This window comes from Flavobacterium hercynium, assembly GCF_002217285.1.
GTDB classification, from domain to species: Bacteria; Bacteroidota; Bacteroidia; order Flavobacteriales; family Flavobacteriaceae; genus Flavobacterium; species Flavobacterium hercynium.
Genome location: NZ_MUGW01000016.1, coordinates 57,672 through 115,342 on the forward strand (window position 1 = coordinate 57,672; position 57,671 = coordinate 115,342).

50 protein-coding genes (2 of these 50 cut by a window edge) are annotated in these 57,671 nt (G+C 34.5%); 26 read left to right on the plus strand and 24 right to left on the minus strand.

Annotated features, from left to right (window positions below; all coding sequences use genetic code 11):
- The 6 genes from B0A66_RS07525 to B0A66_RS07550 form a co-directional block, all read right to left on the minus strand.
- A protein-coding gene (locus B0A66_RS07525) for an NAD(P)H-dependent oxidoreductase (RefSeq protein ID WP_089049244.1) crosses the window boundary here: on the minus strand, positions 1-570 show its 5' portion. Its footprint begins 63 nt before the window's first position; the window shows 570 of its 633 coding nt (coding positions 1-570); it begins with the start codon at positions 568-570; the stop codon falls past the left edge of the window.
- Positions 571-573: 3 nt separating this feature from the next.
- The gene (locus B0A66_RS07530; RefSeq protein ID WP_089049245.1) at positions 574-1,038 is read right to left on the minus strand and encodes a MarR family winged helix-turn-helix transcriptional regulator; all 465 of its coding nucleotides are present in this window, start codon (positions 1,036-1,038) and stop codon (positions 574-576) included.
- A gap of 238 nt (positions 1,039-1,276) precedes the next feature.
- Positions 1,277-2,047, minus strand: a complete 771-nt coding sequence (locus B0A66_RS07535; RefSeq protein WP_089049246.1) for a hypothetical protein — start codon at positions 2,045-2,047, stop codon at positions 1,277-1,279.
- A gap of 21 nt (positions 2,048-2,068) precedes the next feature.
- Positions 2,069-2,800: an MIP/aquaporin family protein gene (locus B0A66_RS07540; RefSeq protein ID WP_089049247.1), complete on the minus strand. Its 732-nt coding sequence runs from the start codon at positions 2,798-2,800 to the stop codon at positions 2,069-2,071.
- A gap of 27 nt (positions 2,801-2,827) precedes the next feature.
- Complete coding sequence (gene glpK / locus B0A66_RS07545) at positions 2,828-4,321, minus strand: glycerol kinase GlpK (RefSeq protein WP_089049248.1); 1,494 nt, start codon at positions 4,319-4,321, stop codon at positions 2,828-2,830.
- Between the two features lie 30 nt (positions 4,322-4,351).
- Entirely contained in the window at positions 4,352-5,929 is a 1,578-nt protein-coding gene (locus B0A66_RS07550; RefSeq protein ID WP_089049249.1) for a glycerol-3-phosphate dehydrogenase/oxidase, read from the minus strand.
- Between the two features lie 155 nt (positions 5,930-6,084).
- On the opposite strand from B0A66_RS07550, the gene B0A66_RS07555 reads away from it, so the two are divergent.
- The gene (locus B0A66_RS07555; RefSeq protein WP_089049250.1) at positions 6,085-6,855 is read left to right on the plus strand and encodes a DeoR/GlpR family DNA-binding transcription regulator; all 771 of its coding nucleotides are present in this window, start codon (positions 6,085-6,087) and stop codon (positions 6,853-6,855) included.
- 127 nt (positions 6,856-6,982) lie between these two features.
- Here B0A66_RS07555 and B0A66_RS07560 read toward each other — a convergent pair whose 3' ends face one another.
- The 3 genes from B0A66_RS07560 to B0A66_RS07570 are packed head-to-tail and all read right to left on the minus strand — an operon-like array spanning position 6,983 to position 9,488.
- Complete coding sequence (locus B0A66_RS07560; RefSeq protein WP_089049251.1) at positions 6,983-7,462, minus strand: DUF6691 family protein; 480 nt, start codon at positions 7,460-7,462, stop codon at positions 6,983-6,985.
- A gap of 10 nt (positions 7,463-7,472) precedes the next feature.
- Entirely contained in the window at positions 7,473-8,036 is a 564-nt protein-coding gene (locus B0A66_RS07565) for a YeeE/YedE family protein (RefSeq protein WP_089049305.1), read from the minus strand.
- A gap of 33 nt (positions 8,037-8,069) precedes the next feature.
- Positions 8,070-9,488: an MBL fold metallo-hydrolase gene (locus B0A66_RS07570; protein ID WP_089049252.1), complete on the minus strand. Its 1,419-nt coding sequence runs from the start codon at positions 9,486-9,488 to the stop codon at positions 8,070-8,072.
- Between the two features lie 213 nt (positions 9,489-9,701).
- Here B0A66_RS07570 and B0A66_RS07575 point away from each other — a divergent pair, with 213 nt between their 5' ends.
- The 5 genes from B0A66_RS07575 (at position 9,702) to B0A66_RS07595 (ending at position 14,592) form a co-directional block, all read left to right on the plus strand.
- A complete protein-coding gene (locus B0A66_RS07575) occupies positions 9,702-10,295 on the plus strand; it encodes an HD domain-containing protein (protein WP_089049306.1) in 594 nt (197 codons plus the stop codon).
- A gap of 111 nt (positions 10,296-10,406) precedes the next feature.
- Positions 10,407-11,750: a cytochrome ubiquinol oxidase subunit I gene (locus tag B0A66_RS07580; protein ID WP_089049253.1), complete on the plus strand. Its 1,344-nt coding sequence runs from the start codon at positions 10,407-10,409 to the stop codon at positions 11,748-11,750.
- 2 nt (positions 11,751-11,752) lie between these two features.
- Positions 11,753-12,829: a cytochrome d ubiquinol oxidase subunit II gene (gene cydB / locus B0A66_RS07585; RefSeq protein WP_089049254.1), complete on the plus strand. Its 1,077-nt coding sequence runs from the start codon at positions 11,753-11,755 to the stop codon at positions 12,827-12,829.
- A gap of 369 nt (positions 12,830-13,198) precedes the next feature.
- Positions 13,199-13,801, plus strand: a complete 603-nt coding sequence (locus B0A66_RS07590) for a bifunctional (p)ppGpp synthetase/guanosine-3',5'-bis(diphosphate) 3'-pyrophosphohydrolase (RefSeq protein WP_123868228.1) — start codon at positions 13,199-13,201, stop codon at positions 13,799-13,801.
- Between the two features lie 209 nt (positions 13,802-14,010).
- Complete coding sequence (locus B0A66_RS07595; protein WP_089049256.1) at positions 14,011-14,592, plus strand: hypothetical protein; 582 nt, start codon at positions 14,011-14,013, stop codon at positions 14,590-14,592.
- Positions 14,593-15,421: 829 nt separating this feature from the next.
- Here the strand turns inward: B0A66_RS07595 and B0A66_RS07600 are convergent.
- A complete protein-coding gene (locus B0A66_RS07600) occupies positions 15,422-15,730 on the minus strand; it encodes a hypothetical protein (protein WP_089049257.1) in 309 nt (102 codons plus the stop codon).
- 106 nt (positions 15,731-15,836) lie between these two features.
- Between B0A66_RS07600 and B0A66_RS07605 the strand changes: the two genes are divergently transcribed.
- Entirely contained in the window at positions 15,837-16,379 is a 543-nt protein-coding gene (locus tag B0A66_RS07605; protein ID WP_089049258.1) for a hypothetical protein, read from the plus strand.
- A gap of 347 nt (positions 16,380-16,726) precedes the next feature.
- Positions 16,727-18,121: a hypothetical protein gene (locus B0A66_RS07610; protein ID WP_089049259.1), complete on the plus strand. Its 1,395-nt coding sequence runs from the start codon at positions 16,727-16,729 to the stop codon at positions 18,119-18,121.
- Positions 18,122-18,401: 280 nt separating this feature from the next.
- On the opposite strand, the gene B0A66_RS07615 is transcribed toward B0A66_RS07610, so the two are convergent.
- Together B0A66_RS07615 and B0A66_RS07620 are read right to left on the minus strand one after the other, a co-directional pair.
- On the minus strand, positions 18,402-19,187 hold the full coding sequence (locus B0A66_RS07615; protein WP_089049260.1) for a sulfite exporter TauE/SafE family protein: 786 nt from the start codon (positions 19,185-19,187) through the stop codon (positions 18,402-18,404).
- A gap of 223 nt (positions 19,188-19,410) precedes the next feature.
- On the minus strand, positions 19,411-20,043 hold the full coding sequence (locus B0A66_RS07620; RefSeq protein ID WP_089049261.1) for a Crp/Fnr family transcriptional regulator: 633 nt from the start codon (positions 20,041-20,043) through the stop codon (positions 19,411-19,413).
- 286 nt (positions 20,044-20,329) lie between these two features.
- Between B0A66_RS07620 and B0A66_RS07625 the strand changes: the two genes are divergently transcribed.
- From B0A66_RS07625 to B0A66_RS07665, 9 genes are all read left to right on the plus strand, one after another.
- Positions 20,330-20,641, plus strand: a complete 312-nt coding sequence (locus B0A66_RS07625) for a rhodanese-like domain-containing protein (RefSeq protein ID WP_059116705.1) — start codon at positions 20,330-20,332, stop codon at positions 20,639-20,641.
- A gap of 75 nt (positions 20,642-20,716) precedes the next feature.
- Positions 20,717-22,297 (plus strand): NADP-dependent glyceraldehyde-3-phosphate dehydrogenase, encoded by a 1,581-nt coding sequence (locus B0A66_RS07630; protein WP_089049262.1) that lies wholly within the window; start codon positions 20,717-20,719, stop codon positions 22,295-22,297.
- Between the two features lie 202 nt (positions 22,298-22,499).
- Positions 22,500-24,371 carry a M1 family metallopeptidase gene (locus tag B0A66_RS07635; protein ID WP_089049263.1) on the plus strand — a complete coding sequence of 624 codons (1,872 nt, stop codon included), beginning with the start codon at positions 22,500-22,502 and terminating at the stop codon, positions 24,369-24,371.
- Between the two features lie 78 nt (positions 24,372-24,449).
- Complete coding sequence (locus B0A66_RS07640) at positions 24,450-25,700, plus strand: alpha/beta hydrolase-fold protein (protein ID WP_089049264.1); 1,251 nt, start codon at positions 24,450-24,452, stop codon at positions 25,698-25,700.
- Between the two features lie 336 nt (positions 25,701-26,036).
- A complete protein-coding gene (locus B0A66_RS07645; protein WP_089049265.1) occupies positions 26,037-26,783 on the plus strand; it encodes a hypothetical protein in 747 nt (248 codons plus the stop codon).
- 41 nt (positions 26,784-26,824) lie between these two features.
- Entirely contained in the window at positions 26,825-27,559 is a 735-nt protein-coding gene (locus B0A66_RS07650) for a hypothetical protein (RefSeq protein WP_089049266.1), read from the plus strand.
- A gap of 93 nt (positions 27,560-27,652) precedes the next feature.
- Entirely contained in the window at positions 27,653-28,384 is a 732-nt protein-coding gene (locus tag B0A66_RS07655; protein WP_089049267.1) for a hypothetical protein, read from the plus strand.
- A 25-nt stretch (positions 28,385-28,409) separates the two neighbouring features.
- The gene (locus tag B0A66_RS07660) at positions 28,410-29,147 is read left to right on the plus strand and encodes a hypothetical protein (protein WP_089049268.1); all 738 of its coding nucleotides are present in this window, start codon (positions 28,410-28,412) and stop codon (positions 29,145-29,147) included.
- Positions 29,148-29,492: 345 nt separating this feature from the next.
- Positions 29,493-30,227 (plus strand): hypothetical protein, encoded by a 735-nt coding sequence (locus tag B0A66_RS07665; RefSeq protein ID WP_089049269.1) that lies wholly within the window; start codon positions 29,493-29,495, stop codon positions 30,225-30,227.
- Positions 30,228-30,295: 68 nt separating this feature from the next.
- On the opposite strand, the gene B0A66_RS07670 is transcribed toward B0A66_RS07665, so the two are convergent.
- On the minus strand, positions 30,296-30,859 hold the full coding sequence (locus B0A66_RS07670) for an outer membrane beta-barrel protein (protein WP_089049270.1): 564 nt from the start codon (positions 30,857-30,859) through the stop codon (positions 30,296-30,298).
- Positions 30,860-30,992: 133 nt separating this feature from the next.
- On the opposite strand from B0A66_RS07670, the gene B0A66_RS07675 reads away from it, so the two are divergent.
- From B0A66_RS07675 to B0A66_RS07700, 6 genes are all read left to right on the plus strand, one after another.
- Complete coding sequence (locus B0A66_RS07675) at positions 30,993-31,397, plus strand: GNAT family N-acetyltransferase (RefSeq protein ID WP_089049271.1); 405 nt, start codon at positions 30,993-30,995, stop codon at positions 31,395-31,397.
- A 137-nt stretch (positions 31,398-31,534) separates the two neighbouring features.
- Positions 31,535-31,909 (plus strand): hypothetical protein, encoded by a 375-nt coding sequence (locus tag B0A66_RS07680; protein WP_089049272.1) that lies wholly within the window; start codon positions 31,535-31,537, stop codon positions 31,907-31,909.
- Between the two features lie 185 nt (positions 31,910-32,094).
- On the plus strand, positions 32,095-33,177 hold the full coding sequence (locus B0A66_RS07685; RefSeq protein WP_089049273.1) for an efflux RND transporter periplasmic adaptor subunit: 1,083 nt from the start codon (positions 32,095-32,097) through the stop codon (positions 33,175-33,177).
- Between the two features lie 25 nt (positions 33,178-33,202).
- The gene (locus B0A66_RS07690; RefSeq protein ID WP_089049274.1) at positions 33,203-36,370 is read left to right on the plus strand and encodes an efflux RND transporter permease subunit; all 3,168 of its coding nucleotides are present in this window, start codon (positions 33,203-33,205) and stop codon (positions 36,368-36,370) included.
- Positions 36,363-37,805: a TolC family protein gene (locus B0A66_RS07695; protein ID WP_089049275.1), complete on the plus strand. Its 1,443-nt coding sequence runs from the start codon at positions 36,363-36,365 to the stop codon at positions 37,803-37,805. Before B0A66_RS07690 ends, B0A66_RS07695 begins: the two co-directional genes overlap by 8 nt.
- A 204-nt stretch (positions 37,806-38,009) precedes the next feature.
- Positions 38,010-38,432 carry a lipocalin family protein gene (locus tag B0A66_RS07700; protein ID WP_089049276.1) on the plus strand — a complete coding sequence of 141 codons (423 nt, stop codon included), beginning with the start codon at positions 38,010-38,012 and terminating at the stop codon, positions 38,430-38,432.
- A gap of 107 nt (positions 38,433-38,539) precedes the next feature.
- Here B0A66_RS07700 and B0A66_RS07705 read toward each other — a convergent pair whose 3' ends face one another.
- From B0A66_RS07705 to kaiC, 11 genes are all read right to left on the minus strand, one after another.
- Positions 38,540-42,130, minus strand: a complete 3,591-nt coding sequence (locus B0A66_RS07705; RefSeq protein ID WP_089049277.1) for a PAS domain S-box protein — start codon at positions 42,128-42,130, stop codon at positions 38,540-38,542.
- 11 nt (positions 42,131-42,141) lie between these two features.
- Positions 42,142-42,591, minus strand: coding sequence for a response regulator (locus B0A66_RS07710; protein WP_089049278.1), 450 nt, complete (start codon positions 42,589-42,591; stop codon positions 42,142-42,144).
- A 345-nt stretch (positions 42,592-42,936) separates the two neighbouring features.
- Positions 42,937-44,427, minus strand: coding sequence for a hypothetical protein (locus B0A66_RS07715; protein WP_244283406.1), 1,491 nt, complete (start codon positions 44,425-44,427; stop codon positions 42,937-42,939).
- A gap of 56 nt (positions 44,428-44,483) precedes the next feature.
- On the minus strand, positions 44,484-46,310 hold the full coding sequence (locus B0A66_RS07720; RefSeq protein ID WP_244283407.1) for a T9SS type A sorting domain-containing protein: 1,827 nt from the start codon (positions 46,308-46,310) through the stop codon (positions 44,484-44,486).
- Entirely contained in the window at positions 46,307-46,594 is a 288-nt protein-coding gene (locus tag B0A66_RS07725; RefSeq protein WP_089049279.1) for a hypothetical protein, read from the minus strand. The genes B0A66_RS07720 and B0A66_RS07725 overlap by 4 nt, the downstream gene beginning before the upstream one ends.
- A gap of 567 nt (positions 46,595-47,161) precedes the next feature.
- Positions 47,162-48,247 carry an alpha/beta hydrolase gene (locus B0A66_RS07730; RefSeq protein WP_208862575.1) on the minus strand — a complete coding sequence of 362 codons (1,086 nt, stop codon included), beginning with the start codon at positions 48,245-48,247 and terminating at the stop codon, positions 47,162-47,164.
- A gap of 76 nt (positions 48,248-48,323) precedes the next feature.
- Positions 48,324-49,196 (minus strand): helix-turn-helix domain-containing protein, encoded by an 873-nt coding sequence (locus B0A66_RS07735; protein WP_089049280.1) that lies wholly within the window; start codon positions 49,194-49,196, stop codon positions 48,324-48,326.
- A gap of 71 nt (positions 49,197-49,267) precedes the next feature.
- The gene (locus B0A66_RS07740) at positions 49,268-50,536 is read right to left on the minus strand and encodes a sensor histidine kinase (RefSeq protein WP_244283408.1); all 1,269 of its coding nucleotides are present in this window, start codon (positions 50,534-50,536) and stop codon (positions 49,268-49,270) included.
- Positions 50,529-50,828, minus strand: a complete 300-nt coding sequence (locus B0A66_RS07745) for a circadian clock KaiB family protein (RefSeq protein ID WP_089049281.1) — start codon at positions 50,826-50,828, stop codon at positions 50,529-50,531. Before B0A66_RS07745 ends, B0A66_RS07740 begins: the two co-directional genes overlap by 8 nt.
- 2 nt (positions 50,829-50,830) lie before the next feature.
- Positions 50,831-51,127, minus strand: coding sequence for a circadian clock KaiB family protein (locus tag B0A66_RS07750; RefSeq protein WP_089049282.1), 297 nt, complete (start codon positions 51,125-51,127; stop codon positions 50,831-50,833).
- Entirely contained in the window at positions 51,127-52,803 is a 1,677-nt protein-coding gene (gene kaiC, locus B0A66_RS07755) for a circadian clock protein KaiC (RefSeq protein ID WP_089049283.1), read from the minus strand. The genes B0A66_RS07750 and kaiC overlap by 1 nt, the downstream gene beginning before the upstream one ends.
- A gap of 550 nt (positions 52,804-53,353) precedes the next feature.
- On the opposite strand from kaiC, the gene B0A66_RS07760 reads away from it, so the two are divergent.
- From B0A66_RS07760 to B0A66_RS07770, 3 genes are all read left to right on the plus strand, one after another.
- The gene (locus tag B0A66_RS07760) at positions 53,354-54,808 is read left to right on the plus strand and encodes a glycosyltransferase (RefSeq protein WP_089049284.1); all 1,455 of its coding nucleotides are present in this window, start codon (positions 53,354-53,356) and stop codon (positions 54,806-54,808) included.
- 1,612 nt (positions 54,809-56,420) lie between these two features.
- Complete coding sequence (locus B0A66_RS07765; RefSeq protein ID WP_089049285.1) at positions 56,421-57,395, plus strand: ribonucleotide-diphosphate reductase subunit beta; 975 nt, start codon at positions 56,421-56,423, stop codon at positions 57,393-57,395.
- A gap of 16 nt (positions 57,396-57,411) precedes the next feature.
- On the plus strand, positions 57,412-57,671 hold the 5' end (the start) of the coding sequence (locus B0A66_RS07770) for a ribonucleoside-diphosphate reductase subunit alpha (protein ID WP_089049286.1). It continues 1,429 nt past the right edge of the window; the window shows 260 of its 1,689 coding nt (coding positions 1-260); it begins with the start codon at positions 57,412-57,414; the stop codon falls past the right edge of the window.

A 57,671-nucleotide genomic window follows, 5' to 3' on the forward strand; every position in this document is an offset into this window, starting at 1 on the left:
TGCATCATGTCTGTATCCAACAGCTGCAATAACAGCTGCGCTTAATCCTAATTTGTCAAAACCTAAGATTTCGTTGAAAGCAGCAGCATTAAAACCTTCCATAGGAGTTGCGTCGATTTTTAATTCAGCAGCAGCACTTAATAAGTTACCTAATGCAATGTAAGTTTGTTTTGCAGACCATGTATTTTTTGCGTCAGCAGTTAAGTTTGTAACTACATTTTTCATCATATCGCTAAATCCTGCAAGTGCATCAGTTGGTACACCTCTTGTTTCGCTAATGTTGGTAATGTATTGATCTACAGATTCTGTTCCAAGATTTGCATCAGCTGCAAAAACAAATAGGTGAGAAGCATCTGTGATTTGAGTTTGCCCGTAACCAACAGCTTTTAATTGCTCTCTTAATTCCGGATTTTCAACAATAACAACTTTATAAGGTTGTAATCCATAAGATGAAGCGCTCAATCTAATAGCTTCTTTTAATGTTTGTAAATCATTTTCAGAGATTTTTTTTGATGCATCATATTGTTTTGTTGCATATCTCCAATTTAGATTATTTAGTAATGTGCTCATTTTTTAATTTTGTTTTGTGGTTCTATATTTTTCTAATAGTGTATTTAGTAATTCTAATTCTTGCGAACTTATATTTTTAGCAAATAAACGCTCATGCTCATCTACTTTAGGATCCAGTTCTTTTAGCAGGTCTAATCCTTTTTGAGTAATTAGAACCTCTATTTTACGTCGATTATCCGGACAGACATTCCTTGTAACAAATTCTTTCAGTAAAAGTTTATCTACTAATCGTGTAGTGTTACTCGTTTTTGCCAACATACGTTCCTGAATAACGCACATGTTAGCAGGTTTGCCTTTTTGTCCTCTTAAAATACGCAGTACATTATATTGCTCTCCGGATAAATCATGAGGTTTCATAACTTCATTGAAATTTTCCTGAATTACATTCTGTGTGTACATGATGTTCAGAATAACCTTTTTCTCATTATCCATCTTAACTGTACTTTTAATAACCTCTTCAATTGTCATAGTAGTAAGTGTATAATTTGTATATACAAATGTATATCATTTAATAGTTGTATATACAAATGTCATGTTAAAAATTTGTTAATTAGATCTGTTTTATGTTTAAGTTGTTGGTTTTTAGGTTTTTAATGATGGTAAAGGTAAGGTTTATTCTTTTCTGTAAAAAAAAAATATAATAAAAAAAGCCCTCTTTACCTTGAAAGAGAGCTTTTTATGTAAGATGTAAAATTGTATTCCTGGCTTAAAATAATGAAACTCCTACTTGTAAGCGAGTGTGTTTTTCAGCCGGATTAAACATTAAACCTGCAAAAACAGGTAATTTGTGGTTTAAAACTGTGACATTTTTAGTAGCCTTAATTCCTGCATTTACAACATTGAAGTTTTTAGTTGGATCTTGGCTGTATAGATTTGATTTTCCATTAAGAGAGAAACCAGCACCTACGTAAGCATCTAATACAATTTGATTATTGCTAATCATCGGATAGCTTAACTCAACATAAGTTGAATATCTGCTTTTTTTAGTTAAATCAGCTTGTAATTCGCGGTCATTACCATAAAGAATCACATCTGCTTCAACACGCAAAGGAAATGCTTCAGGAAATCTATAAGAAGTTCTTAAGTCAATAAGATGCGTTGTTGTGTTCTTACCGTAATTAAAAACTTGTGGTTTTGCAACATTCGTACTGTTGAATAAATCCCAAAGACCAATAGTAAGTCCTTTGTGTTTGTATTGAATGTAGTAATCAACCTCTTTGTATTTACCATCCAATCCGTTACCGCCCCAAACACCAATTGTGAAATTTTGTTTTTTGTCAAGAGCATAGTGAATATCAGCTGTTGCTGTTGCACTAGGGCTAATAATTAAGCCTCTCCATAGATGGCTCGTTGCTAGACCAACATTGAAATCCAGTCGGTTTGGTTCATCATTCATCATGCCGTCAGACGATAAATCTTGAGCATAAGAAGCCAGTCCTATGATTGTCATCATAGAAGAAATAAGAAACTTTTTCATAAAATTTGGGTTAAGTATTAATTACTGAAGTGCGAGGAATAAAGCCGCCGCTAAGCAGGTTCCTATTACTGGTCCAACGATTGGGATCCAAGCATAAGTCCAGTTACTGCTTCCTTTGATAGGTAAAAGTGAGTGCATGATTCTTGGTCCTAAATCTCGTGCAGGATTTATGGCATATCCGGTTGTACCTCCTAAAGATAAACCTATTGCCCAGACTACTAATGTAACAGGAAGTGCTCCAATAGTTCCCAGACCAATTGCTGCTGTAGTATCGCTTGCAATTTTTAATTCCGGACCTGCAATGTAAAAGATTGCAAAAATCAAGACAAATGAAGCAACTGCTTCGCTTATAATGTTCGAAACATTATTTTTGATTGCCGGACCTGTTGAAAAACAAGCCAGTTTAGCACCTTCATCTTCCGTTGCTGCAAAATGATCTTTATGTGACAGCCATACTAAAAAGGCTCCAAGCATTGCTCCAATCATTTGAGCGATAATATAGGTAGGAACCAAGCTCCAGCTAAATTTTCCGATCAATGCTAAACCAAGTGTAACGATTGGGTTTAAATGTGCCCCGCTAATTGGTCCTGCAATAATTACGCCTACAAAAACAGCAAATGCCCACGCAGTTGTAATCACTATCCATCCTGAGTTATTACCATTTGTACCTTTAAGCGCTACATTTGCAACAACACCATTTCCTAATAAAATAAGTACCATAGTACCTAAAATTTCTGCTATAAAGGGAGTCATAATCTTATATATTTGTTAATAATTCATTTACTCGATCCAGTTCGAAGTGCGCCCAACGGCTTTGTCCCAGTTTTTTACCAGTTCATTTACATCTTTTTTTTTCATTTGTGGAGCAAACACTTTATCTACAGACCATTGTTCTTTTAGATCATCCATGTTTTTCCAGTAGCCTATTGCTAATCCTGCTAAGTATGCAGCTCCTAATGCTGTTGTTTCTAGCGTTTTTGGTCGGGAAACTGTAGATCCAAAAATATCAGATTGAAACTGCATCAATAAATTATTAGCAGCAGCACCTCCGTCAACTCTTAATTCTTTTCCTTTTTCTCCAAAATCAGCTTCCATTGCTTTTAGTAAATCATTTACCTGATAAGCAATACCTTCCAGTGTTGCTCTTGCAATATGTGCATTTGTAGTACCTCTTGTGATTCCAAAAATCGCTCCTCTTGCATATTGATCCCAGTATGGAGCTCCTAGTCCAGTTAATGCAGGTACAAAGTATACACCACCATTATCTGTAACGCTAGAGGCTAAAGTCTCAACTTCTTCTGATTTGCAAATCATTTTGGCGCCATCTCGTAACCATTGTACTGCTGCACCTCCAACGAAAACACTACCTTCTAAAGCGTATGACGTTTTTCCGTTAATTTTCCATGCAACCGTTGTCAATAAATTGTTTTTTGAGATAATAGGTTTATCACCAGTATTCATTAGCATAAAACAACCTGTTCCGTAAGTGTTTTTTACCATTCCTGAAGTAGTACATAGCTGACCAAAAAGAGCAGCTTGCTGATCTCCGGCAACACCGGCAATTGGAATTTTTGAGGCAAAAAGGGTAGTACATGTTTCTCCGTAAATGGTGCTGCTTTCTTTTACTTCCGGCAGCATAGCTCTTGGAATATCGAACAACTCTAGCAATTCATTATCCCATTCCATTGTGTTAATGTTGAATAATAAAGTTCTGCTTGCGTTAGAAACGTCTGTCATAAATAATTTACTACGTGTAAGTTTCCATATTAGCCAGGTATCAACGGTTCCGAAACAAAGTTTTCCTTCTTCTGCTTTTTTGCGTGCTCCGGGCACATTGTCTAAAATCCATTTTACTTTTGTTCCTGAGAAGTAAGCATCCAGAATAAGACCTGTTTTTTGCTGAATCATTTCAGTATGCCCCTTTGCTTTTAATTCGTCGCAATATTTAGCAGTTCTTCGATCTTGCCAGACAATTGCGTTGTAAATTGGTTCGCTTGTTTCTCTGTCCCAAACAATTGTAGTTTCGCGTTGATTTGTAATTCCAATCGCTGCAATTTCTCTGCCTGAGATTCCCACTTTCGCAATTACTTCAGCTGCTACACTTACTTGCGATGACCAGATTTCGTTTGGGTCATGTTCTACCCATCCTGGTTTAGGAAAAATTTGTTCAAATGGTTTTTGGGAAACACTTACGATTTCTCCGCCATGATTAAATACAATTGCTCTGGAGGAAGTTGTTCCCTGGTCAAGAGCTAGAATTAATTTGTTTTCCATGGTAATGAATATTTTAAATTAATAAAGTTTTTATTGGAATTCCGGTAAAAGGAATCCTTTTGAAATTTCTCTAAAATTTGAAATTTCTCTTGTTACCCAAGCCTCGTCATGTCCAAGTTCTTTCGCGATCAAGCGCGCTACTTTTTCAGAAGATTGAATTGCGGCTCTGGCATCTAGAAACAATAAACGAACACGTCTTGCTAAAACATCGTCGACAGTTCTTGCCATTTCATGTCGTATTGCCCAAGCCACTTCGGCCATTGTAAATTCGTGGTCCGGGTGTACTTTTTCTCTTAATTCTGGTTCACTTAGTTGTAGTGCTACTATTTTAGGAATATCGGAACCGTATATGTATAAGTGATTTTCTCTGTCTAATGTATTCGTAACCTGGTTTCCGTGAATAGGAAGGTGTTCTGTCACACATGTTCTTTTAGCTAATTTGCCTACACTAATTGCTTTGTCTATAATGTCTTCGGAAATTTTTCTATAAGTTGTCCATTTTCCTCCTGTAATAGTGATTAGACCTGTTTCTGAAACTATAATTTTATGACTTCTTGAAACCTCTTTAGTGCTTTTTCCTTCTTCTTCAGGAGCAGCCAAAGGACGTAAGCCTGCAAATACAGAAAGAACATCGGCTCTGGTTGGTTTTTTTGCTAAAAAGCGTTGTGCTGTTTCCAATACAAATTCTATTTCACTTTCTAATGCAATAGGTTCTAAGCTTTGTTTCTTGATTAAAGTATCTGTTGTTCCTACTACAATTCTGTTATGCCACGGCACAGCAAACAAAACTCTTCCATCGCTTGTTTTAGGAATCATTAAAGCGTGATCACTTGGTAAAAATGATCGGTCAAACACAAGGTGAATTCCTTGGCTTGGAACAATATATTTTTTATAAACTTTATCGTTTAGTTTCATGATGGCATTGGTAAAAACTCCCGTAGCATTAATGATCGCTGAACCCTTTATTTCGTGTAGTTCGCCAGTTTCCTGATCCAATACCTGCACACCAATAACCTGGTTTTTGTCGTCTTTTAATAAATTGACAACTTTTGCATAGTTCAAAAGACAAGCGCCTTTTTCTACTGCTGTTTGAGCAATATTTATAGCCAAACGAGAATCATCAAACTGACCGTCATGGTAAATAACACCACTTACTAATCCTTTTTCTTCAACGGTAGGAAGCATTTCAATCGTTTTCTTTTTTGAGATGTATTTTGAACGCCCTAGACTTAAACGTCCTGCAAGCCAATCGTAAATAGTTAATCCGATAGTGTAAAAGGAACCTCCCCACCAATTATAGTTTGGGATTACAAAAGATTGGTTTTTAACTAAATGTCCTGCATTTTGCGCCATTAAACCTCTTTCTTTCAATGCCTCTCTTACTAAATGTACATCTCCTTGTTCAAGGTATCGAACACCGCCGTGTACTAATTTGGTACTTCTGCTTGAAGTTCCTTTAGCAAAATCAACCGCCTCAATAAGAATCGTTTTGTAACCTCGGCTGGCAGCATCAAGAGCAGTTCCAAGACCGCTTGCTCCACCACCAATTACAATCACATCCCATTTAGGAGTATTTTTTAGTTTCGATAATTGTTCTGAATGTTTCATATTGTTTCGTTTTGTAGATATTTTTGTAAGTATTCATATTTGTTTTACAAAGATAGCGTAACATAACACAATCAAAATAACAGATTAGGACATAATTGCATTTGCCTTATTTGTCATATCTTTACAATTCGAACTGAGTTAAATATGTAGATAAGATGGTGATTATTAATAAAAGACAAAAAGATATACTTAAAGAAATTGAAGAAAATGGGTTTGTTACTGTTGCAGATTTATGTGAAATGCATAATGTTTCAACCGTAACAATACGAAAGGATTTAAATTTTTTAGAAAATGAAAAACTTTTGCACCGTACTCATGGAGGAGCTAGTAAAAAGCCGATTTATGCTTTCGAAAGAAATGTAAATGATAAGGAAGGGCTGCAGGTTGAACAAAAGAAACAAATAGCTAAAGAAGCATTAAATTATATTGACAACTTTGATTACATTATTTTAGGTTCAGGATCTAATGTGTATTATTTGGCTCAGATTATCTCAGGATTCGAAAAGCTAACGGTCGTTACGCCTGCTTTAAAAGTGTCATTAGAATTAAGCAAAGAAGTAAATGTAGATACAATACAATTAGGAGGTGATCTTCGAAAAAGTTCTAATTCAGTTGTTGGACCAATCGCTGAATTAACGCTAAGTCAATTTTCCTGTAATAAAGTATTCTTAGGCGCAGATGGACTTCATCTTGATTTTGGACTGAGTACTTCAAATGCTTTAGAAGCACATTTGAATAAAACGATGATTGATGTAGCAGAAAAAATTATTGTGCTGGTAGATTCTACAAAAATGAATGTAAGAGGATTTGGAAAGATCTGTAATTTGGATATGATCGATGTCCTTATTACGGACGATGGTATTACTACTGAAACCAAAACGAAACTTGAAGAATTGGGAATAGATGTAGTTATTGCTGCTAATTAGATAGTTAGATAGTTAGATAGTTAGTTAGATAGTTAGATATTGTAGGCCTTAATATACTAATAAAAATAAACCCGACAAAGTTTTTTAAATCTTGTCGGGTTTGGTATTTTATAAGGGCACTAAATATTTAGTGAGGTAATTTGTCTTTTATGAAACCATAAAACCAGGTTCCTAAAATGGCGCTTAACAGCGTAACAGCAATTACCGTAACTCCTGTTCCTATTTGAGCAAAAAGAGGGCCTGGACAAGCACCTGTAATCGCCCAGCCGAAACCAAACAATAATCCGCCGTAAATTTGTCCTTTGCTAAAAGTCTTAGGCTGAATTTCTATTTTTTCACCTTGAATTGTTTTAATGTCAAATTTCTTAATTAGCCAAACGGAAATAATTCCAACCATAACAGCGCTTCCTATTACACCATACATAAAGAAAGACTGCAACTGAAACATTTCCTGAATACGGTACCAGCTAATTATCTCTGCTTTTACGAATACAATTCCAAAAGCAATTCCCACCACAAGATATTTTAAGTTCGAGAATCCGGTATCTTTAATTTGACTTCCGTTAATTCCTTCCGTATCTGAATTTTTATTTTCTAAGTTATTCATTTTGATATTTTTAAAGTGAAAGAATATAAGGTAAAATTAAATTAGCCATGATAAAACCGCCAATCATAAAACAGATTGTCGCTACCAAAGAAGGCCATTGCAGATTTGAAATTCCCATAATAGCGTGACCGCTAGTGCAGCCTCCCGCATAACGAGTTCCAAAACCAACAAGAAATCCACCAACTACAATCATAATAAAACCACGAAGTGTAAATAAGCTTTCCCACGAGAATAAATCTTTTGGTACTAATCCGGAATGATCTGTAATGCCATAAGTTGCCAATTGTGCAGAAAGCTCCGGTGTAATTACAACCGGATTAGGATTCGATAACAGGTAAGTGGCAATAACACCGCCAAGAAAAATTCCCAGAACAAAAAACAAATTCCAGCTTTCTTTTTTCCAGTCGTATTTAAAGAAAGAAATGTTTGCAGGAATACACATCGCGCAAATATGACGTAATGAAGAGCTAATCCCGAATGATTTATTTCCAATTATCAATAAAATAGGAACAGTTAATCCAATTAGCGGACCTGAAACATACCAAGGCCAAGGTTCTTTTAGAATTTCTATTATATTCATTTTTAGTTTAAAAATTTACGTTCAATATTATACTTTCAAAACTTTACTCTGACAAATAAAATCAGATTTTGGAACAGCCGTTTTTGCAATAGCCCCAAAACCGCCATCAATTTCTGTAAAGTTTCTAAAACCACGAGCTTGCAAAATAGAAGCTGCAATCATACTTCTGTATCCACCTGCGCAATGTAGGTAAAAATGTTCATTCGTATCGATATCTTTAACCCAGTCATTTATAAAAGCTAAAGGTTTATTGTAAGCATCATCAATATGTTCAGCGCTGTATTCTGTTTCTTTACGAATATCGATTACTTTATCTTTTTCGATCTCGAATTCTTCAGCAAATTTTTCAGCCGAAATTCGGTTTACGGTATCCACTTCAAAACCAGCTTTCTCCCAAGCATCAAAACCTCCTTCAAGATGTCCAATAATAGCGTCGAAACCAACGCGGCTTAAACGTGTTACAGTTTCCTCTTCCAAACCAGTTTCAGTAACCAGTATAATAGGCTGCTTTACATCAGCAATCAATGTTCCAACCCAGGGAGCAAAATCTCCGTTTATTCCAATATTGATCGATTGTGGGATAAAACCTTTGTAAAAATCGCTGCTTTTTCTAGTATCTAAAATCAAGGCGTCAGTTTCCTCAGCAATAGCTTCAAATTCTTTAACATCAATGGCTTTCATTCCGTTATGTAAAACCGTTTCAAAGCTTTCATAGCCTTTCTTGTTCATAGCAACATTCATACTGAAATAAGCAGGAGGAGGCAATAAACCATCGGTTACTTCCGTAATAAATTCTTCTTCTGTCATATTAGCTCGCAAAGCATAATTCGTAGCTTTTTGATTTCCAATTGTCGAAACCGTTTCTTTACTCATGTTTTTTCCGCAAGCACTTCCGGCACCATGCGCAGGATATACGATAACATCGTCTGCCAAAGTCATAATTTTATCTCGCAACGAGTGAAACAAAATTCCAGCTAATTGATCCTGGGTCATACCCGCTGCTTTTTGTGCCAGGTCAGGACGACCAACATCACCAATAAATAAAGTATCCCCAGAGAAAATGGCGTGATCTTTTCCGTTTTCGTCAATTAGTAAAAAAGTCGTGCTTTCCATTGTGTGTCCAGGAGTATGCAATACTTTTATAGTAACTTTTCCAACCTTAAACTCTTGTCCGTCTTTTGCAGAAATGCAATCAAATTCACAGGTTGCATTTGGTCCGTAAACAATAGAAGCGCTGGTTTCTTTACTTAAATCAACATGACCAGAAACGAAATCAGCGTGAAAATGCGTTTCAAAAATATATTTTAAAGTAACATTGTCGCGTTTCAAACGATCCAAATACGGTTGTGTTTCTCTTAACGGATCTATAATGGCAGCTTCGCCATCTGAGGTGATATAGTAAGCACCTTGCGCTAAGCATCCGGTGTATATTTGTTCTATTTTCATGGTATTATAATATAAAAATGATGGGTTACAAAGATAACTTTGTTTTTAATTAAAATAGGTGACTATTGTTACAGAAATTAGGTTTTTGTGTAAATAAATATGGATTTCCTCATATAGGCTGTTATTAGTAGTTTTAAAGTTCGGCAATTACGAGTTATGTTTTAATTTTGCAGATGACGAATGTCAGTTAAACGAAAAAAAATAATTATTTGTATGAATACACAAGACTTATTAGATCAGATTGCTTTTATAAAAGAGATAGATAAAGTAAAATATATTCAGCGCAAAACGAAATTGTTTCAGAGCGACCGAAATGAAAATGATGCAGAACACAGCTGGCATTTGGCATTGATGGCGATTGTCTTGGCAGAGCATTCAGATAAGTCAATAGATGTGCTGAAAGTAGTAAAGATGGTTTTGATTCATGATATTGTAGAAATAGATGCCGGAGATACCTTTATCTACGATTTGCAAAAGAGTCATGATAATGGTGACGAAGAACGAATAGCCGCTAATCGTATTTTTGGTTTACTTCCAAAAAAACAAGCAGAAGAAATGATTGTCATTTGGGAAGAATTCGAAGCAGGTGAAACACCGGAAGCAAAATTTGCAAGAGCCATGGACAGAATGGAACCTTTATTGCAAAATACCTCTAATAACGGAGGAACATGGCAGGAATTTGATGTAAAATACGAAAAGGTTTATGAAAAAAAGAGCGTTATAAAAGAAGGTTCTGCCATTTTGTGGCAATACGCCGAAGGATTATTGGAAGAAAGCGTAGCCAAAGGAATTTTAAAAAAGGAATAAGTTTAAAATTGTTGAAAAGTTTAACAAATATCAGGGGATAAACTTTTTTTTAAGGTAGTCATTTCGGGTTTTAATGGGTAAATTTGTTGGACTTCATAAACAAATACCACTATGGAAGAAATGCTTTTTTATGACCGAATGCAATTCGCATTCACGATTACTTTTCACTACCTTTTTCCGCAACTTACAATGGGTCTTTCGCTGATCATTGTTTATTTCAAATGGAAATACCTACGCACAAAAAACGATCAATACAATCATGCTACCCATTTCTGGATGAAAATCTTCGCCCTTAATTTTGCAATGGGCGTTGTAACCGGAATTCCAATGGAGTTTCAGTTTGGAACCAATTGGGCTAAATTCTCAGAACTAACAGGAGGTATCATTGGGCAAACCCTCGCAATGGAAGGAATGTTTTCCTTTTTCTTAGAATCTTCCTTTCTCGGCATATTTTTATTTGGAGAAAAAATTATAGGCCATAAATGGCACTTTGTCACCGGACTGCTTATTTGCATAGGTTCATGGGCAAGCGGCTACCTTATTATAGCAACACATTCTTGGATGCAAAATCCTGTTGGATACGAAATTCTTGAGAACGGAAAGTTTGTGCTAACCAATTTTAAAGCTCTGTTTCTTAACCCTTGGTTGTGGCCATCTTATTTGCACAATCAGGCAGCATCATTGGTGACCAGCTCTTTTGTAGTTGCCGGAATTGGAGCTTTCTATATTTTGAGCCAGAAGAACGTTTCGTTCGGGAAATTATTTTTGAAAACAGGCGTAATCTTCGGATTGATATCGAGTATTATTGTTGCTGTTCCAACTGGTGATTTACTCGCAAAAAATGTCGTCAAATACCAACCCGTAACTTTTGCAGCGATGGAAGGTATTTTTCATACCGAGAAAAAAGGTTCCGAAATTGTATTAATTGGTCAGCCCGATGTAAAAGATAAAAAACTCGATAATAAAATCGCCGTTCCCAATATTTTGAGTTTCCTTACTTATGGAAACTGGGAACAGGAAATAAAAGGTCTGGATCAATTTGAAGAAGATATTCATCCAACCAATATCTCAGGCTTGTATTATGCTTATCATATTATGGTAGGACTTGGAACTGTATTTATAGGTCTAATGTTGTTATCTCTAGTTCAGTTACTACGAGGTAAGTTATTCGAAACCAAATGGATTTTGTGGTCACTGCTTTTCATGATGCCCTTTCCGTACATTGCCAACACCACAGGCTGGTACACGGCAGAGTTGGGTAGACAGCCTTGGCTGGTGTATAATTTGCTGCGAACATCTGCAGGAGCTTCGCCAACCGTATCATCCGGAAACACCTTGTTTACCTTACTTGGTTTTATAGGATTGTATCTTTTATTAGGAATGCTGTTCTTGCTTTTGATTGGAAAAATTATTCACAAAGGCCCACATAAAGAAGTTATAACAGAAAATATATAAGTATGGAATTTTTTTGGTACGTAGTTTTAATGGGAATTCTGGCGGTTTATATTGTTTTAGACGGCTATGATTTTGGAGCAGGAATAATTCATTTGTTCTTTGCTAAAACAGAAAAAGATAAAAAAGCAATTACAAGCGCTATTGGTCCCTTTTGGGATGCCAACGAAGTGTGGATCATTGCTGCAGGAGGCGTTTTGTTCTTTGCTTTTCCAACATTGTATGCATCCTCATTTAGCGGTTTTTATCTGCCGTTGATTATGATTCTATGGCTTCTGATTTTCAGAGCAATTGGTCTGGAAATGCGCGGACAAGTACATCACCCAATGTGGGAATCCATTTGGGATAAAGCCTTTGGTATTGCAAGTTTACTTTTAGCATTGTTCTTCGGAATTGCTTTAGGAAACATTGTGCGTGGCGTTAATCTCGGAATGGTAACCAACGGCGTATCAACTCAGGAAGCACATTATTTCTTTTTGCCATTATGGAATCCTACTTTCAGTCCACAAGCAAACGAATTAGGAATTATAGATTGGTTTACGCTTTTCCTTGGTGTCGTAAGTGTTGTAGCTTTAACGATTCACGGGGCAAACTGGATTATTTTTAAAACTAATTCGTCACTAAACCCAAAACTAAAAAATGTAGTTTTCAAACTCAATATTGTGCTATTGGTTTTGGTTTGTATTTCGTTGCAAATCTGGCATTTTATCGAGCCAAAGCCATTTCATAATTTTGTAGAAAATCCTATTCTGTGGTTTTTTCCGCTTCTGACTTTTGTTGGAATTGTAGGGTTGTTTAAAGTGCGTTCGTATCAAAAAGACGGTTTAGGATTTTTGTTTTCCACGCTGTTTTTGGTAGGCGGATTTGCTTCCACAGCCGTTTCAATCTTTCCAAATGTGTTGCCTTCTACCAATAAAGTAAATCCGTCATTGACCATTTATAACACAGCAGCAGGCGAATACGGATTAAACGCCGGAATGAGCTGGTTTTTTATCGCTTTGTTTTTGGTAATAGTTTATTTCATCGTTCAATATCGCGTTTTTAGTGGTAAAATGGATGACGTGGGTTATGGGGAACATTAGTTTTACTATTTCTGGTTTTTGGGCGTTACCTCCGGCCGGGCTATCCGCTATATCTTTTTGTTTTTAAAGAAAAAACAAAAAGGATACCGCTTCTATCCCTAACGCGAAGTTTAGAAGATTTAATATTTTTTTAGATAAAAGAGGCTGTTGAAATAGCCTCTTTTTCTGTTTTTTATTTAGAGTTTTTGTGCATAAGCAGAGACTTTCGAGTTTTTTTCCTATCTTAAGCTTATTGTTTGTCAGAAATGACAAGATTGAGGTTGCTTTACTTTTAATAAAACGTGGAAGAAGCGGATTCACTATTCACAGATTTACACGGATTGTTATCTAGTACGAGCAAAGGAATAAATAAGACTAATAAATGCTTTTATGAAAAATTATATGACGGAAGGATTAGATAATAATCAAGTAAGTGATAATGATACAGCTGTGAAATTATTACATGATAAAATAGATTTAGCAAAATCCTTTGCTATCAAAAAACATGGAGATCAAAAGTATGGTACATATCCTTATGAAGTACATTTAAACAATGTGGTAAATGTTCTTTTACGAAACAATATTTTACCTACAACGACTGATACTATCGATTTATGGATTGGTGCCTGGTTACATGATGTATTAGAAGATACAAATGCAACAAAAGAAGAACTCGTAGATATTTTTGGTATTGCTGTTTACGAAATGGTCAATTCATTAACAGACGGAGAATTTGGAGACAGGAAAGAAAAAAAAGAAGTAATGTATCAGAAATTGATTTTAAATCAAAACGGAATCATTATAAAGTTAGCAGACAGAATTGCCAATCTGGAATTTAGCATTATCAATAATAATTCAAAAAAAATTAAACTTTACGTTGATGAAAATAGTGATTTAAACAAACATTTGAATAATGTTATCACTGACGAAAGAGGTTTAGTTTTGCTAAAATATTTGAATGGTTTGGTTGATAAAATAGTCTTGTTTAGTTAAGATGAAGCAACGAATTGATGTTTTTGACGTTTGGCCGTTTCTTTCGGCCGGATAATCACTATAACTTTTTGTTTTTAAGGGAAATATAAAAACGAAGTGCTAATTATAAAATAATAAAATACGCTTAAAAAGCTAGGGGGTTTAAGAAATAATTAGGTTTTAAAATGGTAAACTTATATTATTGCTGAAAATTATTAAAATTCAGTTTTTTGAATCCATTTTTACTAATAGCGGAAACAGTACCGGTCAAAGAATTTGGAGATACCGTTTGGTATGATTTATTGATTGCCTTATTTACAGGTTTTTTATCATGTGTGATTTTTTTTTTAGTTCTTCGCGTATTTAAACCTAGAATTAAAACATGTAGCATTATTTGTAAAGAAGATGATGATGCAGGTGTTGAAAAGCCAGAATACTATCTTAAATTTATAAATAAAACTTATTCAGATATAGAAAATGTATCTATAAGTTTACTACTGATAGAAGATTTTTTACACGGCACTGGAAAAAATTTTACAGGCAAGGAACTAAAATTAAAAAAGTATCAAATTAAAAATATACCTGGAAAATGGAGAAAAAGCAAAGATATTCATAACAACTGTGTTCAAATGAGAATCGATGAAGATTTAGAAAAACTTTGGGATGGAAGGAGAGAATACATGGAGTTACATATTGATTGTACACATTCCAAAAGTGGAAGAAGACTAGTACATGTTCAGAAATATACAGATGTAAAAAACACAATAAAAGTTGGACGATTTGATTCAGGAGAAAACTTTAACATTATTTAGTATTAAACATTAGTTTTAATGCTTAAATTTAACAATCAAAAAAAAGCATAGTTATGAAAAACGACATTATTTGGAAATAGTTGAATAATAGTAAACTTTTCTGTTCTCGATTATAAACTTAAAAGCCTCTATATTGAGGCTTTTTGTTTTATATATATGAAAAACTAACAATTTTCTCTGTTCGTACACGTATCTTGTTCGTGCGTACAATCTTGTAAATCTATTTCAGGACGAGACAGGATAATTTTATACCTAACAGGTTTTAAAAACCTGTTAGGAAATGCGGTTGAGTTGCGTTATCCTAATCAGGTCTTCAAGACCTGTTAGGTATTTAGAAAATTACCACCAAGTTTGTGTCATTTCGATTCTTAATAAGACGCAGATGACATAGATTCGCTATGCGAAAACACAGATTTAAACCGATTTTTATTCTGATTTGTTTTTTAGAATGGATAAATTTTATACCTAACAGGTTTTAAAAACCTGTTAGGAAATGCCGTTGAGTTTCGTTATCCTAATCAGGTCTTCAAGACCTGTTAGGTATTTAGGGAATTACCATCAAGATTGTGTCATTTCGATTTTTAATAAGACGCGGACGACATAGATTCGCTATGCGAAAACACAGATTTAAACCGATTTTTATTCTGATTTGTTTTTTAGAATGGATAAATTTTATACCTAACAGGTTTTAAAAACCTGTTAGGAAATGCCGTTGAGTTTCGTTATCCTAATTAGGTCTTCAAGACCTGTTAGGTATTTAGGGAATTACCAACAAGATTGTGTCATTTCGATTTTTAATAAGACGCGGACGACAGAATGCGGAAATATCTTACTTAGTTATCTTTTTTTTAAATTCTAATAAATCAGAATTTTGAATTGAATCATAAACTTTTGCAAAATCTATAAGAGAAAACCCCATTGCTTCAATTATAAGAAAGAGTGTTAATGAATTGGGGATAGATTTTGCATTAAATATATCTGAAACGGTAGCTTTTCTCATATATGCAGTCACGGCTATTTTATTATAGCTTTGAGCAACTGGATGCTCTTCAATAGTTGCAAGGAGTTTACGCAAACTAAAAGCAATCTTTAATTTTATATTTTCGTCAGTTTCTTTTTTCACAAATGCAATTAACATTAACTAAAATAATTTATCGGTACGTTTTGGCGTACCGATATAATTTAATATATTTGACTCGATACTAATAAAAGAATTTTATCAGCCAATATTATATCGTTTCCGCATGAAAAAAAATAAAATATCTTTTGAAACTAATTTTTGGGCACACCAGGAATTAGAAAACCCGTTTGAAGTCATTGATGCCTTTTTTGGCTCCGATAGCCTTTCTTATTACAAACAAACCTTAAGCGAAGTAGTTTTTTACAGGAGTAAAGACGAAGTATATAAAAAAGAATGTCCGGGAGATGTATTTTTTAATTATACCGCCATTCGTTCTTTTCTGAGAGCATGCTCCGCTCTGCAAAACAAAAGCAAAAAATGGAAGGTGAGGGAAATAGAAGCCGAACAAAAGTCAATTCTGTCACAGGCTTCTTTAACAGCTGAAGAATACGAAAACCCATTTATTGTGTTTCAAAATGCTTTTGAAGAGCATTCCTTAACCGACTTCGAATTCTTCCTGTGCGAAATAATTCATTTGTCTTTGCGTCCAACTATTGTAGAATTCGATTCAGACTTGCTAACGCCTTATATTCATGTAATTAAAATGCTTGATGCTAGTCAATTGCTACTTGAAAGTCAACTTGAAAAGATTAAAATTACCGAATGATTGTTTGATTTTGAAAGGGATAAGTTTTATACCTAACAGGTTTTTAAAACCTTTCAGAAAATGTTGTTGAGGTAATTTATCCTAACAGGTCTTCAAGACCTGTTAGGTATTTAAGAAACTACGATCAAATTTGTTATTATTTTCATCTAAGATTTTCCACCTTCTAAAAAGACACGATTTTTTTTATTAAAATTATTGTCATTTTTCTACTAACCTACCATAATTTGAATTTAATTTGCCAACGGTAATTTGCAATTTTTCTGTAAAATTTTAGTTTATACTTAATCAGTTAAACTTCTGTATAATAACGTTTTTAAAACCCAAATCAAATTTAAAACCTAAATCAAATGAAATTTAAACCTAAAATGAAAAGTTATTTAAAGAGTATTTTAAAAATAAATCTTTTACTGATAACTTTTTTTGTAGTTTCCTGTAGTGATGACGCTGAAAAAAAGGAAGAAGAAACCGTAACACCGGAATTTGATCTTGCAGCACAAATCAGCAGTTTTGAAATTCCTATCTCAGGAACTGCACCAAATACAATTGCCGAAATTGCCAATTCTGCTTACGATGGTCCTTCTTCTCCGTATGGTACAACTTCTGTTATTGATTTTGTTGTGAATGCGGATAACACGATTGATATTTTGTATAGTGGTAAAGACAAAACAAAGCGTTTGGTAAGGACTTCATTAACCAACAAATCTGTGATCAAAGAGTTTGTACTACCTGCCAGAGCAAATTCAGGACGTTTTCTGGGTTTTGATTCATTAGGTAATGACAAGTTTATTTTAGGATATTCGGCAGATAATGCTTTTGGTGATAAAGATGCTGCAGCATGGTATGTTGCTTTTGAAGGAAGTACAGGAAAAGAAATTTTTGCTACGCGAATTTTTGGTGAAATAAATTTAGCAGAGATATCTTCTAAAGGAAATCCGGGTGATGCGGGATCATCGCTTGTAAAATACAATTCGAAGGATAATGTGATTGCTATTTATACAGCACATACACAAAGATGGCCTGATAATGTTAGGCATCAAGGTGGATGGGTTGGCTTTTTAGACGGAACAACCGGTAAAATTTTGACTAAAGGAAACAACAATGATGTTATTGGTGATACTTGGTTTTATTCGCATAATTTTGATCAGAGAGGAATGTTTTCAAAAGATGGTAAATTTTATGTTCTGGCGCATGGTGATTCTTATCCGAGAGCATTGGGGTTTGCAAAATTCTCCAGCACGAACGGAAAAGAAGGTGAAGTGGAATACTATAAAATAAAAAACGGAGCTGTTGGCGATAATACAACGAATGCTACTACTGGAGATTTTGTAGAACTTTCAGACGGAAATGTTGCGATTGTTTATTCTACATCAGATGATAGAACTAATAGAGATTTAAAGTTGACTATTCTGAATAGCTTAGGAAGTAAAACACCTGTGGTTTCTAGTGAAGTATGGGTAACTAAAAATGAAGGAAAACAATTTACAGGTTGGGGATCTAAAGTAGTGCAGCTTGGAGATAAGATATTATTGGGCTGGAATACTTTTGAAGATAAGAAACCTATTAATACTAAATTTTGCTTAGCCGATTTACAAGGAAAACTTATTGGAACTCCTGTAGAGTTGCCAAATGCGGTTTTGTATCCGGCACAATCGATGAAAAAAACGGCTGATAATAAAAGTGCTGTGTTTGTATCTTTTAATAGCCAGAATAAATTACAAGTATATGTTATTGCTGCAGAGTAATGTATTGTAAATACTATTGAATTGACGTTTGATTTGCGTTAGGGATAGCAGCGGTATCCTTTTTGTTTTTTCTTTAAAAACAAAAAGATATAGCGAATAGCCCGGCCGTAGGAAACGCCCAAAAACTAAAAATCCGTTTACTCTTTTGGGAATAAACGGATTTTCTAGTTTCGTTTTGTCAAGGTTTGAGGTTTGACAAATACAGTTCTACAAGTGAAACTAAATTCAAAATATTTAAAATTAAATAAGATGCATTGCTTAGCGTGGTATATTGTTAGATTTAAAATAAAACTTCTTTTGTAATAATGTAAAAGCCCATGACGAGCACAAACCAGCCAAAAATGGGTTTTAGTTTTACTCCGTCGATTTTTTTAGAAAGCTGACTTCCTAATAGCATTCCGATTAGTGCCATTGCTGAAACGCTTAACAGGAAGGAATAATTTATTGGAGTTCCGATGTATAAATCGCCTGCAAAACCTATAGAGGAATTGATGGTTATGATGAGTAATGAGGTTCCTACGGCTTGTTTCATGGGCAAATTAGCGAAGAAAAGCAGGGCTGGAATGATTAGAAATCCGCCTCCGGCACCAAGAAATCCTGTTATTATACCAACAACGAAACCTATAATGCTTAGTTGCATATAATTGGTGGAGCAGGTACTTACTTCGGGTTTGTTTTTTTTGATCATTGATATCGCTGCCGTAATCATTAGAACAGAAAAGATGATCATGATTAGAAAATCTTTGGAAACGGAATACGAAGCGATGGAAAATAAGGTGGAAGCAATTTGTGGAAATATTACTTCACGGATGATTAGGATTGAAATCACGGAAGGAATGGCGAAATACAACGCCGATTTTAGTTTTAGATTCCCCATTTTGTAATGGCTGTAACTTCCTAACATTGCTGTTAGTCCAACAATAAACAGAGAGTATGATGTTGCTTGTTCCGGATTTACTTTAAACAAATACACTAATATTGGAATTGTCAGAATAGAACCGCCACCGCCAATTAAGCCTAGTGAAATTCCTATTATGATTGAAGCAAAATAACCTGCGTATTCCATTGTGTTTGTTTTCTGCAAAGGTGCTCCGATTATTAGAGAACTACAGTAACATTTATCACAGAAGGAATATAAAACAGTAACATAAAATATGTTTTTACCATTAAGACATTAAGAAAGTTAAGTTTAGTCTTTTATGTTAAGCTGATTGATAAGAAAATTAAGTTTGAAAAATGCTTTAGCCTTAATTTAGCTTAATATCTTAATGGTTAGAGAGAAAAAAAAATTAATTTAATTTTAAAAGCTCAATTTGGTTTCGGTTTAATTTGACCAGGCCTCTTTGTTCCATTTTTTTGAGTAATCTGGAAACTACTTCTCTGGAGGTGTTCAATTCGGTTGCGATTTCCTGATGCGAGAGTTTTACTTCCTGACAACCACAAGCATCTGAATGTCTTTTTAGGTAAAATTCTAAACGCTCGTCCATAGAGCGAAAGGCGATATTGTCGACTACTTCGAGCACTTCTTCAAATCGGCTTCGGTAGGTTTCGATTACAAATTCGTACCAGGATCTGTGCTCCATCATCCATTTGTCCATCATTTGCAATGGAATCATCATGACAGAAACATCTTCGACAACTTTTGCCATTATTTGGCTTTTCTCGCTTTTGGAGGTGCAGATCATCGAAATGGCGCAAGCCTGACCGGGTTGCAAATAGTACATTAAAAATTCTCCACCATCTTCGCCTTCACGATAAATTTTGATTTTTCCTCGGGTAATCAGTACTGTGTTTTTGATGTATTGTCCAGTACGCATTAAGATGGTTCCGGCTTCAAAATCGTGCAGTGTTCCGTTTTCTTCGATTGTAGCAATAAGCTCGTTGGAGAAAGCTGGGAAGATATTTTTTAGAGCATTTTGCATAGGTTTGTATTATCAAATCAAAAATGAAAGCTGTCATCTGTTGCAAAGATAACGGATTGGGATGGTATTAATTATAGAAAAACGTTTTTTAGCGCTATTTAATGAAAATGAAAAAATCTTAATTTCTATCGATTTTATAGAATATATTTTTATTAATAGTAAGTAAATTTGTATTTTGCTGATTATTATAATTTCTCTAAAACGTTTTCTGAGAATAATAATCGAAATCGCATTTAGTACGTTTTTAATTAATAGAAACGTCGTAATTTTACAAAAAACACATATTATGAATTTATCACAAGAAGATTGGGTTAATCAGCTTGCTGCTGACGAGAATGCAGTTATACTGGACGTAAGAACTGAAGACGAATTTAATGACGGCTATATTGAAAATGCCTTAAACATTGATATCAACAAAGGACAAGGTTTTATTTATGAAATCGAAGAATTAGATAAAAATAAAAATTATTATGTGTATTGCCGCTCTGGTGCAAGAAGCGCTAAAGCATGTCAGGTTATGAATGAATTGGGTATTAATAATGCCTATAATTTACTTGGCGGAATTCTGGACTGGGAAGGCGAAACCGTAAATCCGTAAATAGAAAAAAGAGGCAGGAATAGCCTCTTTTTTTGTTTAAACACTATTAAATAACCACATGAAAACTAATTAATTATGAGTTTTATACCGGAAGAATATCAAATAAATAACATCTTAAATCAGGATACTTATCTTGTAAACGGAGAATTGAAACAATGGACAGGACAAACTACTCCCGTGTTTTCGACTATTTCTTCGACAGAAAAATATACGCCAACATTATTAGGATCGATTCCGTTCATGGGAGAAAAGGAAGCTGCAGAAGTTGTAGATGCAGCTTATAGCGCTTATGATATGGGACAAGGTTTATGGCCAACGATGAAAGTGGCTGACCGAATTAAATGCATGGAGAACTTTGTGCAGCAAATGAGCGAAACCCGCGAAGAGGTTGTAAAATATCTTATGTGGGAAATTGGAAAATCATTGGGAGATTCTCAAAAAGAATTTGACAGAACAGTAGAATATATTCATGATACTATTGATGGTTATAAGGAACTAAACAGCCGCAGCTCTTACTTTTCAAAAGTACAGGGAGTAAACGCTATGATTCGTCGCGGACCTCTTGGCGTTGTATTGTGTCTTGGACCATATAATTATCCGCTAAACGAAACTTTTTCTTTATTGATTCCATCTTTAATCATGGGGAATACCGTTATTTTTAAACCTGCAAAACATGGTGTTTTATGTATTTCGCCATTATTAGAAGCGTTTAGAAGCAGTTTTCCAAAAGGGGTAATTAATATTGTATACGGAAGAGGACGTGAAGTGGCTTCACCAATCATGAAATCTGGAAAAATTGATGTTTTAGCTTTAATTGGAAACAGTAAATCGGCAATTGCTTTGCAGGATCAGCATCCTAACAAAAACAGATTGCGTTTGATTTTAGGTTTAGAGGCTAAAAACCCGGCTATTATTTTACCGGATGCCGATCTGGATTTGGCTATTCAGGAATGTATCGCAGGAACTTTATCGTTTAACGGACAACGTTGTACTGCCTTAAAATTATTGTACGTTCATGAGTCGATTACAGAAGAATTTAACAGAAGATTTTCTGAAAAAGTTGATGCTCTTGCGTTTGGAAATCCGTGGGAAAAAGGAGTTGCTTTAACACCACTTCCTGAAACTGAAAAACCGGCTTACATTAAAGGTTTAATTGATGATGCTACAGGAAAAGGAGCAAAAATTCTGAATGAAAAAGGTGGTAAGCAAACGGAAAATTATATTTTTCCGGCAGTTTTGTTTCCGGTAAATAAAGAAATGAGAGTGTATCATGAAGAACAATTTGGTCCTGTTGTTCCGGTATTATCTTTTAGAGATATTAGAGAACCATTAAAAGATATGGCCGAATCAAATTATGGACAACAAGTTAGTTTGTTCGGAAAAGATATTAGAACGCTGGCACCGCTTATTGATTCGCTGGTAAATTTGGTTTGCAGAGTAAACTTAAACAGCTCATGTCAAAGAGGTCCGGATGCTTTTCCGTTTACAGGCCGTAAAGATTCTGCAGTAGGAACATTGAGTATTCCGGATGCATTGCGTTCATTCTCTATCCGTACTTTTGTGGCTTCAAAAGACAATGCGTACAACAATGAAATTTTACAGGAATTGCTAAATAGCAGAGAGTCGAATTTCATTAATACTGATTATATCATGTAATACTGAAGTTATATAATGTTTAAAACCGTCTTTTTTCTTAGAAACAAGACGGTTTTTTTTATTTTAATGAACACAGTATATAATTAGAATAGCTGTGTTTTAAATCTCATTCTTATATTTGTGAAGGAATGTAACTTTATGCAACAAAAATGCACTAATACTATATTCTGATAATAAATACCAAAAAACAACACAACCACTTATGAAAAAAACATCATTTCTGGCAGTATTTGCTGCCCTTTTATTTTTGGCAGAAAATAGTGCAGCGCAAGAACTTTATATGCCAAGAAATATTAAAGAAGCGTATGCCAACGGTACACGTTCTATGGACGGTAAACCAGGCAAAAAATACTGGCAAAATCATGGTAAATATACAATAGCACTTACGGTTGATGCTAAAACAAAAATAGTTACCGGAACTGAAACGATTGTGTATGAAAATAATAGTAATGATACATTAAAGAATTTACCGATTCGTTTTGTGAATAATTTTCATAAACCAACCGCACCACGGGGAGGTCAGGTTAGTCCTGATTTTTTGACCGAAGGTTTGACGATTACTACCTTGAAAATTGGGGGTGAAGTTTATAAAGAAGATGGGAGAGAATGGGGAACAGTTGGAAATGTAAAACTAAACAAAGTAATACTGCCACATTCTAAAGTTACAATCAACATCGATTGGAATTATCCTTTGTCTAAACAAAGCGGAAGAGAAGGTCAGATTGATGAATCTACTTTTTTTGTTGCTTACAGTTATCCACGTGTTTCTGTTTTTGATGATTACAATAAATGGGACAGATTACCGCATACCGATCGTCAGGAATTCTATAATGATTTTAATGATTACAACTTTTCTGTAAAAGCACCTAAAAATTACGTGGTTTACGGAACAGGAGATTTACTAAATCCTGATGAGGTTTTACAGCCTGAATTTTCGGCACGTTTGAAAAAATCGTATACGACAGATGAGATCATGCATATCGCCAACGAACAGGAAATGAAAAGCGGTGTGGTTACCAAGCAAAATGATTGGAATGTCTGGAAGTTTGAAGCTAAAAACATTTCTGATGTTTGTTTTGGTTTAAGCGATCACTATTTATGGGATGCCAGCAGTGTAATTGTCGATAAGAAAACAAATCGTCGTGCGAGTGTGCAGGCGGCGTATGATATAAAGGGTACTGATTTTGTGAATTCTATTAAAAACAATCAATATGCGCTTGCATGGTTTTCTGAAAACTGGCCGGGAGTACCTTACCCGTTTTCTAAAATGACGGCTTTTCAGGGCTTTGCAGATATGGAATACCCGATGATGTGTAATGACTCTGAAATGGGTGATCCTTATTTTGCACAATTGGTACAGGATCATGAAGTAGCACATACTTATTTTCCTTTCTACATGGGAATCAACGAAACACGTTATGCTTTTATGGATGAAGGCTGGGCAACAACTTTTGAATATTTAATTGGAATTGCTGAACATGGTAAAGAAGCTGCGGATAAGTTCTATAAAGAATTTAGAGTAAAACACTATATAAATGATCCGTCAACAGAACAGGATCAGCCTATTATTACGATGTCATCTCAACTTTCAGATGCGGGTTACAGCAATAACTCTTACGGTAAATCATCTCTTTCTTATATTGCTTTAAAAGATTTATTGGGTGATGTATTGTTCAAAAAATCACTTCACGCTTATATGGACAATTGGAATGGTAAACATCCGATTCCGTGGGATTATTTTAACTCGTTTAATACTGCTTCAGGAAAAAATCTGAATTGGTTTTTTAATAACTGGTTCTTTACCAACAACTATATTGATATTGCGGTAAAAAATGTGTCTAAGAATACCGTAACAATAGATAATGTTGGTGGTTTTGCTATTCCATTTGATGTAATTATTGTTTATGCAGACGATTCTAAAGAAACAATACATCAAACCCCTGCAATATGGGAAGCAAATCAAAAACTTGCTACAATTGCAGTTAAAAGCAAAAAACAGATTAAACAAGTTACTATTGATGGAGGTATATATTTAGATCCAACTCCACAAAATAATAGCTGGACAGCTAAATAAATAAGTAATACAACCGTGTTTTTGAAATATAAAATACGGTTGTATTGTTTTATCACTTAACTAACTTACCACATTCATATGACTAATATTATCAGAAAAAAAATCTTGTTTTTTTGTGCTGTTTTCCTGTTTACAACTTTTGCATTTGCCCAAAATAATAACAAGATAGAGATAGGAACAATTGACAGTATTTCTTCTAAAGTTTTAAACGAACAAAGAAAAATTTGGGTGCGTTTGCCAAGAAGTGCCCGTTTTAAGGGATACTCAAAACAAAATTATCCTGTTGTTTACGTGTTAGATGGTGATGCTCATTTTCTTTCGGTTGTGGGAATGATCGAGGAATTGAGCGAAATAAATGGCAACACGCTTTGTCCTGAGATGATTGTAGTAGGGATTCCGAACACAAACAGAAGCCGTGATCTTACTCCAACACATTCAAAAGTTGATCCTCCGTTTGTAAACAAAAATATTAGCGAGGTTTCAGGAGGTGGTGAAAAGTTTACTGAATTTCTTGAAAAGGAATTGATTCCGTATATCAATGCCACTTATCCGACAACATCGTACAAAACACTTATTGGACATTCTTTTGGCGGATTGACTGTAATGAACATCATAACCAATCATACTGCTTTGTTTAATTCGTATGTAGCGATTGATCCAAGTATGTGGTGGAATCGCCAGCAATTTTTGAAAGAAACGACGCAAAAACTTTCTACTAAAAACTTGTCAAATGTTTCTTTGTTTTTAGGAGTTGCGAATACTATCGAACCAACGATGGATGTTGCTACAGCACGAAAGGATACTACGATGGTAACGAGACATTTTAGAGCAGCACTTGATCTAAATGATTTTTTAGCTCAGAACAAAAAAAGTAATTTGCAATATGAATATAAATATTACAAAGATGACAGTCATGGTTCAGTACCCTTAATTGCTACTTATGATGCTATTCGTTTTATTTTTGGTTTTAATGAACTAAAGCTTTCTGTTGCTGAACGAATTAATTTTAATAAAACCGTTTTTACTAAAATTGAAAAACATTACGAAAATATTTCAAAGCATTTAGGTTACAAAGTAAATGTGCCGGAACAAGTTGTTAATGCTTACGGTTATCAGGCGCTGTCTAATAAAGAAAAGGATCTGGCGCTTTACTTATTCAAGTTAAATACGATAAATTATCCGGGAAGCCCAAATGTGTATGATTCTTTGGGTGACTATTATGAAGGAAATGGAGATGCAAAAAATGCAATTGCCAATTATAAAAAAGTACTGAGTTTAGACAGCAGCTTTCCCGAAACAAAAGCGAAATTAGATAAGCTGCTTAAGTAATTTTTTCAAGTACATAAAAATTCATTTTAGATTCCGTTTTTTGAAACAAAAAAATGGGAGTTAATTTAATTTTCAAAAAAAATATTTTACAGAATTTAGAAAGGGAACCTGATTTAGGTTCCCTTTTTTTCGTCTTAAAGTAAACTGCACGAAAAAATGCAGCTTAAAATTTGTAACCAAAATAAGTCAATATCAGCTGTATTTACTGGCTTTTTTCAAACGATTACTAAATTATTAAAAATGTCTTATTGTGGTATAATTTAAATGTAATAAGACTGGTCTTTTCCTTTTTTTAGAGTAGAACTACAATTATCAAACTTATTTAAACTATAAAAAATGAAAAAAATTGACAAAATTATGTACGGAATACTATTGTATTCTTCATTTCTACATGCTCAATTGGGCATTGGTACAGCAACCCCTCAGGAAATGCTTCACGTTAATGGTACTTTACAAGTTACGAACGGCATTTATATTGGAGGAAATGCAAATTCAAAAGGATCTCCTGGTAGTGCAGGTCAGGTACTCCGTTCAAATGGGCCCGGTGAAGCACCTGCATGGCAAGAGTTGCCTGTAGTTCCGGAGTCTACAGGAACTGTTATTGTTGCAGGCGGAAAGTTTATCGTTGCACAGGAAATTATAGTACAAATGTCAGCAGATTTTAGTGGACCCGCTCTGTCTGGATCTTCAACTCCATTATTGATAGGTAATTTAAATAACAAAGTTATCGATAATAGTAATACTTATAATGGTAATGATAAGACGAATTCGTTTCGGGTACTGACAGACGGGATTTATCAAATAGATATGAATTTGCAATTAGCTACTGCTAGCGGTACCGTACCAGCTATAGGGTTATGGAATGATACTTTAAGAACTTGGGTTGCACGCGTTAACGATTATTTTTATGCCCCTTTTGATAAATTTCAAACTACTACTTTAATGACTTCTGTAGAATTGTCACCGGCGTATGTGTATTCCTTTAGGATTGGTAATAAGGCACCTTTTACAATAAAGCAGTTAAGCGGTGGTGAGACAGGTAAAGGTCCTGTAACACAGGTTTCTGTAAAACGATTACGATAACTTTTAAAACTGCGTTATCAAACGTAATAAAGATCATAAAAATGAAAAAAGCAATATTTGGAATACTACTTTGTTCTTCTGTACTACATGCTCAATTGGGTGTGGGTACACCAACGCCTCAGGAAACACTTCATATTAACGGCACATTGCAGGTTACAGATGGTATTTATGTGGGAGGAAATGCTACTACAAAAGGATCATCCGGTGAATGGGGGCAGGTGCTTCAATCAAATGGGCCCAATAAGGCACCTTCATGGGGTGAGTTAGCAAAAGTTCCTGAAACAGAAGGAACAGTTATAATTGTTAACGGAGCTTTTACAGTTGCACAGGAAATAACAGTACAAATGAGTGCAGATTTTACTAATGGTTCTACAACAGGAGGACCGCCTGCTATCATTGGTAATCTTACCAATGTAATTATAGATAATACCAGTAGTTATAGAGGAACAAGAACAAATAATTCATTTAAAGTTGAGGCAGATGCACTTTATCAAATTAAGATGAATATACAAATAGCGACTGATAGAGGAGCAAGTCCTGTAATTGGAGTTTGGGACAATACGCTCGAAAAGTGGGTTGCACGTGTAAACGACTATTTCGATTTGCCTTTTGAAGAATTTCAAACATATACCTTAATTGCCGCAATTCCCTTGCTGACTACACACATTTATTCTTTTAGAGCTGCTAATACTTCCTCATTTATGATAAGACATTTAAGCAGAGGTGAGACAGGAGCGGGGCCTGTTTCACAAGTTTCTGTAAAAAGATTAAGGTGAAAAATCAAGGCAAAAAATCAAGGCAAAAAATCAAGGCAAAAAATCAAGGTCAAATTTTATTAAATAATTACTTAATTATATAAACACTAAAAAATGAAAAAAAAAGTACTCGGATTATTACTCTATTCTTCGTTATTGCAAGCGCAATTAGGTGTTGGTACTCCAACGCCTCAGGAAACTTTTCATGTTAATGGCTCATTACAAGTTACAAATGGTATTTTCTTTGGAGGAGATGCTTATACAAAGGGTTCTTCAGGTCTTCCGGGGCAGGTTCTTAAATCGAATGGACCTGATAAAGCGCCTTCATGGGGAGAATTAGCAGGAGTTCCTAAAGCGACCGGAACAGTAATTGCCGTTGATGGAACTTTTATAGTAGCACAGGAAATAACAGTGCAAATGACTTCGGATTTTAGAAGTGGGAAAACGACTGATGCGATACCTATTGGAAACTTGAATAATGAAATTATAGACAATGAAGATAGTTATATCGGAAATGGATCAAACAATTCTTTTCAGATTTTTTCAGATGGGATTTATCAGGTTACGATGAATATGCAACTGCAGAGTACAAATGGAACTAATCCTGTGGTTGGAATTTGGGATGATAAAAATAACACTTGGCTCGCCTGTGTCAATGATGTTTTTGTCGCACGTACAGATGAGTTACAAACATTTACCTTAATTACTTCGATAAAAATGTTAAAAAATAATACTTATTCATTTAGAGTAAGTAATGGTAGTGCGGGTTTCACTATAAAACATTTGAGTAGTGGCGGGACAGGAAGTGGTCCTGTAACTCAGATTTGTTTAAAACGATTAAGATAAATTACTAAATACAACAAATACTAAAATGAAAAATATATTATTCTTGTTGTCATTGTATTCTTCTTTGTTACATGCTCAACAGGGCGTCGGTACACCAGTACCTCAGGAAACCTTTCATGTAAATGGTACAATGCAAATTACAAACAGTATGAAAGTGGGAGGAAATGCCTATACAAAAGGCTCGCCTGGTCTTCCTGATCAGATACTTAAATCAAATGGACCAAATGAAGCAGCTTCGTGGGAACCTGTAGCTGGCGAAGTTCCTAAAGCAACAGGAACTGTTATTGTTGTTGACGGAGAATATATAGTTGCACAGGAAATAACAGTGCAGATGTCAGCAGATTTTAGTGGAAAAGCTGGAGATTACACGTTTACAGAACCAATATGTAATCTAACTGATGAAATTGTGGATAATGAAAATGCCTACATAGGAACTAATGCAACCAATTCGTTTAAAGTTTCAGCAAATGGTATTTATCAGATTAATATGAATGTACAATTGGCTACTAATTTTGGAGGCAGTCCTGTGGTTGGAATCTGGAACAATACCAAAGGAAAGTGGATTGCCAGGGTAAACGATTATTTCGCTGCGCCAACAAATAAATTGCAAACCTATACTTTAATTACTGCTATACCAATGTCAGCTTCAGATACCTTTTCTTTTCGAGTTGCAAATTTATCTGATTACATTGTGAAAAAGTCAAGTGAGGATAAAACAGGTTCAGGATCCATAACCCAGATTTCTTTAAAACGATTACGTTAAGTTTATCGTTGGATAGTAATGTAAGGCAGGGGATTTGAATGTTTTAATTCCTCGCCTGATGTTTTATTAAGTGTTTAAAAAAAAGTAGTTTGTTACATCGTTAAATCAGATTTAGCAGTTTTGTTTTTTCGCCTTTTTTCTAAATTTGACGTTAATTAAGTTTTAGCTGATTTTTTTTGAAATTGATAAAAGCTATTTTTTTTACTTGTAAAGGCTTGTTGTTATTGGTTTTTTAGTAGAAATTCTATCATTTAAAAAAGGTCTTATATTGGTATGATTTAAAAGTAATTATTTTAATTGTTTTCTTTTTTTTATGAAAGCAATAAACGCATAATAATTACAGATATGAGTAAAAAATTACTAGGATTACTATTGTATTCAGCATTACTACAAGCTCAAATGAGCACTGCTCCTCAAAGATCGGTTAAAGATCTTACTGAAAATAATTCACTTAAAAGAGAAAAAGTTTCTTATGTTACTGAAAAAACAAATAAAAAAAATGATGTTTTTTTTAATGAGGGTACCGTTCATGAAGTCTTGTGTGACACAGTATCTTTATCTAAGAAAACGAAGGAATCAATTCCTAAAGAAAATAAATCTGTTATATACATAAACGGACAATATGTAGTAGCTCAGGAAGTTACTGTGCAAATGACATCCGATTTTATGAGTTCTGCTACGACGGGATTCGCTGTGCCTATCGGAAATTTAAATAAAGAAATTGTAGATAATGAAAGCAGTTATGCAGGAACAGATTCAGCTAATTCATTTAAAGTTTTAGAAGATGGATTGTATCAAATCAATATGACTTTACAATTAAGTACCACTTATGGAGCTACACCTACAATCGGAATTTGGGATAACAATGCTATGCAATGGGTCGCAAGTGTAAAAGAGCAATGTACTACACCTAAAAATAAATTGCAGACTTATACTTTAACAGCCTCCAAACCTATGCGGGCAAATCATACTTATTCGTTCAGAGCCTGTAATAAATTCGATTTTACGATAAAGAACGGAAACAATAATGATTTAAATTCTGATAATGTATCACAGGTTTCTGTAAAACGAGTTAAATAGTTGTAATGCCAATTATAAAAAGCAAAAAAAGAGAATTTAATACTATTTAAATTCTCTTTTTTGTGTTTTTACAAGAATTTATATCCTAATGAAAAATTAGAAACGGCAGTTCTTAACTTTCTGCCCGACGGATCGAGATCAGTAAATCCGGCCAGATATCTGTAATCAAAAGTTAGTTTCCAGATATCGACACCAACACCGCCAAGAATACTGCTATTGTTACGTTCAATGTCGATGTAGTTTATGTTGGTGTTTACTTTTACATTAGAATAGCTTTTCCAATTATAACCGGCAAAAACACGAACATTTCCCAGCTTTCCTAACGGAACTACTTTTAGACCTGCCAGTATTGTAGCATCAGTTCCGGTAAGTTCATATTCTGTTTCGCTAATACCAGTCTGAGAAACATTAAATTTTGATTTAACGTATCCAATTTCGGCCTGACCGTAAAAACTCAATAAATTAACTCTTGCAAATCCGCCAATACCCATTCCGGTTCCGGCACTTTTAGAACTAAAGTCGTCAGATATAGGTGATGTAATATTATACGAAACCTGTGGTCCAAATTGTATCAATTGCGCAAAACCATTTGCACTGATACATAGTAAAATAGAGATGATAATTCTTTTCATGAGATAATAATTTAGTTTAGTATAAAATTAAATATTTTCATTAAAAATAGAGCGATTTATCTTGCTTATTTATAATAATTAAAGTAGGAAATTACATTAAATTGTGTAAATTTGAATACAAACTATTTGCAATATGATAATCAAAGAAATAAATGCCTCAGAAACCTGGCAAATCAGACATAGTGTAATGTGGCCAGACCAGCCTTTAGAATTTGTACAATTAGAAGAAGATGAATCTGGATTGCACTATGGTGCTTTTGTAAATGAGTCTCTTGTTTCAATTGTTTCGTGTTTTATTCAGGATGATGAAATGCAATTTCGTAAATTAGCAACAGTAGAAAATTATCAAGATCAGGGAATTGCCTCCAAACTATTGGTGTACGTCTTTGAAGAAGCAAGAGAAAAAAAAGTAAAGAGAATTTGGTGCAATGCAAGAGTTGCTAAAAAAAAGTTCTACGAAAAATTTGGAATGGAAGATCTTAAACAAACTTTTATCAAAGAAGGACAGGAATTTACTATTATGGAAGTTTTGCTCTAAAACACCTTAAAATCAGACTGCTGTTAAAAGAAATAAAAGGACTGCTTAGAAGAAAACGTTTTCGCTGATTTAACACATGTTAAGACTTTCTTATTTTATTTTTTTTATTCCGATCTTTTATTACTTTCGCATCGAATATGAGAAAGTTAATAGTATTTTTAGCATTTATGAATTTCCTTCTGCTAGGCGGAGGGCAATATCTCAATGCTGAAACACACTCTCATCCTCATCTTGAAAAAAGACACCGCATTAAATTTACTAATCAGGAAAAAGGCACTTCTATAATTGAAGAAGCCAATCTTGATACTGATGAAGAGCATTTTGGTAATGACGATCTAAATGATAAAATTGTCGTTAAATCATTTACAGCAAATTATAGCTTAGTAAATGATTTGTATTTGACATTCTCATGTCACAATGCATCAAACTCTTATAGTCTTTTTGAAATTCTAGGACCATCTTGTGGTCAGTCAAATCCAATTTATCTTACTCAACGAGTTTTAAGAATCTGATTGTATTATACATCGGTTACCAATAGCGTGATCTTGTATAAGTATGAGCTGTATTTTTAGAATACTTCTTATTTTACTTCTTCATTTTTTTTCGGTTCACGTTTTATTCTGGCAACTGGTGATTTTCTGCATCTTAAGGGATTTCTATATCCTTAATTCAATAGCTTAATTTCCAAATACATACCATGAAAAAAATTGTCGTTTTAACAGGCTTAATTGCCTTGTTGTGCTTTACCAGTTGTACATCAAAAAAAGAAAAACCAGAGGAAGAAGAAAAATTTACAGTGACCAGTCCTGTAAAAATAGACACTTCATTTACCAAAGAATATGTATCTCAGATTAAATCGGTACGAAATATCGAATTGCGTGCCCAGGAAAAAGGATTTTTACAAAACATTTATGTTGACGAAGGTCAGTTTGTAAAAGCAGGTCAGATTCTATTTAGAATTATGCCTAAAGTATATGAAGCGGAATTATTGAAAGCGCAAGCCGAAGAAAAATCTGCTGAGATTGAGTTGCAAAATGCGAAAACATTAGCCGATAAAAATATCGTTTCACGCAACGAGCAGGCAGTGGCGCAGTCTAAACTTCAGGCTGCCAGAGCTGAGGTTGCTTTGGCAAAATTACATTTATCATTTACCGAAATCAAAGCACCATTTGACGGAACAATAGACAGAATCCCGTTAAAATTAGGCAGTCTTATTGACGAAGGTGAATTGCTGACAAGCCTTTCAGACAACTCACAGATGTTTGCTTACTTCAATGTTTCTGAACCGGAATATCTGCAATACCAAACGGAAGTTAAAGACCGTGCAGACAACAAAGTAAGTTTGATTTTAGCAAACGGAAAACCTTTTGAATACAAAGGAAATGTTGAGGTTATAGAAAGTGAATTTAACAATGAAACCGGAAATATTGCTTTTAGAGCAAGATTCGCCAATTCAGGAAAACTGCTAAGAAATGGAGAAACAGGACAAGTGCAAATGCTTGTTCCGCTTAAAAATGCCATTGTAATTCCGCAAAAAGCAACCTACGAAATACAGGATAAAAAATACGTATTTGTTGTAGATAAAAACAACAAAGTAAGTTCAAAAGAAATTTCTATTACAGGTGAAATACCAGATTTGTATGTAGTGAGCAAAGGACTTACAGAAAATGATAAAATTTTACTTGATGGAGTTCAGAAAGTAAAAGAGAATGACAAAATTAAATTTGAATTTCTATCTCCTAAAGTAGTAATGAACAATTTACGCTTAAAAGCAGAATAGGTTTAATCATTAAAAAAATATAAAAATGTTTAATAAATTTATTCAAAGACCCGTATTGTCGATAGTAATATCGCTTGTGATTGTCTTTTTGGGAGTACTCTCAGTGTTGGGTTTACCTATCACGCAATTCCCATCTATTTCTCCTCCAATGGTAAATATTACCGTAGATTACCCTGGATCTAATGGAGAATTAATGATTAAATCTGTAATTATTCCGTTAGAAAGAGCTTTAAATGGTGTTCCCGGAATGAAATATATGACTTCTGATGCCGGAAATGACGGTGAGGCTAGTATCAAAGTTGTGTTTAATTTAGGAACAGATCCCAATCAGGCTGCTATTAATGTGCAGAATCGTGTAGCTTCTGTGACCAATAAACTTCCACCACTTGTAGTGAGAGAAGGGGTTAAGATTACACGCGAGGTACCAAGTATGTTGATGTATGTGAATCTTTACAGTACGGACAAAAATACCGACATGAAGTTCTTATACAATTATGCTGATATTAACGTACTTTCTGAACTTAAAAGGGTAAACGGAGTTGGATCAGGTGATATTTTAGGTACACGTGAATATGCAATGCGTATCTGGTTAAAACCGGATCGTATGTTAGCCTATAAAATTTCTGCTGATGAAGTAATGGAAGCATTATCAAGTCAGAGTTTAGAAGCATCACCTGGAAAAACGGGTGAAAGTTCCGGTAAACGTTCCCAGGCATTTGAATATGTTTTGAAATATTCAGGACGTTTTACCACCAAAGAACAATATGAAAACATTGTAGTAAAGTCGAACAGTAACGGTGAACTTTTACGTTTAAAAGACATTGCCAAAATTGAATTTGGAAGCTCGATGTATGATATTTATTCTAATTTGAATGGCAGACCATCTGCTGCTATTGTACTAAAACAATCTTTTGGAAGTAATGCGAATCAGGTTATCGAGGATGTAAAAGGCAAATTAGAAACGATAAAGAAAAGATTTCCAAAAGGAATGGATTATGAAATTTCGTATGACGTTTCTAAGTTCTTAGATGCTTCTATCGAAAAAGTAATTCACACACTTGTAGAAGCTTTTATCCTGGTAGGATTAGTTGTATTTCTGTTTTTAGGTGACTGGCGTTCGACCATTATTCCAGCAATTGCTGTACCGGTTTCGCTGATAGGAACCTTTATATTTATGCAGGTTTTTGATATTTCATTGAACTTAATTACACTATTTGCTTTAGTGCTCGCGATTGGGGTCGTGGTCGATGATGCGATTGTGGTAATTGAGGCTGTGCATGCTAAGATGGAAGAAGAACATCTTTCTCCTTTTAAAGCAACAAAGAAAGCAATGCATGAAATTGCAGGAGCTATCATTGCGATTACCTTTTTAATGGCGGCGGTATTTATTCCCGTGGCGTTTATGAGCGGACCAGTTGGAGTATTTTACAGACAGTTCTCTATCACGATGGCAACAGCGATTATACTTTCTGGTATTGTGGCTTTGACTTTGACACCGGCACTTTGTGCGATGATGTTAAAAAACAATCACGGTAAACCTAAAAAGAAAACCCCTGTAAACATGTTTATAGATGGTTTTAATAATAAGTTTAACCTTGCTCAGGGTAAATACCAAAACGTATTAGGTAAAATTGTAAACAGAAGAGCGATTACTATTGTAGCCCTTTTAGGCTTTTGTGCAGGAACATGGTTAATAAGCAGCAGCGTTCCTTCAGGATTTATCCCGAATGAGGATCAGGGAATGTTCTACGCTATTATTCAGACTCCTCCAGGTTCTTCATTAGAGAGAACAAATGATATTGCAGTAAGAGTACAAAAAATAGCGGAAAAGATTGAGGGTGTAAAATCAGTTTCTTCTTTAGCAGGTTACGAGATTTTAACTGAAGGTACAGGAGCCAATACAGGAACATGTCTTATCAACTTGAAAGACTGGAACGATCGTAAGCAATCTGTACAGGAGATTATGGAGGAACTAGAAGAAAAATGTACCGATATTCCGGGTGCTAATATCGAATTCTTTCAGCCACCTGCTGTACCTGGTTACGGAGCTGCGGGAGGTTTTGAACTTCGTTTGCTGGATAAAACAGGTTCTAATGATTACAAGAAACTAGAAGAGGTTAATAAAGAATTTGTAGAAGAATTAAACAAACGTCCGGAGTTGAATGGAGTGTTTAGTTTCTTTAGTGCTAGTTTCCCTCAGTTTATGATGAAGGTAGACAATGATTTGGCACAGCAAAAAGGAGTTTCGATCGAAAACGCCATGAACACGTTGTCAACACTTGTTGGAAGTAACTACGAAATTAGTTTTATCAAGTACGGAATCAATTATAAAGTTATTGTTCAGGCAGCACCGGAATACCGTGCACAGCCAGATGATATTTTAAAATTGTATGTAAAAAATGATCGTGACGAAATGGTTCCTTTTTCAGCTTTTATGAGATTAGAAAAAGTATACGGACTTTCTGAAATTACCAGACATAATATGTACACTTCTACACAAATTAGTGGTGGAGCTGCAGAAGGTTACAGTAGTGGTACAGCGATTAAAGTAATTCAGGAAGTAGCGGCTAAAAAACTGCCAAGAGGATATGATATTGACTGGGCAGGTATATCTGCCGATCAGGTAGCACAAGGAAATCAGGCAATTTGGGTATTCCTTATTTGTTTAGGATTTGTGTACTTGGTTTTGGCAGCACAATACGAAAGTTTCATTTTGCCATTATCTGTTATCCTTTCTTTACCTGCGGGTATTTTTGGTGCCTTCTTATTGTTGAAAATCATGGGATTAGAAAATAATATCTATGCTCAGGTGGCTATGGTTATGCTTATCGGATTATTGGGTAAAAATGCCGTATTGATTGTAGAGTTTGCGATACAGCGACATGCAGCCGGAAAATCAGTATTTGAATCTGCTATGGAAGGTGCAAAAGAAAGATTCCGTCCTATTTTGATGACTTCGTTTGCCTTTATTGCAGGATTGTTGCCGCTTGTTTTTGCTACAGGTCCGGGTAAAATTGGAAACAGAACTATTGGTACCGCAGCAGCCGGAGGTATGCTTATCGGAACTATTTGTGGTGTATTTGTTATTCCGGGATTGTATTACATTTTTGCGAAAATTGCGGAGAAACACAAATTGACGAAGTATGAAGAAGAAAATCCATTAACTGAAGAAATTGACAACAATCATGTATAAATTTAAATTACAACATAGTATTGCGTTAGGACTTTGTCTTGCTGTGGTGAGTTGCAAAGCGCCTGAAACGGCTACAAGAGAAACACCTAGCAATCCTGTTCCGGAGTCTTTTAATGTAACCAATGTAAGCAAAGACACCACAAGCATAGCGAGTATTCCATGGAAAACTTTCTTTAAAGATCAAAATCTGGTTAATTTGATCGATTTGGCTTTGAAGAATAATCAGGAATTAATGATTACACTACAGGAAATTGAAATTGCTAAGAATGATATTCGTGTCAAAAAAGGGCTTTTGTTGCCAACAGCAGGAATACGTGCGGGAGCAGGAGTAGAGAAAGTAGGAAGATATACAAGTCAGGGAGCGGGTGATGCTTCGACAGAGATTAAACCGGGAAAAGAAATGCCGGATCCGCTTGGTGATTTTGCCATTGCTGCTTATGCTAACTGGGAAGTGGATATCTGGAAAAAACTGCGCAATTCTAAAAAAGCAGCGGTAACAAGATATTTATCTACAGTTGAAGGTAAGAATTTCGTAGTGACAAGTTTAATAGCTGAGATTGCTAATTCCTATTATGAATTACTGGCATTGGACAGTCAGCTGGATATTGTAAAACAAAATATCGAATTGCAGTCGAATGCGTTAGAAATCGTAAAAGTGCAAAAGCAAGCTGCCAGAGCGACAGAATTGGCAGTTCAGAAATTTCAGGCTGAGGTTTTAACTTCAAAAAGCCTGGAATTTGATATTCGTCAGCAAATAAAAGAAACAGAAAATAAGATCAACTTTTTGGTTGGGCAGTATCCGCAGGAAATCAAAAGAGAGCGTACTGACTTTTTAAGTTTGATGCCAGCGGCAGTAAGTTCCGGGATTCCATCTCAATTATTGGCAAACCGTCCGGATGTAAAACAGGTTGAAATGGAATTAACAGCTTCTAAATTAGATGTAAAAGTAGCACGTGCAGAATTTTATCCTTCATTGGATATTAAAGCAGCAGTAGGTGTAAATGCTTTTAATCCTTCTTACTTGTTTACTTTTCCAGAATCGATTTTGTATTCTTTAGCAGGAGATATTGTAGCCCCGCTAATAAATAGAAATGCTATAAAAGCAGAATTTAAAAATGCAAATGCAAGACAGCTTCAGGCTTTGTACAATTATGATAAAACGGTTTTGAATGCATATATAGAAGTTTCGAACCATCTTTCTAAAATTGAAAATTTAGAAAAGAGTTATGATTTAAAATCACAGCAGGTTGAGGCATTAAACAGATCTATTGATGTTTCTAATGATTTGTTTAAATCAGCACGTGTAGATTATTTCGAAGTATTAATGACCCAGAGAGATGCACTGGAATCTAAGCTGGAATTAATAGAAACGAAGAAAGATCAGCTGAGCGCTACAGTCAATGTTTACAAAGATTTAGGTGGCGGCTGGAGATAAATAAAGAGTGTTAATTTGTAGATAGAAAAACCTTTCGGAATTGCGATTTCGGAAGGTTTTTTGCATTTATGTTAATAAAAAAGGGTAAAAAATACGTTTTTACGTCTTAAATATGAATTATGTAAAGGATTTTTAAAATTCTGAAACTTTCATGAAACACTTTGTGTCTAATTTAGCCTATATAATTTAAACACAAATCATATCATGAAAAATCGAAAAATATTTTACGTATTAGCTTTAAGCTTTGGACTATTTGCAGCATCTTGCAGTAACGACGATAACGAGGGAGAGACAATAATTCCACTCGAAGGAAAATATAACTTGAGTCAGATAGGAGCAGTTGTCAACGGACAGGAAGTACTTACTGATGCACCGCAAAATACATCAGGATGTGATAGAGATTACCTACAGCTTAAAATAGACAATACCTTAATTGTTGGGGATTATGACAGTACAGTTTCGGCTTGTGCATTAACTGAAACAGGAGGAATTTATTCAAGATCGCATAACGATTTAACTACGGTAGTTAATAATATCACGCAAACACAGGATATTATGAATTTAACGAATAAAGAGTTAAAATTAAAAGACAAGACTACGGGTGTCATTACCGTATATACTAGATAATCTATTTTATTTATTTATTTATTTTCCAAATCCTTAATCTCTCTGGGTTAAGGTTGAGAACGGAAACAGCTGTAAAAGTTGTTTCCGTTTTTTTATTTGTAAATCCTTTAATTTACCGGAATATAGATGTTGAAAGTAGCACCGATATTTTTTTCTCCTTTGGCGGTAATTATGCCGTAATGATTTTCTACAATTTTTTTAACGATTGCCAGACCAATTCCGGTGCCATTATATTGTTCTCTTCCGTGCAGACGCTGAAAAACTTCGAATATTTTGGTATTGTATTCCTGATCGAAACCAATTCCATTGTCTGAAACACTAATGTGACAGTACTTTTGATTTTGATCTAAAGCAGGAATATCGAAACTGTCGCCCATCTTAATTTCACTTGTTATTTTTATAACCGTATCAATATCCGGTTTAGAAAATTTAAGAGAATTGCTTATCAAATTATATAACAATTGCCTGAATTGAAATGGAATAATGCTAATTATACTCGTTTTGTCGCATTCAATACTTGCTTTTTGAGCCTCAAGTTCTTCTCGTAAATCTTCTTTAACCTCATCAACAATTTCACAAAAATCTATTTTTTCAAAAATGCGCTCCTGTGTACTGGTTCTGGAATAAGATAACAGGTCATTGATTAAAGTCTGCATGCGCTGGGCTGCGTTTTGCATACGCTGAAATTTATCTTTTCCGGACTCAGATAAATTTTGAGATTCTTTTTCGATGATCTGCGTGGCGAACGTTTGGATTTTTCGTAACGGTTCCTGTAAATCATGACTCGAAATATAAGCAAAGGACTGAAGTTCTTTATTCATTTTTTCGAGATCGATATTATATTGTTCCAGCTCTTTTGTTCTTTCCGCTACTTGTTTTTCCAGTTCATGAGTAAATGCTTTTTCCGTTTGAATATCGGTAAAAGCACCAACCCATTTTATAATTTTATTGTCTTTATCAAAAACAGGTTCTCCAATTACAGAATACCATCTGTATCCGCCATTGGTACTCTTGAGTCTAACATCTGCTTTGTACACACTTCCCGTTGTGAGGCTTTTGGTCCAGACCTTTATGTTTTCTTCTAAATCATTAGGATGAATGATGGTTTTCCATGAAGTTTCTTTATTGGGTTGTATACCAGTGTATTTTTGCCATTTTCCAGAAGCAAACAAAGCATTTCCTTTTTCATCTGTCTCCCAAATTAATTGTGGAATACTTTCGGTCAGGGATCTGAATTTTTTCTCGCTTTCTTCTATCTTTTTTCTGGTTTCTACTTTCTCCGTTACATCAATTATAGTGATTTTTATACCGGATATCGTGTTGTCTGACTCCAGCATAGGAGCGTACTCATAATCAACATATAGTTTATGTTCATGTTTACCATCGTTTAAATATAAAGGAGATTCAGATTCAGAATGTACTATGCCCGTTGTAAAAACTTCCTGCAGGAGTTGTGCGTATTTTTGACTTTTAAGTTCCGGAAATACTTCAAATATATTTTTGCCCAGAACATCACTTTCTTTTCTTCTCCAAATATTTTTTAGTAAGGCAAGATTAGCGATTTCAATGATCATATTTTCGCCTTTAAGAATTGCCTTTGGTACAGGAGATTGCATCAAAAGCGTACGGAAGCGCTTTTCACTTTCCTCTAATTCCTGCTGATGATTTTTCTCATCGGTGATATCTCTAACAGTTCCCAGCAATTTCTCGGGCTGATGATCTGAATCGTAAAAAACTTTTCCTCTCGCTTCTACCCAGCGAATCGATTTATCATTCCAGATTAAACGTGCTTCATAATAAATATATCCGTTTATCATGGCTTCAACATAGGCTTTTTCTCTTATAGGCAGATCATCAGGATGAAGATATTTTACTAATTCATAGTAACTTAATTCAGCTTTTTTGGGTTGTCCCGTAATAACTTCGAAATAGCGTTGAGAATATTCAAAATCTTTTGTTTTTAAATTTAATTCCCAGGTACCAAGTTCACTTGCTTCTACAATAATGTTAAGTCTTTCCTCGTTGAGTTCTATTTTTTTTCTGGCTTCTACTTTTTCACTTACATCTGTAACGGTGACTAATATTCCGGAAATAGATCCATCTTCTTCTTTTAGCGGATGATACAAGAAATCAAAATAAAAAATTTCCGGTTTATCGTACCTGCTTACAGGAACAGGCAATTCATTTCCGTGATAGGGAATGCCAGTTAGTAACACATTCTTTAGTAAAGGACTAACAATTTCTTCAACTTCAGGTAAAGATTCAAAAAGTGATTTTCCAACAAAAGAATCATGTTCTTTGCCCACTAATTTAAGATACGTTTCATTAGCTACTTCTACCAGATAATTAGAGCCACGTAAAATCGTGATTCCTACTGGAGCTTGTTTTACAGTATTGCGAAAACGTTTATCTGCTTCTTCAATTTTTTGTCGGGCGATCACCTGATGTGTGTTATCAAGTACCCAAATAGCAACTTTACTTACCTTTCCTTCAATGTTTTTAAGTGGTGCATACACAAAAGTAAAATATACTGTTTCTTCTGTGTTCTGTCTGGTAATCTTGATTTCTATTTCGTTGGCATAAAAAGGTTTTCCGCTTTTTATTACTTTTTGAAGTTCAGATTCATACGTAGATTTTACTTCAGCAAATGCATCCCAATAGTGTTTTCCTGCGACTTCTTCATACGATTTACGGGCTACAGTAAGAAAACTGTCGTTTACAATTTCGCTTATTAAAGTTTCGGCATCGAGAACACAAATTCCAATAGGAGATTGGAGCACCATACTTTGCAGGTTGCGCTCACTTTCTTCTATTTTTTTCTTTGCTAAATTTAGGTCTGTCAAATCAACTCCGGTATTCATTACGCCATAAATTTCTCCGTTGATGTCGTAGAGCGGAGTAAGACTATAATTAAAATAGTGCGTACGCAGTTTTCCATCAATCGTAAGATCTAGCGGTGTATTTTTAGTATGAAAAGATTGTCCGGTTTCGAGAACTGTATTTATTTGCTCAAAAACCAATTGATTGTCGAGTTCAGGCAATAGCGCTTTAAATGATTTTCCAATAACCTCATCGCCTTTTCCCCACAATGAAATTATAGATTCATTGGCAAGTTCGATAATCATTTCTTTGCCAACATATACAGCAATTGGGAAAGGCGCATTTTCAATCAACTGTCTTACTTTCAGTTCGCTTTCTCCTAAAGCTTCAATTGCTTTAAATTTTTCTGTTGTTTCGATAACCGTAACCAGAATACCTCCAACTTCGCCATTTTCTTTTTTAATGGGGCTATATGAAAAATTAAAATAGCATTCCTCATCAAATCCATTTCTGTTTAAAATTAATTTTAAATAGGGATGGCTTACTGCTTTTCCCTTCATAACCTCAGCAAACATAGGAGAAATGGTTTCCCAGATTTCTGAAAATGTTATTTCGGCACCTATTCCTAGCGCTTCAGGATGTTTACTTGAGCCCAGAATAGGTAGAAAAGAATCGTTATACAATTGGGTAAAATCGTCTCCCCAGGCAATGTACATAGCAAAAGGATTATTTAGCACAACTGAAATAATGGTTTGAAGGCTAGGTGACCATGTGTCAGGATTTCCCAAAGATGTTTTACTCCAATCCTTTGCACGGATTAGTTCTCCCATTTTGCCGCCATCAGCTAAAAAATAATGATCATTATTTGTGCTGCCCATGCTGTTAAATATTAGGGTTGAAGTATAAAATGTTCTCTTGCGGGTTGTTTATAATTATTTTCGGCAGTAACGCTAAGCGCATTTCCTATTACCTTTTTTAGTTTAGAAAAATCTCCGGGTTTTCTAATATAATATACAGCACCTTTTTCGTACATCAGGTCTACAATGTTCATATCGAGAGACGTAGAGAAAACAATTACAGGAAGATGTTGCAGTTTATCGATTTTTTTTATTTCAGTTAAACATTCAAAACCATTTTTGCGTGGCATATTAAGGTCCAGAAAAAGTACATCCGGAAGATTTTTAGCTGAACATTCAAATAAAAAATCCATTAGCTGAACCCCATCATTAACCGTTACAAGAGAAATTGGAAGATGTAGTTCGTCTAACGCTTCTTTAAAAAAATCACAATCGTCTTCGTCATCATCAGCAAGTAGTAGATTGAATTTCTGTTCGTTCATTTTTAATAAAATAAAATTTAATAGGTAGTATTTTGTTCATCGGGTCTTTTTATATTTTACCGTAAGCTTTAAAAGTTATAGGTTGCTTTATACTGAATCGTTACTTTGGTAATAAGTTTACATTCAAATAGCTTTAAATAAGATTATAAAGACCGTATGAAAATTTTAATTGCAAAGCTGGGGCTGTTTGCTTCTGCTAATATAAAACTAATTTTTATAGGTTTAAGTCTAATTTTTGGATTTTCTTAACATATTGAAGCTTTAATTTTTTAAATTACTTTTTCTTCAAATGAGAAAAAGGGAACAGTATAAAACCATTCCCTTCAGTCTGTAATAAATGTGGTTTTATTTAATGGTTAAAGTCATATTCGGTACAACGATATCAGAATTAGTTCCAGTATAGCGTTGTGCGTATACTTCTACATAATCATTGTTTGCCAGTTCCACTGAGGCATTTAGCGGTAACACAACGATATCATTTAGAGCTGCACCGCGTCCGTAAATTTTGTATTGCGAAATAACAGTACCATTTTTAGCAATGTATATAATATAGGTTCCTGCAGCAGGTGTTTGAAACGAAATAGAACCATTTACCTGAAATATTCTTTTCTTTTTTCCCATGTATCTCAATCTGTTGCTTACTCCGGGATCAGTAGAAAATCGGAATAAATTGGTTGAGGTCGATACTCCATTTACTTTTACGATATTACTTGGATTCATATTATTTGTAAAGCTAGTCGCAGCTCCGGCTCCAACAGCATAATCTACAGCAAAATCACCGACGGCACTTGCATCGGCTTCAGTAGGAATACCTGCAGATCGTACATTCCAGCTATTGTTGAAATTATATCCTGTATAAGTTCCAGTAGTATAAGGTTTTACATATCCTGCTGCATTCGTACCTGTAAAAACAACAGATTCCAGAACCGCATCTCCTGTAATAGTAAGACCAGATGTAGAAACGTCAAAACCAATTGCACTTCCATCAACCTGAGTAAATCCACCTTGTTTTTCTATTAAGGTAAAAGTCCCTGTAAATTTTTCGTACGTTCCTGAGTTATTGCTAAACCATCCTAAGTTGCTTAATAATAGTTGTGTAATATTGTTGTAGGTAATACCGTTGGTATTGCCGGCAAACTGAACAATACTTAAAAAGACTAATCCAAATCCGGAAATAGTTCCTACGGTATTAGAACCGGAGACGATACAATCTCTAAAAATTAGATTTTGTGTAGCAGTACCATTTAAATTAAATACATTTCCGGCAGTTGCTGTTAATGTTAATCCTTTGATGCTTCCTCCGGTTGCACCTTCAAAAATATTTCCCGAAGGTCTGATAATCTTATCATCATTTGTGTCTAAACCTTGTAAATAAGCATTATTTAAATCTATTGGAAAATTGAAGGTTACAGTACCATTGATTTCGTATAAGGTATTAGAACTCAATTGATATTTTGATCCGCCGCCCGCAGCAAGTTCAGTTGCCAAAACCGTAGCCAAAACATCAGTAGATTTAATACGCTTAAAGTTTAATCTTCCGGCAGTTCCGTTTACGATTGGCGTCCAGGTTGACGTACTGCCCATATAATAAAAGAAAAACTTTAAATCAGTATCGTAAACCAATAATCCATCAGCAGGAGTTGTAATCGCATTTCTTTGCACCGTTGTCATTCTTGGTGTCAGCAAACCTTGTGTGGTAGAAGTAACATCCAAAATTGAGCTTGCGTTTGGAGTAGTAGTACCAATCCCGATTTGTGCATTTCCTGCAAAAGAAAGTAAAAAGATTAATAGCAGTAAAAAAGTCTTATGATTTTGAAAAGTAGGTATTGTGATCATAATTGTAATATTAAAGTGTGGATGGATTTTATTTTGTTCGTTTTAAGATTGCAGTATTAATAGCCTTTATTTGTGATAATAATTTTCTCCGTCAGTCTCTCATTATCAACTGTTATAAATTCGGCTATGTAAATACCCTGACTTAACGTGGTGGTAGAAAAAGTATAACTTTGATTCGTTCCAAGTCCTTTTTTAGTTAAAACTACTTTCCCCATGACGTCATAAAGTTTAAATGATTTTAAAGAAAGGTTATTTGGGTTCGAAGCTTTCAAAATACCATTTGCATTATCCTGTGTTATAAAGAACTGCTTTACAATATTATCATCAGTTCCAAGTGTAGTCTGGTTTTTGAAAGTAATTTTAAAACGGTCAGCGTAAACTCCTGGAGCAACTGTAACTTCGTACATACCATTTTTGATATCGTGATAGGAATCATCAAGTCCATCATACAAATAGATGATCTGCGTAGGATCAAAATTTGTGATCTCCGGAACATAAAATTTAAAAGAGGTATTGGTCGCAACTTTTACCGTAAGCGGAACTTTTTTATCGATATCAAAGTTAATTCCCTGAATGACATAGTTGCCGTTTTCTAGCCAGAAGGTAACGTCATTCGGTAGTGATTCATCCATGTTTAAAGCATCAATACCTAAATCGACGCCATCTGTAGCTTCTTCCAAAAAGGATAAAGCCAATTGTCTGGTAAATTGATTGTTGATAATGGTGTTGAGTTTGAAATGCGAAACCTCTTCGATTTCTTCTTCCTCCTCAGCTTCGTTATTCGCTGCGTTTTTTTCTTTAGTTGTTTTGCTTTTTACCGCTTTTTTTACAGGAGCTTTCTTTTCAAATTTTGATAAACTGCCGCCTTCTTTGTAATAAAAACGATGTACATTTTTGAATATAGCAGTTCCGTTTGCAGTGGCGTTAATGACGAATCCCTGACCAATTGGCGAGTATTTTCGAACAATCGTTATTCCTGAACTCGATCCGGTATTGTTTAATGAACCGTCTCCATTATAAGAATTGAAAGTTGCCGGTACGTAAACACCCGTAGAAGTTAAGCTTGTTGGTGTATAGGTTCCGTAACCACCTCTGTAATCTGTTAGGTAATGTGAATTTACGGCCTTATCCTGCTCCCAAAAATAAGCAACACCTCCCGTTGCAGCATTGCTGGCATCTAGTAAAAAAGCATTTAAATGCAAAGCAGAAGGATACGGATTTCCGGTTAACGTGGAGTTATTTGCACCCAATGCAATAGTGATGTTTCCATCGTTTGGTTTTCCTATAAAATCGTAACGTTGGGCACCTCCTGGATTGTTGGTTATTCCTGTTGCTTCAGGATCTGTAGTGTCTGTACCACTGGTTCCTTTCATAGTAAAACCTTCTCCTGGTGCCAATGTAGACGCTCCTCCAACAAATACCCAGTTAGAATAGTTATTGGCATTGGTTAATTTATGAATCCATGCAGATGATATTGAAAGCGGATTTGATACTCCATCATAACCACTTATAATAGTCGCAGGTGTCGATGCTATCGAAGTTGTTGGTCGGCTTAACATGGTAATGCCAAAGTTTTCGTTTCCAATTGTAGCCGAAGCAGTACCAACAGGAGAACACCAGTAATTGTAGTCAAAATTATCAGACGTACCTTCTTGATATACAGATAATGTGCCCGCTCCTGTATTGGTTGAGGCAGTTGTAGCACCTTGTACTAATTGTGAATTATTTCGAAGGTACAAATTAGAATTTGCAGCCAAATTTACATTTTGCTGTACAAACAGTACCTCATCTTTAACGTACATGTAGGCATTTGGGCTGAAATAAATTTGCGCCATACTTTTTGTTGTGGCCAGAATTAGAAATAAGAATAATGTTTTTTTCATAATTTCACTTTTATAAGTTGAACAGCTTCCGGAGTAGTTGTCTGGCTTTGGCGGGACTTAATTCTTTTATTAAAAAATAGCTTGTAAAAGTTTATTTTTCTTTTTCTGCTAATAGCAAATAGTCCAAGCAGAATCGCACTAGTCAATAACATCGGAATATCACTATCTATTGGTAATCCAACCGGTGGCGGAATTCCGGGTGGTGGAGGTGGCGGGGCTGCTGAAATTTTGAACGAGGCATAGAAAAATAAAAGTGTTGATAACTGTAACGATTTGATTTTCATTTGATATTGTTGATTTGGGGGCTAATAAAAAATTGTATTACCTGAAGCTACTTTATACCTACTGAAATTAATTAGTAAAAATAATAGCACAAAAAGCAAGAACGTATACTGGTAAAAGTTATTTTTATAATAAAACAGGACTAAATGTTCAAGTTGTTGATCTGTAATAATTTGCAGAACAATCTGTTAATTTTCTGACATTGTTTGTAATAATCGTGGTGAACAAGTATTTAATTTTGAATTTTTCATATTATTTTAACTTAATTTATTTGTAATATTAGTACTGTATTTTCTCAAATATATAAAATAAATTCCTATGCAATTTTAATTAATGTTAAAATGATTAAGTTATTTCCTATTCTAACATAGTAAATAGAATAGCTTTTTGTTTCTGTCTTCAATCAGTTATCAGTACTACCTGAAAAGCTATCGGAATTTTGCAGTAGAAAATAGGTGATAACTAAGATATCATAGAAAATTATTTAGGTGTAAATACATAAATGTTAAGCACAAAAAAAGAGCTGATTCTACAATCAGCTCTTTAGCAATAGGATACTTATTTTTTATTTATTTCAATGTAGTTTTAATAACTGCCGCAGCTTGTAATACTGCAGTTTGTATAGCAGGGACATTTGCAATTGGGTTTAAAAGTCCATAATCATGAATCAATCCACTGTATCTTGTTAATGTTACAGAAACTCCGGCTTCGTTTAGTTTTCTGGCATAAGCTTCTCCTTCATCTCTTAAAACATCATTTTCTGCTGTCTGAATCAAGGCAGGAGGTAAGTTTTTAAGTTGTTCTACACTAGCCTGAAGTGGAGAAGCATAAATTTCTTTTCTTTTATTAGTGTCAGGTAAATAATTATCCCAAAACCATTTCATCATGTTTTTAGTTAAAAATCTTCCGTTGGCGAAAGAATTGTAAGATTCAGTTTCGAAATTAGCATCAGTTACAGGCCACAATAAAACCTGTAGTTTAATTTCAGGACCTTTTTTGTCTTTTGCCATCAATGTAATAGCTGCACTCATATTTCCTCCAACGCTATTACCAACAATAGCAAGATTTTTACCATTTACTCCAATTTCTTTTCCGTTTTTTGCAACCCATTCTGTTGCAGCATATATTTCGTTTATTGCAACAGGATATTGTGCTTCCGGTGAAGGTGTGTAATCAGGAAAAACAGCCACGGCTCCACTTTCAACAACCAAATCTCTTACTAATCGTCTGTGAGTTGGGTAATCTCCTAAAACCCATCCGCCTCCGTGAATGAAGATAAATACGGGAGCATTTGCTTTTGCGCCTTTAGGTTTTGTAATATGAATTTTTACTTTTAAGCCGTTTTGTGTTATAACTTTTTCTGATTCTTCAATTCCGCTGTAATCAACTTCTACTGATTTTTGTGCGCCAACAAGAACACCGCGGGCATCTGATACGCTTAATTGTTCAAGAGGTTTTCCGTTACCTGAATTTAATGCTTTTAAGAAGGTGCGCACTTCTGTAAAAACCTGAGGATCGTTTTCGCCTTTAAATTGTCTTTCTTGTGCAGTTGTAATAGCGTGGAATGCTATAAATGCTGCGATAAATAAACTTTGTAAAATTTTGTTTCCGAATTTAAGAGAACCGTTCAAAACGGCAGTTGCTGTAGTTTTCATATCTTTATTTTTTATCATTTATAATTTGATAAGGCAAAGATATGTCGGTGATAAGCCTCTAAAAATAGATAAAAGTCTATTCTAATTGTATATTTTTCCCTTGAAGGTATTTTTTCTTGAAATTAGACGGAGTGTCTCCAACTTTATTGGTGAAAAGACGATTAAAATAGGCCGGATCTTCATAACCCAGCTGATACGCGATCTCTTTTACACTTAAGGCAGAATAACCCAAAAGCCTTTTGGCTTCCAGAATAATTCGGTCTTTAATAATGTCGTTAGGTTGTGTGAGTTCTAAACGATTGAACTTATTAGAAAGTGTTTTGGATGCAACACCTAATAAGTCTGCATAATCAGCAACAGAATGTTTGGTTCTGAAATGAATTTCGACCAATCGGCTGAAATCTCTAAAAAAATCCATTTCCTTTGAAGGTTCTTCATTAAGAACTCCTAATTGTTGTATTTTCCAGATTCGGGTGGCTTTTATGATAAGCTGTTTTAGATAAGTGCGGATCATTTCTTCCTGCGAAGAGTCAGGAGCCTCAAATTCTTCCTGAATTTGATCGTAAATACTTTCAATTACAGCGACTTCTTTTTCTGGTAAAGCCGTCATTGGCATTTCAAAAATATTATTAAATAATAATCCATCACAGGCCACTTCGGCATCGTGTATTTGTACGCAATAAAAATCACGATTGTAATACATGAAATAACCTTGTTTTGTGCCTTCTTTTAAAATCTGAAGATATTGATTGCTATTTACAAAAAAGAGCGAAGACTGTGTTGTGTGATATTGTTTGAAATCAATAGTGATAGAATAGCCCTTTGGAAGATATAAGACCTTAATATATGGTTTGTAAGTATCTCCATTTATTTCTGAAATGGTATCAGAATCTAAAATTAAAAAACCCAGCTTTTTATAATTAGATTCAAAAAAAGGATGATTGCTCATTAGTTTATGGTTGTTCAATGGTAGTTACTATTTTTCAGATATCAATTTCAGATACCTAAAATAATATAGATTTATAGTATTGGAAAAAAAAGATTGAATGTTGTACCTCTGTTGGGTTCGCTTTCTACTTTTATAATTCCGGAATGGTTTTCCATTATTTTTTTACAAATAGCCAAACCAATCCCGTTTCCGGAATATTCATTTTTAGCGTGCAGACGCTGAAAAATAGTAAAGATTTTGCTAAGATGATTTTTCTCCATTCCAATACCGTTGTCTTTGATCTGTATTTGTATAAACTTAGGAGTTTGTTTTTCGTTTTTAGCATCAGTTTCTACTTGAGAAATCTGAATAAGAGGAGCAACATCTGTTTTGCTGTATTTAATTGAATTGGTAATAAGATTAGCAAAAAGCTGACGCATTTGTACCTTAGAAGCTTTTATTAAAGGAAGTGTTCCAAGAACTTCAATTCTTGCATTTTTATCTGTGATTAAGATTTCGTGATCGTCTTTTACTTCTGTTATTACTTCGACTAAATCGATATTTGTACGTTCCTCTTGAGCGGTGTGGGAAGAATAATTTACTAAGTCGTCTACAAGAGAATTTAATCGCAAAGCAGATGATTTCATAACATTCATTGACTTCGCATCGCTTTCGCTAAGATAACTTCCGTCGATTTTACCATTATGCATCACAATTTTACGAAGCGGTTCTTTTAAATCGTGTGATATAACATGAATGAATTCTTCAAGATTTGCATTGATTTTGTTTAATTCATTGATCTTTTCTTCAAGTTCTTCCTGATGTTTTACTAAAGCTTCTTCGTGTCTTTTTTTCTCGGTTAAGTCCGTAACCACAATTCCGATACCCTGAACGGAAGGTTCCAGGTCAGTTACAGAAACGTTTGCAGGAAAAGATGTTATGGTGTCTGCATTTGTCTTAAATATGATTTCGTGTGTGTTGATTCCATATTTTAAAGCTTCGATAAGGGCGACAAAATGGTTAGGAGTTTCAAAATATTCGCTTAAATACGTTCCGATTATTTTTTCAGAAGGTATGCCGGTGAGTTTCGAAAAATGGTCATTGCAATACAGGATCAATCCGTTTCGGGAAATGCTTAATGCACCCTGATTAAACTTTTCGATTAATAACCTAAAAGTATAATCAGCAGTTTCAAGAGAGTAGAGTTGAGGTACGCCCTCGTGATGCACAACTAATGCATCAACGTCACCTTGTTTTATGGCATCGACAATACTATTCGACTCTAAAAGCTGTTCTTTTAATGATTCGATTTCTTGTAATAAGGCTTTTATATTTAAACTATCGTCCTGCAAATTATTCACTAATATTGAGTATTCTTAATACTTTTTCTTTATCTGATAAATCACCTAAGATGATTCTGATAGGAGCAGGTTCCGTTTTTATCAATGTAGGTATGGCTACAATTTGATGAACAAGTGCCTGTTCTTTATCCCGGCTGATATCTATAATTTCTAAATCATAATTATCGGCGAGATGTTTATCGCATATTCTGCGTAAGTTTTCGATGGCATGACCTGACTTAACAGACATACCCGAAACAAAAAGCATAAATTTATACCTGGTTGTACTTTTACCATCACCGGAATCATCCATTGTTATGATTTTACGGGTTTAATATTCAGTCCAACAAGCACTCTTTCTTCATTAGAAAGATCGCCAATGATCTTGCGAATAGGCTCCGGAAATTTTCTTACCAATGTGGGTACAGCCAAAATCTGATCACCTTCTGCCAATTGCGGGCTTTTAAGTAAATCGATAATTTCTATACTATATTTTCCAGCCAAATGTTCTTCGGCATATTTTTTTATGTTTTCAAGCGCTTTTATCGACTTGGGCGTTTGTCCTGCTATATAAAGCAGCAATTGCCATTCAGCTACAACTTCTTTTTTCATTATTTATTTTTTTTAGAAGTTAGTTTTTCTTGCAATTCTTCTGTTGCCTTTAGTATGCTTAATTCCTCCTCAGCAGATTCGAACTCATTTTTAAGTGCTTCGATATTGGCTTCCAATACTTTACGCTTGCGTTCGATTTCTCTGTCTTTTCGGTTTATTTCGTTTTGAAGTTTGATGTCAGACATCGTTTTGGTAAACATATGCGATTTTCTCGCTGTACCCGTTAGAATTCCTAGTGGTCCCAGCTCTATATCAAGCAATTCAATTCCTTTAGTTGAGATAATAAATTCTCTAACCTGATTAGAATGTCCCATTCCTCTGGATTTTACAATAAAAATACCACGGTTTCGTTCTCCAATTCCTTCCATATCGCGCACCGTTATCCAGGTGTCTACTAATGAAGATACAGATTCTTCGGCAAGATCAGGTCTGATGGAATCTGTTTGTTTATTTAAAGAAGTAAACATAGCGGTAATGTTTTCTCCTTTAAGCATATCAATCAATCTGACAAGCATCGAACGCACTTCATGAGGACTTCCTACTGTAATTAAATTACTAATTGGATCAATAATAATAGTAGTGGGTTGTATTTCTTTTATTAATTTTCTACAAGTAAGTAAATGCAGTTCTAAGCCATTTAATGAAGGTCGCGAAGAATGAATGTGCAAATTACCATTCTTGACATGCTTCTCCAGATCAAGACCTATAGATTTCATATTGCGAACCAATTGCTGAGGCGATTCTTCAAAAGCAAAATAAACTACTTTTTCATTCTTTTCACATTGTTGATACGCAAAGTAAGAAGCAATGGTCGTTTTTGCAGTTCCCGCAGTTCCGGATACTAATATGTTACCTCCACGATAAAATCCGCCACGCTCAAACATATCGTTTAATCCCGGAATTCCGGTCGGGATAATATCTGATGAAACTTCGTTATCGAGTTTTAATGATGTAATAGGAAGTACAGAAATACCGTCAGCATCTATAAGGAAAGGATATTCATTCGTTCCGTGTGTTGAACCTCTGTATTTTACGATTCGCAACCTTCTGGTCGAAACTTGTTCGATAACACGATGATCCAGTACAATTACACAATCAGAAACATATTCTTCTAATCCTTGTCTGGTAAGTGTAGCGTCGCCGCGTTCTCCGGTTATAATTGCTGTAACACCTTTTGTTTTTAGCCAATGAAATAATCGACGAAGTTCTGCACGAAGTATAGCCTGATTATCCAGACCAGAAAATAAAGACTCAACAGTATCTAATACAACACGTTTGGCTTTTATAGAATCGATGGCATAACCTAAACGGATAAAAAGTCCGTCCAGATCATATTCTCCGGCTTCTTCAATTTCAGATCTTTCAACACGAACATGATCTACAATAAGTTTTTTATCTGCTTTAAGCTGCTCCAGATCGAAGCCAAGTGATTTTACGTTTAAGGTAAGGTCATCGGAAGGTTCTTCAAATGACATGAAAACTCCGGGTTCATTATAATCTGTAATTCCTTTTATAAGAAACTGCATTGATAATAATGTTTTTCCGCAGCCAGCACCGCCGCAGATTAAAGTTGGTCTTCCTTGAGGAAAACCTCCTTCAGTAATTTCGTCAAGCCCATCTACTCCTGTAGGCGTTTTTGGAAATATAAAACTATGTGATTTTGATTGTTCTTTCACGGTACTAAAAATTCTATGTTACTCAAATATACAGCTTCCTCGATGATTAACAATTATTATTTGTTAAAGATTTAACAGCTGTTTAAACAATTTATGAACAGCTTTTTAGCCTGTTGTAAATAGAACAAAATGTTTGAAATGTACCGTTACTGAATAATGTTTTAATGTTTCAAGATTAACATTCATCTTATAAATAGATAAATCACTTTTAATTGGAAGAATAAACAAAAAGGTGGTTTAAAAGATCAAAAATGCAGTTGTATCAATGATAGCTTATAGTGTGTAAACAAAGGGGTAAATTGTGTAAAACTGTGTAATGTGGGTACAAAGTGTGAAAAAATTACACACTCTATTTTTGACTGAAATGCCGTAAATGCTTGATTATCTATTAAAAAGGATAATGGCACGTCACTTGCTAATTGCCATAGTGTAGAATACTTCCACGATTAATTTTGAAACATTTGTCTCTGGAATTAGAGATATATAACGAGAAAAGAGGAAGAATATTTTAAATAAAAGCCAACTAAAGAAAACAAATTAAGACTGCAATATGGAAAGCGAAACAATCATCTCAAAACAATTCTATTCTTCAAGTGATGCGATTAGCAATGGTAAGTCAATAAGTCAATCCATCTTTCGCACAAATAGTAAAACAGCAAATGCAGCTAAGGTAAACAAAAGAGTTGCCAGCCCATTAGGTTTAACAGTACTAATAGGTACTTTTATCTTAATGTTCACAGGTGCTTATTTTGTATATGCATTTAAACCGGATTTTGATCAGTTGCATATAGACCGATTAAATTCAGCATGGGGATATCCGCTGTTAATTTTATCATCAGTATTATTCCTTTTTCAAATGGGAGTATTTTTATATAACCTATATCTGTATTCTAAATACAAACCAATCGAATCAGTTTCTGATGAATTATTGCCAACCTGTACTGTAATTGTTCCTGCTTATAATGAAGGAAAATTGGTTTGGGATACTTTAATGAGTTTAGCAGACAGTGATTTTCCAGAACAAAAAATGCAGCTTCTTGCTATTGATGATGGTAGTAAAGATGATACATGGTACTGGATGCAACAAGCAAAAATAAAATTAGGTGATCGTTTAACAATCTTTCAACAACCTGAAAACAGAGGAAAACGTCATGCACTTTACCGTGGTTTCGAATTAGGTACAGGAGAAATTTTTGTAACTGTAGATAGTGATTCTATTGTAAAACCAGATACTTTAAGAAATTTAGTTAGTCCGTTTGTGGTTAACGAAAAATGTGGAGCCGTTGCAGGTAACGTTCATGTCCTTAACAGTAAAAAAGCACTTTTGCCAAAAATGCTAAATGTAAGTTTCGTTATGAGTTTTGAATTCATGCGTTCTGCAGAAAGTATGTTAGGTTCAGTTCTTTGTACACCTGGAGCAGCAGCAGCTTACCGTAAAACTGCCGTTTTTGGATGTCTTGAAGAATGGATTAACCAAACTTTTATGGGACAGCCTTCAGATATTGGAGAAGACCGTGCCATGACAAATATGATCTTAAAACAAGGATACCACGTATTGTTTCAAAGAAATGCGTATGTATTGACTAATGTTCCTGAAGAGTATACAGGACTATATAAAATGTTTATTAGATGGGGAAGAAGTAACGTTCGTGAGAACTTAATGATGGCGAAATACGTTTTCAAAGACTTTAGAAAAGATTCTAAATTTGGAGCAAGATTGTTATTTGTAAACCAATCATTGAGACTTGTAATGACGTATCCATTTTTAGTAGTAATGTTAGTGCTAATAGCAACACACCCATTATTATTTTTAAGTTCAACACTTTTAGGTATACTTATAGTGTCAAGTTTCCCGGTTTTCTTTTATGCTAAAAGATACAATTTAGCAGAATCGTTCTGGGCATATTCATATAGTGTTTTTTACACCTTCGCTTTGTTCTGGATTGCTCCTTATGCCATTATAACGGCAAACAAAAGAGGATGGTTAACCAGAGGTTTAGCTTAAGCAAAAGTAAAATAAACCAGTCTTTATTTTTTTGAGAAATAGATTTGTTAAAAAACTCCCGATCGATGTATTGGGAGTTTTTTTTGTTCATAATTCGAAGGCTAATCTCTTGCTAAGAAACTCAATGGAAATTAATATTTGCCTCGCATATTGTCCTCCTTACGGTGAAACTAAAATTCCTTATCAAAAAGGATTAGGCTTTATTTATAAAGAGCTGTAGGCTCGACCGATATTGTAGAACCGGATTTTAATCCGGTTTTCGAATTAGAGGATAAAAAAAAGATCTATAGGATCGGCCGATATCCTAATATATATGTTTAGACAAAGCTGGCTAAAATGGATCGTTGCTATGGAATTTTAGCTACTGCGGTCGTTATTTAATCAACGGATTAAAATCCGTTGCTCTAAAATATATCGTTCCTACGGAACTTTTAGTCTCGTTCATTAATGTGTCTAAAATTGTTTTACTTGTAATAATATAGGGTTATTACATCTTTCATGTTTTAAGAAGCATACTCAATTAAGCTTTGTTTGTAAAGAGCCGTAGGCTCGATCGATATTGTAGAACCGGATTTTAATCCGGTTTTCGAATTAGAGGATAAAAAAAAGATCGATAGGATGGCCGATATTCTAATATATATATGTTTAGACAAAGCTGGCTAAAATGGATCGTTCCTATGGAACTTTATTTACTGCGGTCGTTATTTAATCAACGGATTAAAATCCGTTGCTATAAAATATATCGTTCCTACGGAACTTTTAGTCTCGTTCATTAATGTGTCTAAAATTATTTTACTTGCAATAATATAGGGTTATTACATCTTTCATGTTTTAAGAATCATACTTAATTAAGCATTATTTATAAAGAGCCGTAGGCTCGACCAATATTGTAGAACCGGATTTTAATCTGGTTTTCGAATTAGGTGATAAAAAAAGATCCATAGGATCGGCCGATATCATATATATGTTTAGACAAAGCTGGTTAAAATGGATCGTTCCTATGGAACTTTTAGTTTCGTTCTTTAATATTCTTGAATTGGTTTACTTGCATTCATAGAAAATTTTTAACAAAAAGGACGATTAATTCGTTGTAAAATATTCCATTTAAGTATAAAAATTTAATGAAATAAAAATAAAAAGTTTTTTTATAAGTATATGTAAATCAATAGTTTGTTTTTAATTTTTTGATTTACAAAGAGTTGCAAATACTTAAAAAACTAGTGATGTAAATTTTTATAAACCCCGCTTTTTTTAAAATTGTAAATACCTTCATTTAATCAGTAAATAGCTAATTTTTGGATTTAGCTGTTGATAACTTATTTTTTGAGGGAAAACGTAAAATAGCGCTTCATGCTGTTGATAACTTTATTTTTAATCGTTATAAATAACTGATTTTTTGATTGTTATAAAATATTATGTGCCTGTTGAAAAAAATCAGATCGACAAGGTTTTTTCTCGCTTTTGCCTGTTGATAATTGAAGCGTTTTTTAACACCAAAAGTCGGTGCTAAAGTAAACTTGTGGTTTAATTTTGTATTAGTAAAAGAGCTGTTACCGATACTTCTTAATGGCTGTTTTCTTTCTGTTTATTTAATAATTAAATACTACTTTCTATGTCAATTTTCGATAAAAGAATAAATTACAAGCCGTTTGAATATCCTGAGGTATTACAATTCACAGAAGCTATTAATAAAGCCTATTGGGTACATACAGAGGTCGATTTTACTGCTGATACGCAGGATTTTCACTCTCACTTAAATGCTGCTGAAAAAACAGCCATTAAAAACAGTCTTTTAGCCATTGCACAAATTGAAGTTGCTGTAAAAAGCTTTTGGGGTAACATCTACGAGCATTTTCCAAAACCGGAATTTAACGGTTTAGGAAGCACCTTTGCGGAATGTGAATTTAGACATTCTGAGGCTTATTCGCGTCTTCTTGAAGTTTTGGGATACAATGATGAATTCGAAAAGTTAATGGACATTCCGGTAGTTCGCAAGCGTGTAGATTATCTTTCGAAAGTATTGCAGGATACAAAATCACAGGATAATAAAAAATATGTAGTATCGCTTATATTATTCAGCATTCTAATTGAAAACGTATCCTTATTTAGTCAGTTTGCTATTTTGTTGTCTTTTACAAGATTCAAAGGCTACATGAAAAATGTAAGCAATATTATTGCCTGGACTTCTATCGATGAACAAATTCATGCTAATGGTGGAATTTACATCATCAATAAAATACGCGAAGAGTTTCCGGATTATTTTGACGAAGAAACATTGGCTGTCGTTACACAGACCGTTAAAGATTCAATTGGTGTAGAATCTGATATATTAGACTGGATTTTTCAGGACGGAGAAATAGAGAGCATCAAGAAAAAAGACCTTGTTAATTTTATGAAATTCAGAATAGACGAAAGTCTGGTTCAAATAAATATTCCAGCCGTATTTAATGTTTCTCAGGAAGATTACAAAGCAATGGCCTGGTTTGAAGAAGAAGTTTTTGCGAACAGTCTGGATGATTTCTTTGCAAAGCGACCGGTAGAATATACGAAACACGATAAGAGTATAACGGCAAACGACCTTTTTTAATCTGCAATATAATACAATGAATACAATAGAAACAAAAATACTTCCGTTGAGCGAAGATGATAATAAAATGTGGTGGAAAAATTCTGAAAGCGAACAAATCTTAAATAGAGGATACCTTTTAAAAGGAGAAACTATCGAAGGCGCAATCGACAGAATTTGTACAGCGGCAGCCAAAAGACTTTACAAACCAGAACTAAAAGAATCATTTGTAGAAATGATCGAACGCGGATGGATGAGTATAAGTTCTCCGGTTTGGGCGAATATGGGAACAGAGCG

Excerpts from the sequence above, each read along its gene's own strand:
- B0A66_RS07530 (WP_089049245.1), bottom strand. The coding sequence starts at position 1,038 with ATGACAATTGAAGAGGTTATTAAAAGTACAGTTAAGATGGATAATGAG.
- B0A66_RS07535 (WP_089049246.1), bottom strand. The coding sequence starts at position 2,047 with ATGAAAAAGTTTCTTATTTCTTCTATGATGACAATCATAGGACTGGCT.
- B0A66_RS07540 (WP_089049247.1), bottom strand. The coding sequence starts at position 2,800 with ATGACTCCCTTTATAGCAGAAATTTTAGGTACTATGGTACTTATTTTA.
- glpK (WP_089049248.1), bottom strand. The coding sequence starts at position 4,321 with ATGGAAAACAAATTAATTCTAGCTCTTGACCAGGGAACAACTTCCTCC.
- B0A66_RS07550 (WP_089049249.1), bottom strand. The coding sequence starts at position 5,929 with ATGAAACATTCAGAACAATTATCGAAACTAAAAAATACTCCTAAATGG.
- B0A66_RS07555 (WP_089049250.1), top strand. The coding sequence starts at position 6,085 with ATGGTGATTATTAATAAAAGACAAAAAGATATACTTAAAGAAATTGAA.
- B0A66_RS07560 (WP_089049251.1), bottom strand. The coding sequence starts at position 7,462 with ATGAATAACTTAGAAAATAAAAATTCAGATACGGAAGGAATTAACGGA.
- B0A66_RS07570 (WP_089049252.1), bottom strand. The coding sequence starts at position 9,488 with ATGAAAATAGAACAAATATACACCGGATGCTTAGCGCAAGGTGCTTAC.
- B0A66_RS07575 (WP_089049306.1), top strand. The coding sequence starts at position 9,702 with ATGAATACACAAGACTTATTAGATCAGATTGCTTTTATAAAAGAGATA.
- B0A66_RS07580 (WP_089049253.1), top strand. The coding sequence starts at position 10,407 with ATGGAAGAAATGCTTTTTTATGACCGAATGCAATTCGCATTCACGATT.
- cydB (WP_089049254.1), top strand. The coding sequence starts at position 11,753 with ATGGAATTTTTTTGGTACGTAGTTTTAATGGGAATTCTGGCGGTTTAT.
- B0A66_RS07590 (WP_123868228.1), top strand. The coding sequence starts at position 13,199 with ATGAAAAATTATATGACGGAAGGATTAGATAATAATCAAGTAAGTGAT.
- B0A66_RS07600 (WP_089049257.1), bottom strand. The coding sequence starts at position 15,730 with ATGTTAATTGCATTTGTGAAAAAAGAAACTGACGAAAATATAAAATTA.
- B0A66_RS07605 (WP_089049258.1), top strand. The coding sequence starts at position 15,837 with ATGAAAAAAAATAAAATATCTTTTGAAACTAATTTTTGGGCACACCAG.
- B0A66_RS07610 (WP_089049259.1), top strand. The coding sequence starts at position 16,727 with ATGAAATTTAAACCTAAAATGAAAAGTTATTTAAAGAGTATTTTAAAA.
- B0A66_RS07615 (WP_089049260.1), bottom strand. The coding sequence starts at position 19,187 with ATGGAATACGCAGGTTATTTTGCTTCAATCATAATAGGAATTTCACTA.
- B0A66_RS07620 (WP_089049261.1), bottom strand. The coding sequence starts at position 20,043 with ATGCAAAATGCTCTAAAAAATATCTTCCCAGCTTTCTCCAACGAGCTT.
- B0A66_RS07625 (WP_059116705.1), top strand. The coding sequence starts at position 20,330 with ATGAATTTATCACAAGAAGATTGGGTTAATCAGCTTGCTGCTGACGAG.
- B0A66_RS07630 (WP_089049262.1), top strand. The coding sequence starts at position 20,717 with ATGAGTTTTATACCGGAAGAATATCAAATAAATAACATCTTAAATCAG.
- B0A66_RS07635 (WP_089049263.1), top strand. The coding sequence starts at position 22,500 with ATGAAAAAAACATCATTTCTGGCAGTATTTGCTGCCCTTTTATTTTTG.
- B0A66_RS07640 (WP_089049264.1), top strand. The coding sequence starts at position 24,450 with ATGACTAATATTATCAGAAAAAAAATCTTGTTTTTTTGTGCTGTTTTC.
- B0A66_RS07645 (WP_089049265.1), top strand. The coding sequence starts at position 26,037 with ATGAAAAAAATTGACAAAATTATGTACGGAATACTATTGTATTCTTCA.
- B0A66_RS07650 (WP_089049266.1), top strand. The coding sequence starts at position 26,825 with ATGAAAAAAGCAATATTTGGAATACTACTTTGTTCTTCTGTACTACAT.
- B0A66_RS07655 (WP_089049267.1), top strand. The coding sequence starts at position 27,653 with ATGAAAAAAAAAGTACTCGGATTATTACTCTATTCTTCGTTATTGCAA.
- B0A66_RS07660 (WP_089049268.1), top strand. The coding sequence starts at position 28,410 with ATGAAAAATATATTATTCTTGTTGTCATTGTATTCTTCTTTGTTACAT.
- B0A66_RS07665 (WP_089049269.1), top strand. The coding sequence starts at position 29,493 with ATGAGTAAAAAATTACTAGGATTACTATTGTATTCAGCATTACTACAA.
- B0A66_RS07670 (WP_089049270.1), bottom strand. The coding sequence starts at position 30,859 with ATGAAAAGAATTATCATCTCTATTTTACTATGTATCAGTGCAAATGGT.
- B0A66_RS07675 (WP_089049271.1), top strand. The coding sequence starts at position 30,993 with ATGATAATCAAAGAAATAAATGCCTCAGAAACCTGGCAAATCAGACAT.
- B0A66_RS07680 (WP_089049272.1), top strand. The coding sequence starts at position 31,535 with ATGAGAAAGTTAATAGTATTTTTAGCATTTATGAATTTCCTTCTGCTA.
- B0A66_RS07685 (WP_089049273.1), top strand. The coding sequence starts at position 32,095 with ATGAAAAAAATTGTCGTTTTAACAGGCTTAATTGCCTTGTTGTGCTTT.
- B0A66_RS07690 (WP_089049274.1), top strand. The coding sequence starts at position 33,203 with ATGTTTAATAAATTTATTCAAAGACCCGTATTGTCGATAGTAATATCG.
- B0A66_RS07695 (WP_089049275.1), top strand. The coding sequence starts at position 36,363 with ATGTATAAATTTAAATTACAACATAGTATTGCGTTAGGACTTTGTCTT.
- B0A66_RS07700 (WP_089049276.1), top strand. The coding sequence starts at position 38,010 with ATGAAAAATCGAAAAATATTTTACGTATTAGCTTTAAGCTTTGGACTA.
- B0A66_RS07705 (WP_089049277.1), bottom strand. The coding sequence starts at position 42,130 with ATGGGCAGCACAAATAATGATCATTATTTTTTAGCTGATGGCGGCAAA.
- B0A66_RS07710 (WP_089049278.1), bottom strand. The coding sequence starts at position 42,591 with ATGAACGAACAGAAATTCAATCTACTACTTGCTGATGATGACGAAGAC.
- B0A66_RS07715 (WP_244283406.1), bottom strand. The coding sequence starts at position 44,427 with ATGATCACAATACCTACTTTTCAAAATCATAAGACTTTTTTACTGCTA.
- B0A66_RS07720 (WP_244283407.1), bottom strand. The coding sequence starts at position 46,310 with ATGAAAAAAACATTATTCTTATTTCTAATTCTGGCCACAACAAAAAGT.
- B0A66_RS07725 (WP_089049279.1), bottom strand. The coding sequence starts at position 46,594 with ATGAAAATCAAATCGTTACAGTTATCAACACTTTTATTTTTCTATGCC.
- B0A66_RS07730 (WP_208862575.1), bottom strand. The coding sequence starts at position 48,247 with ATGAAAACTACAGCAACTGCCGTTTTGAACGGTTCTCTTAAATTCGGA.
- B0A66_RS07735 (WP_089049280.1), bottom strand. The coding sequence starts at position 49,196 with ATGAGCAATCATCCTTTTTTTGAATCTAATTATAAAAAGCTGGGTTTT.
- B0A66_RS07745 (WP_089049281.1), bottom strand. The coding sequence starts at position 50,828 with ATGGATGATTCCGGTGATGGTAAAAGTACAACCAGGTATAAATTTATG.
- B0A66_RS07750 (WP_089049282.1), bottom strand. The coding sequence starts at position 51,127 with ATGAAAAAAGAAGTTGTAGCTGAATGGCAATTGCTGCTTTATATAGCA.
- B0A66_RS07760 (WP_089049284.1), top strand. The coding sequence starts at position 53,354 with ATGGAAAGCGAAACAATCATCTCAAAACAATTCTATTCTTCAAGTGAT.
- B0A66_RS07765 (WP_089049285.1), top strand. The coding sequence starts at position 56,421 with ATGTCAATTTTCGATAAAAGAATAAATTACAAGCCGTTTGAATATCCT.